The organism is Acetobacter papayae JCM 25143 (assembly GCF_000613285.1).
GTDB classification, from domain to species: domain Bacteria; phylum Pseudomonadota; class Alphaproteobacteria; order Acetobacterales; family Acetobacteraceae; genus Acetobacter; species Acetobacter papayae.
The window spans coordinates 1-50,640 of record NZ_BAIN01000015.1 but is presented as its reverse complement, the minus strand read 5'-3'; the positions used below and the strand labels follow the sequence as shown (position 1 = coordinate 50,640).

Below are 50,640 nucleotides of genomic sequence, written 5' to 3'. Positions count from 1 at the left end.
CGCCGCCCGGCCGCATGGTCCGCCGCCCAGCCCACCAGACGCCGTATGCCGTTATCGCGGTCATCCACCGGGCACATGGCGTAAGCCCAGCGCGTGGGCAGGTCGAGCGCATCCACCCTTCCAGTGCCGAGGCAATGGCAAAAGCCTGCTCCATGTCCGACAGGCGGTAATTGGGGTCATCCTTACGCAGAACGGCGCGGTGAATACGCGACAGCACGCCATACAGGCTCTGCGAGCCGATTTCCGTGGCCACAGCCTTTACGATATCCACATCCGGCTGCACGAAAGGCCGCAGGTCTTCAGGCTGTTCCGGGTCGGCCTCAAGCTGGCGGCGCACGAAATGCGGACTACCCGCCCCCGCCAGCACGGCCACTACACCCGTTTCATGCTTGCCAAAGCGCCCGGCCCGACCGCCGATCTGCTTGACTTCCTGCACGCTCAGGTCGCGCGTCTGGCGGCCGTCATATTTCTTGAGCGAAGCAAACACCACGCGCTTGATGGACAGGTTAAGCCCCATGCCGATGGCGTCTGTAGCCACCAGAATATCCGCCTGACCGGAGTTGAAGCGCTGCGCCTCGGCCCGGCGCACCTCGGGGCTGAGCGCACCATATACAACTGCAACCCGCTTGCCGTGCTGCATGAGCGCGGCCCGCAGGTCCAGCACCTCGCGGCGGGAAAAAGCGATGATTGCATCGCCCGAGCCCAGATCGGCCAGCCTGACCGGCTGTGACGCCGCCCGGAGCGGGCTTTTGCGTTCGAGCGAAATTTCATCCAGCGGGTCTCCACACAACTCGGCGATACGCCGCACCATGGGAATGCAGTCCGGCGCGCCCAGCACGTACAGATGTCGCGCGGGCACACCCATAATGGCGGCGGTCCATGCGGCCCCGCGGTCGGTATCGAACAGCATCTGCGCCTCGTCGATCACCGCCACATCAACCGGGCTGTAGAACGGGCACATTTCCACCGTGGCGGCCAGATGCCGGCTACCGGGTACGATCAGGCGCTCCTCGCCGGTGGAAAGCGATGCCTCCACCCCGCGCGAGGCCAGTGCTTCGCGGAATTCATGGGCCAGAAGCCGCAGAGGGGCGAGGGCCAGCCCGCTTTCAGCCTGTGCCAGCGCATTGAGCGCGGTATAGGATTTGCCGCTATTGGTGGGGCCTGTCACCAGCGTAATACGGCGCTGGAGCGCTCGGGCGGTGCGAAAATGCGCAGCATAGCGGTCAAGCGCCGCCACCCGCGCGATCACCGCATTGGCCACCTTGCGCCCCATATCCGGCGCGGGCTGGTTGGCGGGGCCTCGGCCGGGTACGCCCCCTTCTTCCGGGCGGCTGCCCCGGCGCCATTCATTCAGCTTGCCACGCAGGGCAACAAGCACCTGTGGGTCGAACTCCCAGCGCTCACGCCCACCCTGCTCACTTATCTTACGGGCAACGGGCAGCCGATTCTCGGCAATCCAGCGCAGGGCCTCACGCCCGGAGCAGTGCAGCAGACGCGGCACCTCGCTGAACGGTACAAGGCTCTCTTCCCACGCGCGGAGCTGTCCTTCTTCCTGCTCGCGCAGGCGGCGGCCCGCTTTCTCGATCTTGCTGGCCGCATCCTGCCTGCGGCTTTCCTCCTGCCGGGTGATCGTCAGGAACGGATCATCCGCCGACAGGCCAAAGGCCACCGCCACGGCCATAAGCAGCAGGTCTGTCTGGGCGGGAGAGGGCACGCGCCCGGTATCCACCAGATCAGCCTGCACGGATTCGAACGCCGCACGGGGCGTGGCCCCGTAGCTGCGCAGGCGGGCCTGCGCCACGGGGTCCAGCGCGCGTTCCAGCGTCTGGTCATCAGCCTGCGGGTCTTCCACCGTGGCGCAGGCGTCTTCTATTTCCTCACGGGTGATCCATATCCGCCCGCTGCGGCGCGTCTTGTCCAGCAGGCGCGAGACCCATTTCTTGCGCCGCACGAGGCATAGCACATGGCGGTAGGTTTCATCCTCCACGCTGCGCTGGCCCGGCTCCAGCGCGCGGGCGAGCCGGCGCAGGACTTCCGTTTCCTCCTAGGTTCGGGGGAGAGGCCGGTACGCGCCATGGCAGTGGCAAGGGCGTCGCGGGCGGGGGAGGCGGAATGATCTGATACCATGCCTACCTTGTGCGGCATCAGGCCCGCGCCGACAATGTGCTACACCCGACCGACACAAAAAATTACAGATTTACGGGCGTTCTGCCGGGCGCGAACACGTCTGATGATGATTTTGCACTGGCGTTGGCCGCCCCCGCCCCTTAAAAACGCCTCCACTGTATCCAGATGCCCCGCGCGGGCCGAACCGGGGCACAGCCCCCGACAACGGCTTCGCGCCCGGTATCCATACCCAGAACCGATCTGCTGCAAGCGGAGTACAAAGCGGCCCATGTCTGAAACCATTCTCGAAACCGGCACTCTCCCCCTCGTGTCCGCCTCTGACGTGCCCAGCAGCCTGCTGCCGGTCGAAGGCCAGGACGGCGTATGGCACCTCGCCCCGCCCACGAAAGAATATGGCCACCTGTATCCGGCCAAGGTGCTGACCGTGCACCACTGGACAGACCGCCTGTTCAGCTTCACCACCACCCGTGATCCGGGCCTGCGTTTCGAGAATGGCCAGTTCGCCATGATCGGCATCGAGGTGGACGGCAAGCCGCTGCTGCGCGCCTATTCCATTGCCTCGCCCAACTACGCCGATGAAATGGAGTTTCTCTCCATTGCCGTGCCCGATGGCCCGCTGACCTCGCGCCTGCGCCACGTCAAGGTGGGCGATACGGTGCTGATCGGCCGCAAGCCCACCGGCACGCTGCTGCTCGATAACCTGCGCCCCGGCCGTAACCTGTATTTCCTGTCCACCGGCACCGGCCTTGCGCCGTTCATGAGCCTGATCAAGGACCCGGAATGCTATGAGCGTTACGAGCACGTGATCCTGAGCCATACCGTGCGTATTTCGGGCGAGCTGGCTTATGCCAACCACATCCGCCACGAACTGCCCCAGCACGAGTTCCTGGGTGAGGATGTCTCGGGCAAGCTGCTGTATTACCCCGCCGTTACGCGCGAAAGCTTTGCCGTGACCGACCGTATCACCAAGCTGATCGAAAGCGGCAAGATCTTCGAAGATCTGGGTATCCCCGCACTCGACCCCGAGCATGACCGTGTGATGATCTGCGGTTCGCCGGAAATGCTGGCCGATACCGAAGCTCTGCTGCGCGCACGCGGCTTTGATGAGGGCAATATGTCCACCCCCGGCGCGTATGTGGTGGAAAAGGCTTTCGCTGAACGCTAAAAGCCCCACATCACACCAGAACCCCGCAAAGGAGCACATCCATGGCCCATGACTTCGACCTTCTTGTCATAGGTGCCGGCTCCGGCGGGGTTCGCTGCGCGCGAATCGCCGCCAGCCATGGCGCGCGCGTAGCCGTAGTGGAAAGCCGCCACTGGGGCGGCACCTGCGTCAACCTCGGCTGCGTACCCAAAAAGCTGATGGTGCAGGCCAGCGAGTTTGGTGACCTCGTGGACGACAGCCATGGCTTTGGCTGGAACACCCAGCGTGGCACCCATGACTGGCCCACCCTCATGGCCGCGAAAGACCGCGAAATTACGCGTCTGAACGGCATTTATGTTTCCATGCTGGAAAAAGCCGGGGTTACGCTGTTTACCGGCCATGCCAGCCTGACCGGCCCGCGCAGCGTGCGCATTACCCCCACAGCCCTCGCCCCCGATGCTCCCACGCAGGATATCACGGCAGAGCGCATTGTTATTGCCACCGGCTCCACCCCAACGCGGCCCTCTTTCCCCGGTGTAGAACTGGCCATTACCTCGGACGAGGCCTTTGCCCTGCCCCAACGCCCCGACCGGGTTGCGCTGATTGGTGCGGGTTATATCGGCATTGAGTTCGCGGGAATTTTTGCCGGACTTGGCGCTCAGGCCGAGCTGATCTACCGCCACGACCTGCCCCTGCGCGGCTTTGATGAAGACATGCGCACGGCTCTGGCCGATGCCATTACGGTGCGCGGCATCACCCAGCACCGCAACGCCAGCCCCGAAAGCCTGACGCGCGACGGCACGGACCTGCTCCTGCGCCTGAACACGGGCGAGACCCTGCGGGTGGACTGCGTGTTTCTGGCCACCGGACGCCACCCCAAGACAGCAGCGCTCGGGCTGGAACAGGCGGGTATCAAAACCGCGCAGAACGGACGGATTGTAGTGGACGGTCTGGGCGAGACCTCCTGCCCCGGCATTTACGCCATTGGCGATGTCACGGACCGGATCAACCTTACCCCCGTTGCCATTGCCGAAGGGCATACTCTGGCCGACCAGCTTTTTGGCAAGGCCCCGCCCCGCGAGTGGGATTTCGCGACCACACCCAAGGCCGTTTTCTTTTCCCCGCCACTGGCCTGCACGGGCCTGACGGAAGAAGAAGCCGCCCGCACGGGGGCAGTGGATATTTATCTGACGCGCTTTACCCCCATGCGGCATACGCTGGGCGGGCGGCGCGAGCGTAAAACGGTCATGAAACTGGTGGTGGATCAGGCCAGTCAGGTAGTGGTGGGCGCGCATATTCTGGGCGATGACGCCCCGGAAATGCTCCAGGCCGTAGCCATTGCCGTGACCGCGAAACTGACAAAAGCCGATTTTGACCGCACGATCGGCATTCACCCCACCTCAGCCGAGGAACTGGTGACGCTGCGTACCCGCACACGCGAAACACCGCATACCCCCTGATCGGGCGCGCCCGCACAAGGGCGCACCACTCCCCCAGCCTTCTCCCGCCTGCGCCCACGCGACTGCGAAAGGACACAAGCCCCATGGCCTTCACGCCTCCTCTTCCGGCCCTCATGATCTGGCGCTCAGAAACGGTTCCGTTGTTCTGCCCGATGGCACGGTCAACACCACGCTTTATGTGCGCGATGGTCTTGTCAGCGCTATCGGGGGGGAAGCCCCGGCCGCACGCACCATCGACTGCACGGGCCTGACCATTCTGCCCGGCGTGATCGACACACAGGTGCATTTCCGCGAACCGGGTGCCGAGGAAAACGAAGACCTCGCCACCGGCAGCCGCGCCGCCGTGCTGGGTGGGGTAACGGGCGTGTTTGAAATGCCCAACACCAAACCTACCACCTCCACCCCCGAGGCCGTGGCCGACAAGCTGGCCCGCGCACAAGGCCGTATGTGGTGCGAGCACGCCTTTTACGTGGGCGCCACCTCCGATAACGCAGATGAATGCGGCACGCTCGAACAACTGCCCGGCACGGCGGGTATCAAGGTGTTCATGGGCTCTTCCACCGGGAATCTTCTGGTCTCCGAGGATGCAATGCTGGAGCGGGTGCTGCGCTCGGGCCAGCGGCGCGTTGCCATCCATGCGGAAGATGAAGCCCGGCTGAAGGAACGTCTGGGTGAGCGGGTAGAAGGCGATGCGGCATCGCACCCCGTCTGGCGCGATGATGAAACCGCCCTGCGCGCCACCCGCCGCGTTCTGGCACTGGCCCGCAAAACCGGGCGGCGCGTGCATATCCTGCATGTCACCACCCCGGCGGAACTGGAGCTGATTGCCGCCAACCGCGATATCGCCAGTTGCGAGCTCACCCCCCAGCACCTGACCATGAGCGCTGAGGACGCCTACCCCCGCCTTGGCACGCTGGCCCAGATGAACCCCCCCATTCGCTCCGCCGCACACCGCGAGGGGCTCTGGCACTGGCTGCATCAGGGCCTGCCCGATGTTATTGGCTCGGACCACGCCCCCCACAGCCTTGAGGCCAAAGGCCGCGCCTACCCGGCCTCGCCCTCCGGCATGCCGGGTGTGCAAACACTGCTGCCGCTGATGCTCAACCACGTAGCCCACCACCGGCTGAGCCTGCGCCGTCTGGTGGACCTGACATCAGCCGGACCGCAAAGGCTGTTCGGGCTGGTGCGCAAGGGCCGCATTGCCGTGGGTTATGATGCGGATTTCACGGTCGTGGACCTGAAAGCCCGCTGGACGATCGAGGAAGACTGGCTGGCCTCGCGCTGCGGCTGGTCGCCCTTTACGGGCGAAGAAATCACGGGCCAGCCCATTGGCACGGTTATCCGTGGCCAGCAGGTCATGTGGGAAGGTAGTCTGGCAGACAAACCCGCAGGGCAGCCCTTCCGTTTTGATGCGACGGACCGCCCGGCCTGAAGCCTCTATAGGCTCAGGGATAACCGGAATGCTGGTAGGAAAAACCATCTACCAGCATCCGCAGCGGGGCAAATGCCTGAGCCGAAAAGCTCTCGCTGCGCACCGTGCTGCCGTCAGGCGATTCCATAAAAACGGTGTTGTTCCAGTCTGCGGCACTAATGCCGGTCCACAGGGTCAACACCAGCACTTCCTTGTTCTGGGCATCGCGCAGGTGCAGATGGGCATCGCCTGATGAGGGCGGGGTGCGATACAGCGGCCCCCAGCCACCGGAATGCGCGTGCGTCCAGTCGTTCAGCGTTGCCACTTCCTGCGTCGTCAGGGCGCGCGTATGGTGCATGGGCCCCACATCCAGCGTGCCGCTGGCGATCTGCGGAAATGAAACCGGCTTGAAATTAGGCAGCGCCACGCCCCAGATCAGCGCCGCCGTGCTGACCGTAAACGCCACAAACCCGATAATGAACGCCGTTTCCTTACGCATACCCATGTCCTTTTCCATGCGCCATCCTGACGCCCATGCCCGCACCCGGCTCCGTGTCGGGCCTGCCTGATACACAGGCTTTTCAACGGTTTTTCACGCCATGTTCAACCCACCGGGCCAGAACGGACGCGGCCCTGCGGAGTGCCCTATGGGCGGGCCTGTGCTTCCTTTACTGCACCGAGGGACTGCACGCCAGCAGGGGGTGCTGCCATGGTGTCCCGCGCGCCAGTGCGGGCCTCGCCCTCGGGGTTATGATCGAACTCCGGCACCAGCAACGCCAGAATACGCAGGGCTGCCTCTACATCATTGTGTTGCGCGTAGCGGGTAATGTCCTCCACGGCGCGGGTCACGGCCTCGCGGTCCACCACGCGGGGGGTGGCCATCAGTAGGCCGGAGGCATCGGTGGGTACCGGGGCCTCGCGCCCGTGGAACAGTTCCTCAAACAGTTTTTCGCCCGGACGCAGGCCCGTGAAACGGATAGCCACATCCTCGTCAGGCCGCAGACCGGCAAGGTAGATCATCTGCCGAGCCAGATCGACAATGCGCACCGGCTCGCCCATATCCAGCACGAAAATACCGCCATTATCGAGCAGCCTGTCCGTGCCGGACGCCACCTTGCCGCCGCCATTCCAGCCAGCCAGCCCCTGCGTGCCGCGCACGGCGGCCTGCAGCACCAGCCCCACAGCCTCAGGCACGGTCATGAAATAGCGGCACATATCGGGGTGGGTTACGGTCAGCGGACCACCGCGTTCGAGTTGCTGGCGAAACAGCGGCACAACAGACCCCGTAGACCCCAGCACATTGCCAAAACGCACCGTAATGCAGCGCATGGCCATGGGGTCGCCCGAGGCCCGGGCGCTGATATCGAGAGCCTGACAGTACATTTCCGCCGCACGCTTGGATGCACCCATCAGGCTGGAAGGATTGACTGCTTTGTCCGTGGAAATCACCACCATGGCGCGCACGCCATGCCGGGCGGCGGTATCGGCCACCACGCGGGTGCCGTGAATATTGGTCAGCAGCCCCTCGGTCGGGTTGTCCTCGACAATCGGCACATGTTTGAGTGCTGCGGCATGGAACACCAGATCGGGTCTGTGTTCCGCATGATCGTATCCAGCCGGGCCGCATCACGCACATCCGCCACCAGACTTTCGCGCACAATATCGGGGGCTGTCTGCGACAGTTCCATACTGATCTGCCACAGGGCGAATTCCCCATGATCAAGCAGCACCAGCCGGCTCGGCCGCAAACCGGCAATCTGCCGCGCCAGTTCGGAGCCGATGGTGCCACCCGCCCCTGTAACCAGCACCACCCGCCCTGCAATCATGCCTTCCATCCCTTCGCGATCCAGCCTGACCTGCGGCCGGTTCAGGAGGTCTTCAAGGGGGATGGGGCGCAGGCGCACCTGCTCGGCGGGAGTGAGGTCTGTCAGGGCCGGGGCGCGCAGCACCGCAATACCCTTGGCGCTGGCGGCATCCAGAACGGCTGTCAGTTGCGAACCACGAAAGGCCGGGTCCGTCACCACCAGTGAATCAGGACGATGCCGCCCGCTGACCAGCCGCTCGAGAATGGACTGGATATCCGCAACATTACCCAGAATGGGCACGTTATGGATACGCTGGCCGGGCCGGTGAGCGCCCACGGCCACAATGCCTGCAACGCGCGTGCCCGTGTGCAGATTGCGTTCGAACACCCGCATATACAGGTCCACGACCGAGTCATCCCCGATCAGCACAATCCTCTGGCGGGCGGCCCAGTACGGCACGCGGCCATACAGCACACGATAAGTAACGCGCGCACCACCCAGCACCACCAGCAGCACCATGCGTAAATAATGCCAAAGGTCGGGCTGGGGGGCGTCACATGAAACAGCCACAACGCAACGGAAAACAGCAGCGCACTGGCAAACGATGCCCCGATAATGCCGAGCAGGTCCGAAATGCCCGAAAAGCGCCAGTACTGCTGCGGCACACGAAATGGCAGACCACTAATGGCAAGGGAAACCGCCGCCCCGGCCAGAAACCACAACGGATGCAAAAGCCCGGCCTGTGGGGCGGCCAGCCAATGGGCGACAGGTGCCGCAACGGCCGCCAGCAGCCCGTCGAGCACGACGTTTACAGCGACCCTGTTCAGCGCCCACAACCGTGAACGCCCATACCAAGATCTGCCACTCGGGGCCGGAGAATGTTGCGATACCATGCTATTGCCCTTATAGCCCGAGGCCTGTCATCCTTGAAAGCTACCCCAGCCGGGATAATAAACGCTTCATGGCTTTCTCCCCCTCATTCTCCTTACAGACCATCATGGCTTTTTTGCCAGAACTGACAATTCTCTGTGGTGCGGCGCTGCTTTCGGCCTATGGCGTCCGGCGCATGATCCGGCTGGCCGTGCTGGATCACCCCGGCCATCGCAGTTCCCACACGAGCGCTACCCCCAAGGGGGGCGGCATTGGAATCATGGGGGCTTTTCTCGTGTGCTGGCCAGTGCTGCACTGGGTTACTGGCGGGGTGGGGCCGCATAGCCTCGGTATCCTGACAGGTGCAGCACTTGTGCTGCTCTGTGTCGTTTCCTGGCTGGATGACCTGTACCAATGGCCCCCCACCGCCAAGCTGGCCACACAATGCGCCGCCGCCGCCATGGTGGCCACAGGATTTGCCCTGACCTGCGGCCTGCCCGGTGCAACCGCGAATGATCTGGCGCAGCATGCTACGGCACCGGACGCATTTTCATGGCCCCAGCTAACAGGGCCAGCCCTGCACCCCCTGCTGCCGGACTGGCTGGTGCCGGTCGTGGGTTTTGCCGGGGCCGTCCTGTGGCTGGTCTTCGTTACCAATGCCGTCAATTTCATGGATGGTCTGAATGGTCTGGTTTCGGGCTGTGTGCTGGTAGGGGCTGTGGTGCTGGCAGCCTTGGCCCCTGCATTGGGAGCGACAGAGCTGGTCTGGCCCGCCCTGTTACTGGCCTGCTGCTTGGCAGGGTTTCTGCCCTACAACTTTCCCAATGCGCGGATTTTTATGGGGGATGTCGGCAGTCAGGGCTGCGGGCTGCTGGCGGGTACGGCCAGCCTGTATCTGATGCTCCATACCTCAAGCCGCCTTGAAGGCGGCTGGCTACTCGGCCCAGCCGTGCTCGCTCCCCTGCTGTATGATGTGCTGTTTACACTGGTGCGCCGGCAGCGCGCGGGACTGCGGCTCGCTCAGGCGCATCGGGGGCACCTGTATCAGGTTCTGCACCGGAGTGGCCTTGCCACGCCCGCCATCAGCCTTGCGGAATGGGGCATGACCCTATGGGGAGGCGCTACCATGATAGCGCTGGCCCGCCTGCTACCTGTTCTGGGAGGTTTTTACGCCACGCTGGTTTGCGGGCTGCTGGTGCTAACGCCCCAACTGCTGTGGACAGGGTTTACCCTGCGCCGCACAAGGGCGCACCCGGTGGGGGCGTGGTCGTAACCCCCCTTTAGCCGGGTGCGCGCTGTATTTTACTTGAGTGTAAGGGTTATGCCCTGCGCCGAACCGGCCAGACGCGCCCCTTCAGAAATTGTCTCGATCTTGATCCGCACGCCGTTCTTATTTTCCAGCACGGCGCCACCAAGGCCCTGCCCCAGCGTGGCTTCGCCATGCGCGGCAATATAGGTGCCGTTGAAATCCTTGAGCGCATGCAGATTATAGACCGTGCCGGTACCCTGAATGGTAGAGAACCCGACCGCCGCGATTGTCCCGCCTGAAATCTTGAAAGCATGGGTGTGGTGCTTGTAGGTCAGCTTGCCGCCACCCCAAGTATAGCCCACGCCCAGATCAGCCGATTTGGCGGAAATCGTTATCTTGGCTGTCGGATCACCCAGCGCATCTTCCGCATGCGCGGGAGACAGCAGACCAGCGGCCACAACAAGGGATGACGCCGCAAAAAAGGATGCTAACCGCATAAGGACATTCCTTTCAAAAAGCACTGATCCTCATATCCCCGAGGGCGACTGCGCCATACGGGCCATGAGGCTGTCTTATGAAAAAAACGTCTGTAAGCCCACGGGGTTCCGCAGGACTTTCCCCATCCACTTTGGGGAAGAAAAACCGCCGGGCATGAAACCCGGCGGCAGGCCAGCCTCAAACTCAGGCGGCGGCAACACGGCGCAGACGGCGCACGGTGGTGGTTTTGTCTTCCACCCGGCTCCGGCGCGAGGCATCCGGCCCCGCTTCGGACATGACCGTGCGGATTTCCTTCAGATACGCAGCACCCTTGGGTGTGCGCTGCACCAGAACGGAACGACGATCCAGCGGGTCCACCTTACGGCGGGCCAGATCCAGCTCACCCAGACGGTCCAGCGCGCGGGTGATGGCGGGCTTGGAAACATTCAGCGTCGCGGCGAGGCCACGCACCGTCTGGCCGTTTTCGTCCAGATAGCAGGTAAGAAACACGGCGAGCTGACGGGCCGACAGGTCAGGCCCGGCGCCACGCACGAGAGAAACGATGGTATCACGCAGGGTCTTGACCAGATCCTCTGACTTTTCGGCACTATGCGCCATAACCCATATCCTTGCTTGCTTGCCGCCTGTTCATAGCGGCCCTCTGTTGCCGGCCATCCGGGCCAGCGCGAATTCTTCTGCGGTTTATATAGGAACCGGAACGATAGTGTTAAGTGTCTCAACCCGTAATAGTTTCACTTCTTTTATGACTTCTTGATGGCGCTCGCATGACAGGCTGAAGACTCAAACCCGAAAACCGCCCCGACAGCCGCGAAAAAACCCCTGATTCCCGGCGAATCTCCGCCTTCCGGCCTACCTGGGCGCGAAAAATCATTCCATGCATAACTATCGATATGCACCCAGCGCTGGTCAGGCTTTACAAAACGCTCAAGAAACAATCCCGCAGTAATAGCGCCAGCCATGGGGCGCGAGGACACATTACTGATGTCCGCCACCGAACTACGCATCCAGTCCGCATAACCCGGCCACAGGGGCAGCCGCCATAGCGGGTCGGCCTGCTGGCGGCCTGCCTGCTCGAACAGGGCGGCCGTTGTATCGTCACTACAGAACAGGGCGGGCAGGTCCGGCCCCAGCGCCACACGGGCGGCCCCGGTCAGGGTGGCCACATCCAGCAACAGGTCGGGGCTGGCCTCGCCCGCCTCATGCAGCAGGTCGCACAGCACCAGACGGCCTTCAGCATCGGTATTGCCGATTTCCACTGTCAGTCCCGCCCGGCTTGTCACCACATCCAGCGGGCGCATAGCCCGGCCTGATACGCTGTTTTCCACACAGCCCAGCCGCACCTCCAGCCGAATGGGCAGGTCCCGCGCCATGACAAGGCGCGCCAGCGCCAGAACCGAGGCCGCCCCGCCCATATCCTTTTTCATCCGCAGCATGGCCGAGGACGGTTTGAGGTCATACCCACCGCTGTCAAAACACACACCCTTGCCCACGAGAGAGAGCAGGGGCGCGTTGCGGCCCGCCTTTGAGCCCTGCCAGCGCGCCACCACGACACGTGGCCCCCGTTCCGAGCCCATGCCCACATGGGCAATCAGCGGGTAGCCTTTTTCCAGCGCGGCTCCCTTGATGGTCTCCACCTGCGCGCCCAGCGGGGCCAGAACAGCCCGCGCAGCCCGCGCAAGCTCGGATGGCCCCATGAGATTGGCCGGAGCGTTGATAAGGTCGCGCGCAAGCCAGATCGAGCGCGCCATGTCCACCGCCAGCCCCTCGCGCTCGGCACGGCTCACGACCAGACGGGGCCTGTTCTTGCCCGCCTCAGCACCGCTCGCCCCTTCCTTGAGGCTGTAACGATACGCCCCAAGGCAGAACCCCAGAATAATATCATCGCGGGCGATGTCGTCCGGTGCGTTCACCGTCCAGTGGCCTGCGGGCAGGTCACGCGCCAGCAGGCCGAAGCCGAACGGGTCGCGCGCAGCCTGCCCATCCGCCGTTTTTTCAGCAATACCGAGCAGGGCCACGGGCGCATCCGTCTCGCCCGGAACCAGAACAAGCTGGCCGGGGCGGGCCACAAAGCCGCATTGCTGCGCGAACGTGGTGGCTTTTTCTCCCACCCGTGCCGCCAGCGTCACCCGTTCGGATGCCCGCACCGCGTGGACAGTCCAGACTGTCTTGCGGCTTGTCGATACACTCAGGCATTCCGGCTCACGAATGGGCATGCGTTCTCTCCTTATTGGCAGCCAAGACTGCGCCAGCCCGGGGGCATATGCAACGGCAGGCAAAATTCCGCGCCAGCACGCTTGATTTTATGCCCGCGCCGACCGAGCATAACGGCATGAAGGTTTCCGCGCGCCAGCACGCCGCCCCGCCAGAACCCAGCCCGGCCCGGCCCGCACCGGAAGGCGCGTGTATACGGGCCATTCTCGGCCCCACCAATACAGGCAAGACCCATCTCGCACTCGAGCGCATGCTTGCGCACGACTCCGGCATTATCGGCTTTCCGCTGCGGCTGCTGGCGCGGGAAAATTACGAGCGCATGGTGCAGGCCAAGGGCGTGCGCGCCGTTGCCCTCATTACCGGGGAGGAAAAAATCATTCCCCCCCATGCACGCTGGTTTTCCTGCACAGTCGAAGCCATGCCCACAACACCCCTGCCGGGTAACCAGCCGGTGGATTTTGTGGCCGTGGATGAAATCCAGCTCTGTGCCGACCCCGAGCGTGGCCATATCTTTACCGACCGCCTGCTGAACGCACGCGGTGCTGCGGAAACGCTGTTTTTAGGGGCGGACACCATCGCCCCACTGCTGAAAACGCTGATCCCGCATATTGAAATAGACACGCGCCCGCGCCTGTCCGCTCTGTCCGGGGTCGGGCATAACCGGCTGTCGCGCCTGCCCCCGCGCTCGGCCATTGTCGCGTTTTCCGTGGCCGAGGTTTATGCCATTGCCGAGCTTATCCGCCGCAAGCGGGGCGGTTGTGCGGTGGTCATGGGCCAGCTTTCGCCCCGCACCCGCAATGCGCAGGTTGCCCTCTACCAGAACCGCGAGGTCGATTACCTTGTCGCCACCGATGCCATAGGCATGGGGCTGAACATGGATATCCACCATGTGGCCTTTGCGGGGCTATCCAAGTTCGACGGACAGCGCCACCGCCTGCTAAGCGCTGCCGAAGTAGCCCAGATCGCGGGCCGGGCCGGGCGCGGTGCGCGGGATGGCACCTTTGGTACCACCGGCACCTGCCCACCGCTGAACGAGGCCATGGTGGAGGCGGTGGAGGAACACCGTTTCGCCCCCCTGCAAAGCCTGTGGTGGCGCAACAGCGCACTTGATTTTTCCTCCCTCACCGCACTGCATGCCAGCCTGTGCCGTAAGCCGCCCATGCGCTGCCTGCGCCCGGCTGAACCCGCCGCTGATATGCTGTGCCTGCACGCCTTCATGCAGGACAGCAGTATTAAAGCACTGGCGAACACCCCCAATCTGGTGCGGCTGCTCTGGGAGGTCTGCCAGATCCCCGATTTCCGCAAACTGGGAGAGGACAGCCATATCCGCCAGTGTGCGCAGATTTTCACCCTGCTGGCGCGCAGGGGCCACCTGCCATCCGACTGGCTGGGCGCACGCCTGCATGGCATGGACAGCACCGAGGGAGACCTTGATTCCCTCATGCAGAGGCTGATGGGCATACGGATCTGGTCCTATGTTGCCGCCCGGAGCGACTGGGTAGAAAACGCCGCCCACTGGCAGCGCCACACCCGCCAGCTTGAAGATACCCTGTCCGATGCCCTGCATGACCGCCTGACTGCCCGTTTTGTAGACCGCAGGGCCGCCAGTCTGGCCCGCAGGCTGGAAGAATCCGACGGCAAACCCCTGCTTTCGGCTATGAGCCGCACGGGCGAAATTATTGTGGAAGGCCACACCGTCGGCCATATGCGCGGCTTTGCCTTCGCCCCGGATGCCGAGGCCGCCCGCATGGACCAGCCATTGATCCTGCGCGCGGCGCGGCGGGCGGCCCGCACGGAAATGCCCCATCTTGTCGCCCGCTTCGCGCAGGCGGACGATACCGAACTGACGCTCGATACCGAAACCGGCATACTGAGCTGGCAGGGCGAGGCCGTTGCCTCTCTCCGCTCCGGCCTGTCCGTATTGCAGCCAGACATCGCGGTGCGGGACGCGGAGTTTCTTGATGCGGGGCAGAAAGAAAAAATCCGCGCGCGGCTGGCCCGCTTTGCCACAGCCCTGATCCGGCATGAACTGGCCCCCCTGTTCCGGGCCGAGGCCGCCGTGCAGGCGCACCCCCTGCCGCGTGGACTGGTGCATAGCCTGATGGAACAGGGTGGCGTTACGCCCTGCCCGCTGCTGCCCCCCCTTTCCAGCGTGGAAAAGAAGCTGCTGGCCCGGCTTCATATCCTGCATACGCGCGATGTGCTGTTCTGCTCCCGCCTGCTGCGCCCCGCCCCCATGGCGCTGCGCCGCCTGCTACTGGGCATCCACCAACAAACCACCCTGCCGCCGCTCCCTCCTGCTGGCGCGGTTTGCGTGCTGTGCGCCATGCCGCCCAGCCTCTCAGATCAGGCGGCGTATCTCAGCCTTGGCTGGCTTTATGCCGCGCAGACCCTGCTCCGACTCGACCGTGTGGCAGATATCCGCGCGGATATGGAGTCGCTTGCCCGCAAAAGTGCCAAACCGGCTCCCGCTAATCTGGCATCACGTCTGGGCGTGACAAAAAAGGCGCTACCCGTCATTCTGAAAGCCTTGGGTATACGCCTGTACCCGCCCACCCCCTTGCCTGACGGGCAGCCCGGCCCCCCGGCTCCGCTGCTGATACTCCCTGCGGCAAACCCAAAGAAACCCGGCGCCAAACCCGCCCGCCCGCAGAAAAACGCTCCTCTTTCCCCCCGGATGGCCAGCGGGCCGTTTGCCGCTCTTGCAAGACTGCGAGAGCGGCTGTAAGCCTGCCCTGCTTTCGGGGCAGCGACAGGCATGCCGCTCACGGGTTGCCATCAGACAAAAACCCCCCCATATCTGCGCCTTCCTTGGTGACGCGGCCCTTATGCCGGTCATCTGACCCCAACCGGCGTGCATGGCACGACCGCCAGATATATTCGGAGATGGCGATGACCTACGTGGTCACTGAAAACTGCATCCGCTGCAAATTCATGGACTGTGTGGAAGTCTGCCCTGTTGACTGCTTCTACGCTGGTGAAAACTTCCTGGTGATCAACCCCGACGAATGCATCGATTGCGGTGTGTGCGAACCGGAATGCCCTGCTGAAGCCATCTTCCCCGATAGTGATGACCGCTCGGCCGCATGGGCCGAAATCAACACCAAATATGCCAGCCTGTGGCCGAACATCACCCGCAAGGGCACGCCCCCGGCCGATGCGGAAGAATGGAAGGACAAGCCCAACAAGGCCGACCTTCTTTCTCCCGAACCGCAGAAAGGCTGAGCCCCCGGCCCAGGGACCCCGGATCGGGACCTTGGGCAACGGATTGCCAGTGGTGCTCAGGCGCCACGACAGCCAGTAGCAGACATGAAGAATGGCGCCGGTTTTTCCCGGCGCCATTTTTTTATGCGCAAACGCCCAGTAGCCCCTGCGCCCCATAACGCGGCAAAACCACCCACAAGCCGCTCGCTGCAAGAACGGGAGCCACCTCTGTTTGGTGGCAGCAATACCCCGCCGCGTGAACGGGCCCCATAGAACCATCTGGCCAGTCAGCACGCCAGACTAACAACTTTACTGACCACCGCCCCCTCAAACGCAAAAACCCCCGGAGCCCTAAGACTCCGGGGGTTTCGCCATGTTCACATCACCCTTCGCAAAGGGTGATCAGGCTAATGCCTGATCAGCGTGACATCATGTGCATGGTGGTGTTCGTCATGATGAACACCGTGCCCACGATCAGGATGGTCACGAAAGCGACGGTAAACACGAAGCAGATGTTGTTCCAGCGCTGCTCGGACGAGCCGCCCATGTGCAGGAAGTAGTGCAGATGCACCAGAACCTGAACCAGAGCCAGCATGGACAGAGCGGCCAGCGTGCCCATGGGGGACAGGCTGTGGGTCGAAACCACAAGGAACGACAGAACCGTAAGAACAACAGCGAGAACGAAACCGATCAGGTACGATGACACGCTGCCGTGGCTTTCGCCGGAGGAGTTTGTTTGTGTGCTCATCAGATCATGCCCGCCAGGTAGACGTAGGAGAAAACGCAGATCCACACGATATCCAGGAAGTGCCAGAACAGGCTCAGGCAGGTGAGCTTGTTCATCATGCGTTCAGGGATCTCGGTCGTGCCCATCAGCTGAACCATCAGCGTCAGGATCCAGATCAGGCCGCATGAAACATGCAGACCGTGCGTGGAAACCAGCGTGAAGAAGGCAGACAGGAACGCACTGCGATCCGGGCCAGCCCCTTCGGCAATCATGTGTGCGAATTCACGCACTTCCAGACCCACAAAGCCCAGACCCAGCAGGAACGTGACACCAAGCCACAGGATAACCTGGCTGATCTGGTTTTTGTGGGCGGCAATCATGCCAAACCCGTAGGTGATGGAAGAGACGAGGAGCAGGGCTGTTTCCAGCCCAAGCCCACCGAACTCGAACAGTTCATGCGGCGTAGGACCGCCGTTGAACTGGTTCCGCAGGACTGCAAAAACGGCGAACAGAGAGCCGAAAATGATGCAGTCCGTCATCAGATAGACCCAGAACCCGAACACCACCGGAGATTCGTGATGGTGTTCGTCGTGGCCCGCGGTCTGAACAGTTGTATCGTGTGCCATTATTCAGCTGCCTGTGCCATCAGTTTACGGGTGTGCTCGTTTTCGATCCGGGCAACCTCTTCGGCGGGAATGTAGAAATCCACATCCTTGTTCGCGCTGCGGGCAATCACGGTGGCAATTACGCCAACCAGACCAACCACTGCGAGCCACCAGATATACCACACCGCGGCAAAGCCGAAGATCAGGGCGAACAGACCAGCGGCAATACCGGCCACCGTGTTCTTGGGCATATGGATCGCCTCGTACTGAGCACCAGCCTGACGCGTATCAATGCCGTTTTCCTTGTCGTGCATGAACGCATCGATCGAATGCACATGGGGGACAATGGCAAAGTTATACACAGGCGGCGGAGAAGAGGTGGACCATTCCAGCGTACGGCCGTTCCAGGGATCGCCCGAAACGTCGCGGTTTTCCGGCAGGTTGCAGTCGCGGATGGAGACGTAGAGCTGCACCAGCTGGCACACGATGCCCAGCAGGATCAGAACCGCGCCCACTTCAGCAACCAGCATCCAGGGATACCAGGCCGGGTTGTCATAGTGGTTCATACGACGGGTCATGCCTTCGAAGCCGAGGACATACAGCGGCATGAACGCGAAGTAGAAGCCAACCAGCCAGAACCAGAACGCCCGCTTGCTCCATGCTTCATTCAGCTTGAAGCCCAGAACCTTGGGAGCCCAGAAGTTCATGCCGCAGATGTAACCGAAATACACACCGCCGATAATCACGTTATGGAAGTGGGCAATCAGGAACAGGCTGTTATGCAGCACAAAGTCAGAACCCGGGATGGCCATCATAACACCGGTCATACCACCGATGGTGAAGGTGACCATAAAGCCAACCGCCCAATACATGCAGGCATGGAAGCGGATACGGCCCTTATACATGGTGAACAGCCAGTTGAAGAGCTTAACACCAGTCGGGATCGAGATGATCATGGTCGCAATGCCGAAGAAAGCATTGACGTCCGGGCCAGCGCCCATCGTGAAGAAGTGATGCGCCCACACGAGGAAGGACAGCACCATGATGGAGCAGGTCGCGTAAACCATGGTGTTGTAACCGAACAGGGGCTTGCCGGAGAAAGCAGGCACCACTTCAGAGAAGACACCAAAGGCAGGAATAACAAGAATATAAACTTCAGGATGGCCCCAAGCCCAGATCAGGTTCAGGTACATCATCTGGTTGCCGCCACCATCATTGGTGAAGAAGTGCATGCCGAAGTAACGGTCAAGACCCAGCAGGGCCACCGCAACCGTCAGCACGGGGAACGACACCATGATAAGGATGGAGGAGCAGAAAGCAGTCCAGGTGAACACGGGCACTTTCATCCAGCTCATGCCGGGAGCGCGCATCTTCACGATCGTGACGAAGAAGTTCACGCCGGTCAGCAGCGTGCCAACACCAGAGATCTGGATTGCCCAGATATAGTAGTCAACGCCAACACCGGGGCTGAACTGCGTTTCGGACAGAGGCGGATAAGCCAGCCAGCCGCACTGCGAGAACTCACCGATGAACAGCGAAACGTTCACCAGAATGAACGCAGCAGCCGTCATCCAGAAGCTCAGGTTGTTCAGGAACGGAAAGGCCACGTCACGTGCGCCGATCTGCAGCGGCACGATGAAGTTGAACAGACCGGTCATGAACGCCATGGCCAGGAAGAAGATCATGATCGTGCCGTGGGCCGAAAAGATCTGGTCATAGTGATGCGGCGGCAGGTAGCCGGGGTTACCGGCATAGGCCAGCGCAAGCTGGGTACGCATCATGATGCATCCGCGAAACCGCGGGCCAGAGCAACCAGCGCCAGTACAATGTACATGACAGCCAGACGCTTGTGGTCAACCGAAGTAAACCACTCTTTCCACAGATAGCCCCACTTACCGTAGTAGGTAATCAGCCCCAGCACCGCGATACCGATGATGCAGACGCCAATAAATGTTCCCACAACAATTGGCACATCCAGCGGAAGCGCCGAGAACGAGAGTCTCCCGAGCATAGATCCTATTCCTTCATATTCATGTCGGACATCGCGGACTGCTGCACCTGGATCATCTTGCCGGTGCTTTTGTCCATGATCATGCCGTTGTTGTATTTGGCTACGATCGTGTTGAACATGCCGGGTTCAACGTGCGCGAAATATTCGACAGGGTTCGCCTCGCTAGGCGCGGCCAGTTTCGGGTAGGTCTGTCCATCCAGCTCTTCAGAGGAAGAACGGACCTTCTCGACCCAGGCGTTGAATTCATCATTGCCCATCGCCAGAGCATGGAACCGCATATCAGAGAAGCCGCGACCGCTGTAGTTGGCGGATTCACCAGCAAAGTCACCCGGCTCGCTGGCCATCAGGTGAAGCTGGGTCTGCATGCCCGCCATTGCGTAAATCATGGAACCAAGGCGTGGGATGAAGAACGAGTTCATGACGGAGTCAGAGGTGATGTCAAAATCAACCGGGGTGTTGACCGGCATGGCCAGCTGGTTGACCGTGGCAATCCCTTGCTCCGGATAGATAAACAGCCACTTCCAGTCCAGCGCCACCACCTGCACGTGCAGAGGCTTGGTGTTGGCTTCAGCCTCAAGCGGCTTGTAGGGGTCAAGGGAGTGACAGGTCTGATAGGTGATCACTGCCAGAAACAGAATAATCAGGGACGGAACGCCCCAGATGATCACTTCAATCTTGTTGGAGTGGCTCCATTTCGGCAGGTATTCCGCGCTGGTGTTGGACTGGCGATAGTGCCAGGCAAACACGAGAGACAGAATAATCGTCGGCACCACAACAATCAGCATCGCGATCACGGAGGTGGTGATCAGGGACTTGACGCCCTCACCCACCGGGCCTTTCGGGTCGAGAACGTCCAGTTCACACCCCGCAAGCAGCAACGCTGACGATAGGCCGCCCAATCGCGCCAGTCTCGCCAGTAACTTGTTTTTCATCGCACGCCTCTTGGTTCTGACATCAACATAGCCTCATAAGACTCCTTGCCCTGCTGCCATAGAAGCCTGACAACGGCAAGAAAAACCGCGCCACGGACATATTCCGCCCTTACTCACGCCACAAACCCGCCTGCCCGCGCAAAAAGGCAGGCAAACGGGGCACACGACATGGCAGAACGAACCATGACAGCAACGCCATGGACGCACCTTATTCCCTACAGGCTGATTCTCAAACGTCAGAAAAGTTCCATCTGCCTTTCGTCACAAGTCCTTGCCACTCGTTATATCATACCGGTGCCGTTACATTGCTCGTACCCCACAGGCACGCCGATGAAGGGAGGAGGTGGCGGGAAATCAGATAATGGCAAAATTTAGCTCTGTTTTTCTGATTACCCACCACAGATACGCGCTCTCGTTTTCGTTACAACACTCCCGCCCACCATCAGGACCACTCCACTCCCCATTCTGATTGGACATATCAGCATTCATTTCAGGCATACCTTCGGGCACAAAAAAACCCGGCCTCGAAAGGCCGGGTTATCAGCATCCCCTTGCGCGGGAAGGTGATGGTATCAGGGGCGAAAATCAGTCCCCCGAATTGCGCACACCCATGAACTGCAGCATGAACTGGAAGAGGTTGATAAAGTTCAGGTAGAGGTTGAGCGCGTCATAAACACTGCGCTTGCTCATCATCTCCGGGCTTTCGTAAGCGGCAACCTGCATATAGGTCATGCGGATACGCTGCGCATCGAAAGCACAGAAGGCGGTGAAGATCAGCACCCCGGCCGCGCTATAAAGATAATAGACGGTAGCGCTGTGCAGGAACATGTTCACCAGCCCGGTAATGAGCAGGCCGAACAGGCCCATCATCATAAAGGAGCTGAAGCGCATCAGGTTGGCTTTGGTCGTGTAGCCCCACAGCGATGTAGCGGCGAACATGCAGGACGTCACCAGAAAGACGCGCATGATGGAGGTGCCGGTATACACAGCAAAAATGCTGCTCAGGCTCGCCCCCATGGCCGCTGCAAACGCCCAGAACAGCATCTGCGCGCCCTGAAGCGAAAGCCGGTTGATACCAAAGGACATGACCAGCACGAAGGCCAGCGGCGACAGCATGGCCAGATCACCAAGGAGCGTCGGCCGCAGCATCAGCGCGCCCGAAGGCACCATGACCTGCTGGAAAAACAGGCCACTGAGGCTTGTGTTGGCAATGACATACGCCACGATACCGGTCAGCAGCAGACCGGACGCCATCCAGTTATAGACGCGCAGCATATAGGATCGCAGTCCGGCATCCACGCTGGCCTGCGCGTTCCATCCGGATGCTGAGGCAGGGGAACGGTAATCCCGACTAAACGACATGATGCTCTTCTCCTTGTCCGGGCTGGCCGGTTCTGTTTCATACTTGTGGTTGCATTTCCCCCACGTCAAGGGTGGGAAGCGTGTATGGCATAACATTAAGGCGGGAATGGCTCTCCCTGCCCGACGCGGCCTCGTGCGCCGCCCCCTTTATACAAGCCCCACGGTGTTGCCATGTTCCTGATCGCAGGTCTTGCCATTCCCCCCGGAATGACCCAGTTTTTCCGCACGTTGCAGGGTTTTTTTCCTTCCAAAACATGGCGGCCTGCCCCTACGCTGGCCCTGCCACTGGTCACACTAGGTCAGGTTGTCTCTCCCACCGCCATGGAAGAGCTGGACCATGGGCTGCTGGCACTGCGTCTGAGGCAGCCTATCCGCCTGCGCCATACCGGCTTCACTCTTGTGGAAAGACAACGCCGAATCTTGCTGGCGGCTCTCGTACAGGGGTCTGAAACAGATCACCTTTCCGTGAAAATCCGTGCTACCGCACGCCGGGCGGGGCTCACTCCGCCCCCCCCATATACCCCTCTGGCCGTGCCGCTGGCGGATGTTGCAACAGCCCCCGTGGAAGAGGTTAACCACTGGCTGTCCATCCATTATGCCACCTGCCCCGATCAGGAGGAACTCTACGAATTCACTGTGTTCAGTTCAGGAAAAAACCACGATCCGCTATCCTTGGAAAAGGAAGCTGACTACCCTTTCACGAACTGTTTCAGACCTGATCCAGAATTGTTATAACAACAACATTATCGTGCGGATCGCCATCACCTCACGCCGCCGTCATGCCCCTACCGCCCTGTAAGACCTGCAAATTATCCGCCCCGGAAAGGGCAGCTATTCGCGGCGCGTGATTGACATCCCGCTCACGCCTTGGCTGATGTGTCAGAAACCGGACCACCGGCTATTATTTTTTCCTCACCTTTACACCAGTCGAGGACATGAACGCATGACCCGCCCCGCCTCCGCCAAGAGACGTTCGCTGCAAGGAATTCTCGCGGCCGGAACACTCTGCGCCGCCGCCTTGCCCTGCGTGGCCCTCCCTGCCCACGCCGATACCTTGGGCGACACGGGGGAAGCCATCATTCACGCGGATGAGCATCCCGAAAACTGGCTTACTTATGGCCGCACCTACAGCGAACAGCGCTACAGCCCGCTGGATCAGATCAACCGCGCCAATGTCGGCAACCTAAAACTGGCCTGGTATTACAATTTTGATACCAATCGCGGCCAGGAAGGCACGCCGCTGGTCGTGGACGGCATCATGTATGCCACCACCAACTGGTCCAAAATGAAAGCCCTCGACGCGGCCACCGGCAAGCTGCTGTGGGAATACGACCCGCAGGTGCCCGGCAACATTGCCGACAAAGGCTGCTGTGACACCGTAAACCGCGGTGCCGGCTACTGGAATGGCAAGGTGTTCTTCGGCACGTTCGACGGCCGTATGATCGCTCTGGACGCCAAGACCGGCAAGAAGGTCTGGGAAGTCAACACCATCCCGCCGGAAGCCTCACTGGGCAAGCAGCGCTCCTACACTGTTGACGGCGCTGTGCGCGTGGTCAAGGGTCTGGTGCTGATCGGCAATGGTGGTGCGGAATTCGGTGCGCGCGGCTTTGTTTCCGCTTTCGATGCCGAGACCGGCAAGCTGAAATGGCGCTTCTACACGGTTCCTAACAACAAGAACCAGCCTGACCATGCAGTGTCCGACAAGACGCTGATGGACAAAGCCTACAAGACCTGGGACCGAAGGGTGCATGGGTACAGCAGGGCGGTGGCGGCACCGTCTGGGACTCCATCATCTATGATCCGGTGGCCGATCTGGTCTATCTGGGCGTAGGCAACGGCTCTCCTTGGAACTACAAATACCGCTCCGGCGGCATTGGCAGCAACCTGTTCCTGGGCAGCATTGTCGCCGTTAAGCCTGAAACCGGCGAATATGTCTGGCATTTCCAGGAAACGCCGATGGATCAGTGGGACTACACCTCAGTCCAGCAGATCATGACCATCGATATGCCCGTCAACGGCGAAACCCGCCGCGTGATCGTGCATGCGCCCAAGAACGGCTTCCTGTACATTCTCGACGCCAAGACGGGTGAATTCCTCGCCGGCCGTAACTACACCTACGAGAACTGGGCCAGCGGCTTGATCCGCTGACCGGCCGTCCGATCTACAACCCCGAAGGTCTGTGGACGCTCAACGGCAACTTCTGGTACGGCATTCCCGGCCCGCTCGGTGCGCATAACTTCATGGCGATGGCCTACAGCCCCCGCACGCACCTGATCTACCTGCCCGCGCACCAGATTCCGTTCGGCTACAAGAACCAGACCGGCGGCTTCAAGGCCCACCCGGATTCCTGGAACCTGGGTCTGGACATGACCAAGACCGGCCTGCCCGACAACGCAGAAGCCCGCTCGGCCTACATGAAGGACCTGCACGGCGAAGTGCTGGCATGGGATCCGGTGAAGATGCAGACCGTGTGGCAGATCGACCACAAGGGTCCGTGGAACGGCGGCGTGCTCGCCACCGGCGGCGACCTGCTCTTCCAGGGTCTGGCCAACGGCGAATTCCACGCCTACGACGCAACCAACGGTTCCGACCTGTTCAAGTTCAACGCACAGAGCGGCATCATTGCTTCGCCCATCAGCTACAGCGTGAATGGCAAGCAGTATGTTGCGGTTGAAGTGGGCTGGGGCGGTATCTACCCCATTTCCATGGGCGGTATGGGCCGCACCTCGGGCTGGACGGTCAACCACTCCTTCGTGGCTGTATTCTCGCTCGACGGCAAGGCTTCCCTGCCTGAAATGAACAGCCTGGGCTTCCTGCCCGTCAAGCCGCCTGCTGAATACGACAGCAAGGTAGTGGATAAAGGGTACTTCCAGTACCAGACCTACTGCCAGACCTGCCATGGCGATAACGGCGAAGGTGCCGGCATGCTGCCCGACCTGCGTTGGTCCGGCTCCATCCGTCACAAGGATGCGTTCTACAATGTTGTGGGCCGCGGTGCTCTGACCGCCTATGGCATGGATCGCTTCGACACCAGCATGACGCCTGACGAAATTGAATCGATCCGTCAGTACCTGATCAAGCGTGCGAACGATACGTACCAGCGCGAAGTTGACGCTCGTAAGAACGCCAGCGGAACGCCGCAGGATCCGGTCATTGGCATTGCGCCCAAATAACCCGGCAGTCATGACGTCATTCGGCACTCAGGCAATACAGTGGTAAAAATGATGATGAACAGACTAAAAGCCGCTCTCGGAGCGGTCACTGTCGGGCTTCTGGCAGGAACGTCCCTGGCTCATGCTCAGGAGGCGGACGCGGATCTGATCAAACAGGGTGAATATGTCGCGCGTCTTGGTGACTGCGTGGCCTGTCACACGGCCCTGAACGGTCAGAAATTTGCAGGTGGGCTGTCGATCAAGACGCCCATCGGCACGATCTACTCGACCAACATCACGCCCGACCCCACCTACGGGATCGGCACCTATACGCTTCAGGAATTTGATGAAGCGGTACGTCATGGCGTACGCAAGGATGGCAGCACGCTGTATCCGGCCATGCCGTACCCCTCCTTCTCGCGCATGACGCCAGAAGACATCAAAGCCCTGTATGCATATTTCATGCACGGCGTGGCTCCGGTCTCCCAGAAGAACCAGGAAGCGGACATCACATGGCCGCTGTCCATGCGCTGGCCGCTGAGCATCTGGCGCGCCATGTTCGCTCCGGCACCCAAGGCCTTTACCCCGGCCCCCGGTACGGACCCGGATATCGCTCGTGGCGAATATCTGGTGACTGGCGCTGGCCATTGCGGCGCGTGCCATACACCGCGTGGTTTCGCCATGCAGGAAAAAGCGTTTGACGCAGCAGGTGGCCCGGACTTCCTGGCTGGCGGCGGCGTTATCGACAACTGGATCGCTCCCAGCCTGCGTAACGACCCCGTTGTGGGTGTCGGTCGCTGGTCTGAAGACGACCTGTTCACGTTCCTGAAGTCTGGCCGTACGGATCATTCCGCCGTGTTCGGTGGCATGGCCGACGTGGTGGGCTGGAGCACGCAGTACTTCACGGATTCCGATCTGCACGCCATCGCCAAATACCTGAAGTCCATGCCGCCGGTACCGCCGTCGCGTGGGGACTACACGTATGATGCCTCCACCGCTCAGGCGCTGGATTCAGGCAGCGTGACCGACAATGCCGGTGCCAAGATCTATCTGGAACAGTGCTCGGCCTGTCACCGTAACGACGGTGGTGGTGTGGCGCGTATGTTCCCGCCGCTGGCAGGTAACCCCGTTGTCGTGACCGACAACCCGACATCGGTTGCCCATGTTGTGGTGGCTGGTGGCGTGCTGCCGCCCACCAACTGGGCTCCTTCGGCTGTGGCCATGCCCGCTTACAAGACCATCCTGTCCGATCAGCAGATCGCCGATGTGGTCAACTTCATCCGCTCCGCCTGGGGCAACAAGGCTCCTGCCAACGTGACGGCGGCCGATATCCAGCACCTGCGGCTGGACAATGCGCCGATCCCGACCGAAGGCTGGGCCAATGCCACGGCGGCTACGGCAACCTGGGGCCTGTTCATGCCGCAGCCTTATGGCGCAGGCTGGACCTTCGCTCCCCAGACCCATGCAGGTGTGGACGCGGCTCAGTAAGACCCGCATCCTCTACTCCCGGCCATGGGTTCGCCCATGACCGGACGGGTTTTAAAAAACACCGCAGCGGCAACGTTGCGGTGTTTTTTTATGCCTGCTTTTTAAACCCCACCCATTGCACCGGCCGACCCACCCGCACATATCCACCCCATCATGATCTTTCAGCCACAAGCCAGTGCGCCGACAACGACAGAACTGCGGGCAGCCCCAAAAACCACGCTGGTAACCGAGACAGGCGTTGAAACCGGGCCGGAACAACTGGCCGAGCTTTTGACATCCCTGCGGGCCTGCACCGCCTGCGCCGATATTCTGCCGTTTGAACCCCGCCCCGTCGTGCATGCGGATTCACGCGCGCGACTGCTGATTGCCAGTCAGGCACCGGGTACACGGGTGCATGAAACCGGTATTTCCTTTAACGATGCCTCGGGAGATCGCCTGCGCGAATGGCTGGGCATGGAGCGGGACGTTTTTTACGACCAGACCCGTGTCGCCCTTGTGCCCATGGCTTTCTGCTATCCCGGCGTGCAGCCAAAAGGGGGCGATAAGCCACCCCCGCCCGCCTGTGCTGCCCTGTGGCGCGCGCGACTTTTGGCCCAACTGCCCAATATCCGCCTGACCCTGCTGGTTGGTGGTTTTGCCCAGAACCATGTGCTCGGCAAAGGCAGCGTTTTTGACCGCACGCTGGATTTCGAGCGCTTCCTGCCCCGCTTCTTTCCGCTGCCCCATCCTTCATGGCGCACAGGGCAGTGGGAGAGACGCACTCCGGCTTTTCGCGCGCAGGTTATCCCTGCCCTGCGGCAGGCCTTACGCGCGGCATTCGATTAGGATCGCAGCCAGAAACACTCGCTCTGGTCAGCCCGAACCATACGCCTGTGGCTTCAGGCTCCTGCGTAATGGGAACCTGAAGTATCAACCGCCACAGTTAACCCTTGAAGGCCACCGCCAACCTTCAGGAAAGCGCGCCATCCAGATACGGGTTGGACGCATCGAAAAACGCCTCGTTCTCGCGCAGTTCAGCCTCAATCACGCGCAGGCTGGCCAGTGCGCTCAGCATTTCAACCCGCACAGACAGATTGGTTTCCGAGCGCTCCAGCAAAGCCAGATGCGTGACAGCCTCGCCCGCCGCCCGGGCCGTGCGGCCATACTGCCCACCATAACGGCCTGAAAAGCGGTGCATGCGCTCCATCATCAACCGAATGGGGCGGTTGGCATCATCGGGCAGCGCGCCACGCTCCAGAATACTGCGCAGGCGCAGCAGGTTAAGCTCAATGGTCATGCTGGACAGAACACCACCCAGATAGCGCTCCAGCACAAAATCATTCCCAGCCCCCATGCTGGACAGCCGGACAAAGCCTTCAACATTCCGCCCAATAACCTCTGGCGCGGACATCGGGCGGCTGGAACCAGCCTGCCTGCGCAAACGCCGCAGAATATCCACGCGCATGTCCCATCGCAGACCATTGGGATCAACCGGCAGGAAGATCCGGTACATCCACATGCAGAACATCATGGCCAGAAACAGCGGCAGGGCCGTGTTGAAATACATGATTTCGTCCAGCCGCCCTTCATTCATGGGGCTGACCAGAATGGGCAGAAACAGGTTATACGCCACGGCCGCCAGTGCCAGTGGTGCCCATGCAAACGCCATGCCCCCGATCAGCATGGGCACGGCCAGCACCAGTGCCAGTGTTTCATAAACAGAGGGGCGCGCCATAACCCATAGGTCGAGCGCGCAGCACAGACCAATGACGCAGATTGTACCATGCAGAAAAGACTGTGTGGCCAGAGCGGGTTTTTCCAGTGTTGAAAACAGCGCGCAGACAATGGCCACGAACATCATGAAAAACAGACCATCCGGCCAGCCTGTCGCAATCCAGATCAGGCCGGAACAGAAAATCGTCACGCTGGCACGCAGGCTATTGTAAAACGCCATGCGCCAGTCACGATACGAGCGCATGGGGTAATGGAACTGGTCATGCGGCTGGGTGCTACGGCTCATTTCAAACTGTTCGATAGCAAGAGACAGTTCATCAAGCAGGGTGGCCAGCTTGTGCAGCACCTGCCCCTGCCGCGACAGCCCGACTTCCATATCCAGATCAACCGGCGGGTGAGTGGCCGCCACCATTTCGCGCTCGAGGCAGGCCGTGGCCAGTTGCCGACTATCCGCACGCAAATGCGCCAGATCAGCCAGCACAGGACCGATAGGCCCTGCACTTTCCAGCCGCGCGGGAAGATCATTGAGAAAACTGCCGGTGCGGGCTGCTAATTGCTGATAATCCGGCCCATCGCTCTGCGGCACGTTAATGAGCGTTCCAAGCTCCAGCCCGCGTGACATCAGCACCGTAATGGCCGCCAGCGCGGCGCGCGCGTGGTCACCCTCATGCTGGTGGGTGCCCATTTCAATTTCGGCAAACTCCACCTGATCGCTCATGGTGGCGATGGTGGAAAACACTCCCGGCGAGGACAGAACCGCCCGGCGGTCGCCCGCCAGCAGACTACGCAGGTGGGTACGGCCCCCCTGAGGGCCTGCACAAAATTGGTGGCCAGCCGGTTTCTGGCGCGCGAACCAAGCTGATACTGGAACAGCGAGGAAATGGTGGTTTCCACCACAATGCCAAGGGTAATATACGTCGCGCGCGCCATGGCGATCTGGAAAATCTGATCCGGGGCCGCAGCACCATCCAGCGCGATAATGGCATAGGTAAACCCCGAGGCCCGCATGCCATGAATGCGATAATTGGTCATGGTGGCCGGGCCGGGCAGCAGGGTGCCGATAAAACAGAAAAGCCCGATCCCCACCGCAACCCAGAAGATATAGAGCAGTGGCGATTGCGGCATGCACCCCACCAGCACAAAGGCGCAGAGAATCCCCACAACCATGCCGAACATGTGCCAGCGCGCCTTGGCAATGGATTTGCCACGCGTGCCCTGTGCCACCATCCATACCGTAAGGGCCGCCCATTGCGGGCTGCCCAGTTCCCACCACAGGGCAATACCAAGAGCTATCAGCGAGGAAATGGTGGTGCGCAGCGCATAGCCGAAAGCCAGCGCATCAGGCGCGTACAGCCAGCGCAGGCCATCAAGCCTGCGTGGCTCACCGCCACCCGTCAGGGCCTGGCGGACAATCAGCGCGACCGCCTGAAAGAACCGGCCCACTGAGCGGGGAAACCCGGTTCGCTGGGGGCCCGCCGGGTCGGTCGGGGTGGAAGATGCCATGCCGGTCTTTTACCTCAGAGCGGGGCAAAAGCGTATGCACGGCAGGTATGCTCCACAAGGAACAGACCTCAGATCGTTATAAAAACCCTTTCGGGCAAGACCGGCACCCTAACCGGCCTCACCCGCAATCAATCAGTCTTCGTAGGACATCAGGGTTGTGACCGGCACGCCATCCATGCGAGCGCGACCACCCAGACCGGTGAGCTCCATCAGCACCGAGGCCCCAACAACATTGGCACCCGCCTTGCGCAGCAGCGTGGCAGAGGCCGAAAGCGTGCCACCGGTTGCCAGCAGGTCATCCATGATCACCACGCGCTGGCCGGGCAGCACGGCGTCTTCCTGAATTTCCAGCGTGTCGGAACCGTATTCCAGATCATAGGTATGGGAGACGGTTTTGCCCGGCAGCTTGCCGCGCTTGCGCAGCATCAGCATACCGCAGCCCAGCCGGTCGGCCAGAGGGGCTGCCGTCAGAAACCCGCGCGATTCAACCGCCGCCAGCACATCCGGGCGCAGGGGTGCGACCTGCCGTGCCAGACGCCCCATGGCCATCTGCCAGGCATCGGGGTTACGCATCAGGGTCGAAATATCGTAAAAGAGGATACCCGGCTTGGGAAAATCCGGAATATGCCGGATAAAACTCTTAAGATCGATCTCTTCGCGTACCGTCATGGTCTCTCGCAACCCTTCATCCCTGCGGCCCACAAGAGGGCATCATGTTCATTACCGCCCGCCACCCGGCAGGGCCGCAACGCTGTATCCCGCACGGGGGTATTCTGCAAGGGTGCGGCGCAGTTCAGCCCGCCGCGCGGGCCTCCAGCGCGATGCTGACGGCCTCCATCAGCCCATCACGCCGGAAGGGTTTGGCCAGCAGGCAGGCGGTTTCAACCCCACCACGAGGCGGGGGAGAATCCGCCGTGAGTTCACCCGACATATAAACAACCGCCAGCCCCGGATAACGCTCGACCAGCACGCGCGACAGCGTCACGCCATCCAGCGGGCCGGGAAGCTGGATATCGCTCACCAGAAGGTCCAGCCCGCCTTCCACACCGGCGGCTACATCAAACGCCTGCTCGCCGTCCCCGGCTTCAAATACGCGATGCCCGGCCATGCCAAGGATTGTCACCACAATGTCACGGATAACGGCATCATCCTCTACCACCAGCACCTGAAGGCTACGGGTCGGCTCAGGGCGAGAGGCCGCAGCCTGTCCGGCGGTGCGTGTCTCGGTCGGGGTATGCTCGCCCTGTGCGGAAACGGCCCCTCCGGCCCTAGGGGCATCCGCCTGCCCGGCATTGCTCAGCTCGGCACGGGCTAGCACGGCGCGCGCTTCGCCCACGGGCAGGGCATCCACCGGTGTGACCTCTGCTACCTCGGTGCGCGTGGTTTCCGAGGCCACAATCTGTCCGCGCGGCAGCCAGAGCGAAACCTCCGTACCGATACCACGCCCCGTGGCCACCATAACGCGCCCATGCGCCTGCTGCGAAAACGCCAGAACCATGGCCAACCCCAGCCCGGTGCCAGCGCCTTCGCGCTTGGTGGTGAAAAAGGGTTCGAACAGCCGGTCCATGACATCGCGCGTCATGCCTGAGCCGCTATCGATCACATCCAGCCTGACCCAGTCGCCCGCGGGGAGGGGCATCGTTTCCGATACAACCCGCATGGCCCGCCCTTCTTCCACCGGCAGGCTCATCAGGTCCGCATTGACCGAAAACGTGACATTGCGCGCGATAATCCGCAGGCTGCCGCCCGAAGGCATGGCGTCACGCGCGTTGATGGCCAGATTGAGAATGGCGCTTTCAAGCTGTGCGGCATCCACACAGACTGGCCATACATCCATTACATGGTCGCATTCGACCACGATACGCGGCCCGATAACGCGGCCCAGCAGCCCGCCCAGCACCGCAAACAGCTTGCCCAGATACAGACAACCGGGCGAGCCCGACTGGCGGCGCATGAAGGACAGGAGTTGGCCGGTCAGCGCTTCCGAGCGGTGCCCGGCATGGGCGGCGGCGGACAGGTATTCCTGCCTCTGCTCTGCCTGATCGGGCTGGTCATATTCAGCCGCCAGCTCCAGATTACCCAGAATGACTGTCAGCAGGTTTTTGAAGTCATGCGCGATACCGGCCGTAAGCTGCCCCAGCGCGCGCAGCTTCTGCGCCTCGCCCAGAGCGCGCTCGCTGCGCAGGCGCATGGTGATATCAGCCGCCGTCAGCACAAAACCGCGCTGCTCCGCCGCCCCGTCGGGCGCAAAAAACACCGTGCGACACAGTTCCAGATCAGCCCCGTTGGTGCCCTGACACTCCACCATTACCGGCGGGTCGGGCTCGCTACGTGCCAGACTGGCCTCGACATGCTCAATGGGTTCCAGCAGGGGCACACCATCCACCACCAGCACGGAGCTAAGGGTATTGTAGGGCAGGCCAGTGCGTAGAAAATCCTTTTCCAGCCCCAGCACCACGGCAAGCTGCTCGTTCCAGTGCCACAGGCGGCCATCTGCCCCGAACACCGCAACGCCAAGGCTCAGGCTGTCCAGTGTGGCGCGCAGGCGCAACGCCAGATCGCGCGAGGAGGCCTCGGCCCGTGCTGCGGCGAGCGATGAGCGGTCCAGCACCCAGCCCGCCGAAATCATGCTGAAAACACCGGTGAGAATACCCAGCAGCGCCAGCCTGCGCTGCCAGCTTGTATTGCGGAGCATATCGGCCACGCGGTCCGCCTGATCGAGCGTGCTCGCGCGGCTCAGCACCGCCAGATTCTGATCCAGCCCGGCCAGCGCCTGCTCACCCCCTATGGGCATGCGCTCAGCCGCAGGGGCCCATGTGCTGATATCCGAAAGCTGGGCCTGCACGGCATCCAGCGGCTCGTTACGCCCGGCCTGCTCGCGCTGCTGCACGGCCCGGAATGCCGCGAATCCACCCAAACTATCCGTCAGTTGCCCAATGGCTGAGCATAACAGGCCGCATCTTCCTGCTGGTGATGGGCCTCCCACGCGTAATGGCAGATCCGTGCATCGCTGGTGGCGTGGTGCAGGCCGCGCAGATAGCTACCCGCCGCCGTGCTTTCACGATCCAGCACGCCGTGCCGCGCCATTTCATTTCCGAGTTCAATACCCATCGCGCCAAAGGTCACGATCAGCAGCCCCGCACCAATCAGCGCCAGCGCGTGGGCCCGTCTTGCCGGATGCTTGGCATGTTCAGGCATGCTCCCTGTCTGTCTTAACACCGACTTTGCGCCGGTGTGTCATTCCGTCAAGCCCCGCGAACGCATGGGCGTATTTCCTCCAGCCCGAAAACGCCGGACAGGCGGGGTTAAACCATGTTCAGGGCGCTGCCACGCGGCTGTTACGCCACAGCCATACCCCCAGCGCCCCGGACAGCACGAACAGTGCTGCCGCAGCAGCATATTGCCACACGGCCCCCACACCAGCCCCAGCGCCCAGCAGGGCCGCCATGGCGTTCTGTGGCAGACCACCCAGCACCGTAGCCAGCATGAACGGCCCCACGGCCATACCTGAAAGCCCGCAGAGCAGATTGAGCAGCAGGGCAGAGCCCACAGGCAGCAGGCGCAGGGTCAGAACACTTAGAAAGGGCCGCGCCGTCAGCACGCCATCAAGCCGGGCGAGCGACTCTCCCAACCGGCCCGAGCCTGCGCGCAGCACCCGGCCCTGTCCGGCCCAGCGTGCCCAGTAAAAGCCGCACACACTACCCAGAGCCGAGGCCACGGTTATCAGCGCCAGCCCTTCCAGCGCGCCATAGGCCAGCCCTGCCGCAAAAGCCGCCACCTGCCGGGGCAGGCCAAACGCGCACCACACCCCCGCCCCCACAACAAAAACCAGCCGCCCCCGCACGCCTTCGCGGATCAGGCCGGCACCGTGCAGCATCTGGTCAAGCCAAGGGGCGTGGCGCAGCCACACCGCCCCTGCCGCCAGTACAACCAGCATGAGCAAAGGCCGCGCAAAGGGCCGAACCAGCGGCCACAGAGCGCCTGCCACGGGGGGGATGGAGCGGGGCGGGATATCTTCCATACCCCCGTGCCGCTACCATCTTCTTGCAGCCCCCCGCAAGCAGGCTGTAAACCCGGCACAGCAAACACGGCAGCCCCTGCACCAGCCACGGAACCAGACACCATGCCCGCACAGCAGACCCCACCGGCGAACACAGCCCCAACCACCCCGCGCGGTGTCATGACCGATGCCAGCCGCCGTCTGGTTTCGGGCTGGCTGTTCGTGCTGTGCTTCATGCTGCTGGGCATGATCGCCATTGGCGGTGTTACCCGGCTGACGGGTTCGGGCCTGTCCATCATGGACTGGCAGCCTGTCAGCGGCATGATCCCCCCGCTGTCCCATGCCGAATGGGAGAGGCTGTTCGCGCTGTACCAGACCATTCCGCAATACCACCTCCAGCATGAAGGGTTCGGGCTGGCCGGGTTCCAGAAAATTTTCTGGGCGGAATGGATTCACCGTTTCTGGGGCCGCCTGATGGGGCTGACCCTGCTGCTGCCGCTGCTATGGTTTACGCTGCGCGGCATGATCACGCGGGCGCTGGCGGTACGCCTGTTCGTGTTCTTCATACTCGGCGGGCTTCAGGGGGCTATCGGCTGGTTCATGGTGGCATCGGGTTTTCGCCCCGACAGCACGGCGGTTGAGCCTGTCCGGCTGGTGCTGCATCTGAGCGCCGCACTAATCCTGTATGCCGCCATATTGTGGACGGCCTTTTCCATTCGCTGGCCCACGCCCGAAACCACACGGCAAACCCCCGATACCCGCATTGTGCGCGCGCTGGCTTTCTGCGCGACAGGGCTTTTGTGTGTCACCATACTTGCGGGCGGCTTTACGGCTGGCACGCATGCGGGCTTTCTGTTCAACAGCTTCCCGCTGATGGACGGCCACCTGATCCCGACCGATTACGCCCAGCTTTCGCCCTTCTGGCTCAACTGGTTTGTAAACAAGGCGGCGGTGCAGTTCGACCACCGGCTGCTGGCCACGCTCACCGCCCTGACCATCGGCGCTGTGCTGCTGGTGGGGCTGCGCACACGCGGGCTGGGCCGCCGGGCGCAGAACAGCCTGATCCTGCTGGGCTGGGCGGTGCTGATCCAGTATGCGCTGGGCGTTACCACTCTGCTGCTGGTGGTGCCTGTCTGGGCGGGTGCGGTGCATCAGACCTTTGCCGCCGTGCTGCTGGGTGTGATGCTGTTCGTGCTGCACAGCTTGCGCAGGGCCTGAGGCTGCACAGGCACGGGGTGGCATGAAACCCTGCCAGCAATGCGAAAGTATCAATACAGGGCCGGGACAGAGCCGGGCGTTTTATGGTTGCGTTTGCAGGGCGGCCCTGTATTGTGACCACATGATTCGCCACCGCTCCTTCTCCGAAGTCTGGAATGACCGCGCCTGCGCGGGCCGGAGCCGTGTGCCCTTCCGTCTGGATCTGCTCCTTCGACTTACCAGCCCCTGAGCGATCCGGGTGGCTGCGCGCCGCCGCGCCCAGGGGTAAAACCGCAAGAGTGCCCGTACGCGGGCTAAGCAGCGCAGGATTATACAAACCTGCACGCCAGATACGATAAATCAGGAACACATCATGTCTGCTGATCAGACCAGCTTCACGCATCCTTCCTTCGGTCGCATGACCGCCGATCGCGTCATTATTTTCGACACCACCCTGCGCGATGGTGAGCAGTCTCCCGGCTTTTCCATGAATCTGGCGGAAAAGCTCCGCATGGCCGAAGCGCTGGCCACTCTGGGCGTGGATGTGATCGAGGCCGGTTTTCCCGTGGCATCGAAAGGGGATTTCGAATCCGTCAACGAAATCGCGCGCAACACCAAGGGCGCGGTTATCTGCGCACTGGCGCGCAGTGGCGGTGCGCGTGACATTGCTGCTGCGGGCGAGGCACTGGCCCCGGCCGAGCGCAAGCGTATTCACAACTTTATCTCCACTTCGCCGCTGCACATGAAATACAAGCTGCGCATGGAGCCCGAAACGGTTCTGGACCTGATTACCTCGGGCAACCGCGCGGCCCGTAACCTGACGGATGACGTGGAATGGTCCGCCGAAGACGGCTCGCGCACCGAGCCGGACTTCCTGTGCCGCTGTGTAGAGGCCGCCATCAAGGCCGGTGCCACCACCATCAACATTCCCGATACCGTGGGCTACGCTACTCCCGAAGACATGGAAAAAATCTTTTCCATGCTGCGTGAACGCGTGCCCGGCGCGCATGAGGTCATTTTCTCGGCGCATAACCATAACGATCTGGGTCTGGCCGTGGCCAACACGCTGGCCTCGATCCGGGGTGGGGCGCGGCAGGTGGAATGCACCATCAACGGTATTGGCGAACGCGCGGGCAATGCGGCTCTGGAAGAAATCGTGATGGCGCTGCGCACCCGCAACGACCAGTACCCCTTCACCACCGGCATCAACACGACCGGGCTGCTGAAGGTGTCGCGCATGCTGGCCACCATCACCAGCTTTGACGTGCAGCCCAACAAGGCCATTGTCGGGCGCAACGCCTTTGCCCATGAAAGCGGTATCCATCAGGATGGCGTGCTGAAAAACGCTGCCACCTACGAAATCATGACCCCCGAAAGCGTGGGCTGGACCCGTTCTGCACTGGTCATGGGCAAGCATTCCGGCCGGGCCGCCTTCCGCGACAAGCTGCGGGCGCTGGGCTATGACAACATGGATGACGAGCGCCTGAACGACGCCTTTGCGCGCTTCAAGGATCTGGCCGACCGCAAGAAGGTTGTTTACGACGACGACATCGTTGCCCTGGTGGATGACGAAGCGCGCGACCATGATCACATCCGCTTTGTCAGCCTGAGCCTGCGCTCCATTTCCGGCCAGCCTTCCGAAGTGGAACTGGACCTGACGGTGGACGGCAAGCCCGCCCATGCCAGCGCCACGGGCAACGGCCCGGTGGATGCCGCCTTTAACGCCCTGCGCGCGGCTTTTGCCCATGATGCGCGTCTGGCGCTGTTCTCGGTTGCCGCCGTAACCGAAGGCACGGATGCACAGGCCCGCACCACCGTAAGGCTGGAAGAAGCCGGCAAGCTGGTGGACGGTCAGGGTGCGGATGCCGATACGGTTGTTTCTGCCGTGCGGGCCTATGTGCATGCGCTCAACAAGCTGCTGGTCAAACGCGCACGCACAGCCCCCGAAGCCCTGAGCGTCTGACCTTTACACATATCTGTCCCGACCGGGTACCTGAGCCTTCAGGCCCCTGACTCGCACGGCCCAAAAAGCCTGCCCGGATGGAGTAAGAAGGCGTTTCTGTCAAAAAACCGGTACAGGCTACACGCCGTGCCGGTTTTTTCGCATGCGCCCTGCCCTGCGCCCTTGTCTGCGCCGCCTCGCACCGGTAATCGGAACAGAACTATTCCCGCGCAACCGTAAACGGCCTGATACGCTCGTGGTTGCGCCCCACACCCTGCGCCCGAACCTGGAGTCCTGGATGTTTTCTCGTCTGCTCGGTCTTATGTCCGCCGACATGGCTATTGATCTGGGTACCGCCAACACCCTTGTTTACGTCAAAGGGCGCGGCATTGTCCTGAACGAACCGTCCGTCGTGGCCATTGCCGAGTCCCGAGGCAAGAAACAGCTTCTGGCCGTGGGTGAGGAAGCCAAGCTGATGGTGGGGCGTACGCCGGGCAATATTTCGGCTATCCGCCCCATGCGCGATGGCGTGATCGCGGATTTTGATGTCGCGGGCGAGATGATCAAGCACTTCATCCGCAAGGTGCATAACCGCCGGGCTTTCGCCAGCCCGCAGATTATTGTCTGCGTGCCCTCCGGCTCCACCGCCGTCGAGCGCCGCGCCATTCAGGAAAGTGCGGAAAGTGCGGGCGCACGCCGCGTGTTCCTGATCGAGGAACCCATGGCCGCCGCCATTGGCGCGGGCCTGCCCGTTACCGAGCCTTCAGGCAGCATGATTGTCGATATCGGCGGCGGCACCACGGAAGTGGCCGTCATCTCGCTGGGCGGGATCGTGTATGCGCGCTCGGTTCGTGTGGGTGGCGACAAGATGGATGAAGCCATCATCTCCTACATCCGCCGGGCCCATAACCTGCTGATTGGCGAAAGCTCGGCTGAGCGGATCAAGATCAGCATCGGTTCGGCCATGATCCCTGAGGAAAACGAAGGTCAGGGCCCGTGGCAGGATGTCAAAGGCCGCGACCTCATCAACGGTGTCCCGCGTGAAGTGCCGGTTTCGCAGGCGCAGATCGCGGAAAGCCTGATGGAGCCCATCAGCCAGATTATTGATGCGGTTACCGTCACGCTTGAAAACACCCCGCCCGAACTCGCGGCTGATATTGTGGACAAGGGCATTGTTCTGACCGGCGGCGGCGCGCTACTGTACCGCTTGGCCGATGTGCTACGCCTGACCACGGGCCTGCCCGTAACCGTGGCGGAAGATGCGCTGTCCTGCGTAGCCATGGGCACCGGCCGCGCGCTGGAAGAAATGAAGCGCCTGCGCGACGTGCTGACCACCATGTACTGACCTCACCCCGTAACGGCGCGGCAGCGTTATGCCGCGTCAGGGTGAAAGGCCACAGCCACAAGACAGGGATCCCCGTTTTCCATGCTCCCGGTTTCCATTCAGGTCAGGCAGGCTCTGGGCAAGCTGGTATTACCGGCGTTGCTGCTTCTGTCCGTGGGGGTCATGATTGCGGGGCAGGTTGAAAAACGCACGACCGAAAAAGTCCGCATGGCCGTTGCGGGCACGCTGGCCCCGTTGTGGAACATGGTCTCGCACGCACGGGCGGGTGTGGCCGATATCAGCAACGGTATTCGTCAGGCCCGCCATCTGAGCGAAGAAAACAGCCGGCTTGAGGCGGAAAACGCCACCTTGCGCCGTTGGTACGACGTCGCAGTTTCCCTCGCACGCGAAAACGATTCCCTTAAAACCGAACTCCACTGGGTGCCCGAACCCTCGCCCTCTTTTGTCACGGGCCGTGTGGTGGCCGATAGCGGGGGCATTTACGCCCGTGCCGTGCTGCTGGTGGCCGGGCTGCAAAGCGGTATCCAGACCGGCAACGTGGCCCTGGCCGCCAACGGCCTTGCCGGGCGTGTAACGGAAGTCGGCCCCCATGCGGCCCGCGTGCTGCTGATTACCGATATTTCCAGCAGGCTGCCTGTCATGCTCGAATCCAGCCATGCCCCGGCCATTATGATGGGTGACAACAGCGACACGCCACGCCTACTCTACTACCCGCAGGATACCCGCCCGCTTGAGGGCGAGCGTGTGGTTACGGGCGATCAGGCCGGGGCGTTCCCCGCTGGTATTCCGGTTGGCACCGTACATTACACCCACCCCGGCACGCCAGTGGTGCAGCCTTTCGCCCGGCTGAACCAGCTCACCATGCTACGCGTGTTCGACTTCCGTCAGGCTGAAATCGAACCACCGGGCGCGCCGGGCCATGTGCCGCTCTCGCACCCCTCGCACCGGCCGCTGGCCCTGCCGTTCAAAACCCTCCTGTCGCCCGGTCAGGAAGGATAAGCGCCATGCCCCCCATGCAGTGGGACCCTTCACCCGAACCACAGGACACACTCGGGCAGCGACTCGACAGTGCGGCCCGGCACCTTCTGCCCAGCTTTATTGCCGTGCTGGCCATTATCGTGCTTTCGGCCCCGCTGGGGCTGCCGGGAGCGGCGGAACTGCTGCCACCCATCATGATCGGGTCGGTTTTTTTCTGGTCGCTGTGGCGGCCATCGGGCATGCCCGCGCTCAATGTCTTTATTCTGGGCATTTTCATGGACCTGATCGGCTTTACGCCGCTGGGTGTGAGCGCCTTTATCCTGCTTCTGGTGCATGGCTTGGCCAGCTACACCCGCTTTGGTCTCATGCGTCTTAATTTTTTATTGGTCTGGGGCGTATTCGGCTGATAGGAGCAGCAGCATCTGTATTACAATGGGCGCTGGCCTGTGTGTTCAGACTGCATGCCCTCGATCCCGCACCCGCCTTTTTTGAAGCTTTGCTGTGCATAGGAATCTACCCGTTGCTGTCCGCCGTGAGTTCATGGTTCCTCCATATTCTGGACGGAAAGCCCACATCCTGATGGCTGGGGGGCAGGGCCATGCGTCTGACGCGGCGCAAGCGCGAAAGCCGCAGGCTCATGCCCATGCGTGAGCAGAAGGACCCCGCCCGCGGTGTGTTCACCCGCCGTGCGCTTCTGTTCATGGCCGTGCAGGTTGGAGCCATGGGAGAACTGGCGCACCGGCTCTATAATTTACAGATCAACGATGGTGACCATTACGCCCGCATGGCCGCCAGCAACCGGGTAAGCAAGCGCCTGCTTGCCCCGCCGCGCGGGCGCATTGTCGATCGTTTTGGCCTGCCTCTGGCCAACAACAAGGAAAACTGGCGCGCGCTGCTCATGCCCGAGGAAACAACGGATGTTGCAGGCACCATAGAGCGTTTTTCCGCCATTATCCCGCTTGATGAGCGCGACCGCAGCCGCATTGCGCGCGAAATGCGCCACCAGCGGCGCTTCGTGCCTGTCATGCTGCGCGACTTCCTCTCATGGGATGAAATGGCGCGGATCGAACTCAACGCCCCTTCCCTACCCGGCGTGCTGATTGATGTCGGCACACGGCGTGTCTACCCCGATGGGGAGCTGATGGCCCATATCGTGGGCTATGTCGCCCCGCCGAACGAGCAGGATGTGGCGCATTCCACCCTGCTGGCCCTGCCGGGCATGCGGGTAGGCCGCGCGGGTATCGAGCAGAATCAGGACGAGCAGCTACGCGGCACCGCCGGTTCGGTGGAGATGGAAGTCAACGCCGTCGGCCGTGTGATGTCCGAACTCAACCGCGTGGAAGGCATGCCGGGCGATGAAGTCTGCCTGACGCTGGACCGCGGCCTGCAACAGAAAGTGCTCAACCATATCGGCGACCAGACGGCCTCCGCCGTGGTGCTGGACTGCCATAATGGCGAGGTGCTGGCCATGGTCAGCACGCCCTCCTTCGACCCGTCGCTGTTCGATAGCGGGGTCAGCCACGCGCAGTGGATCGAGTGGACCAACAACCAGCACACCCCCCTGATCAACAAGGCGGTGGCCGGGGTTTACCCGCCCGGCTCCACCTTCAAGCCCGCCGTGGCCATGGCGGCCTTGCAGGCACGCTCGGTCTCGCCCACTGACCGGGTGTTCTGCCCCGGCTATCTGGACGTAGGCGGCACGCGCTTTCACTGCTGGTCGCGCTGGGGGCATGGCTCGGTGGACATGCACGATGCGCTTAAATATTCGTGCGATGTCTATTTCTATGAAATCGCCCGCCGCGTGGGCATGGACCATATTGCCCAGACCGCCAACCAGCTCGGGCTGGGTGTGCCGCTGGATATCGAACTGCCCCATACCCGTGACGGGCTTATTCCCACCCCTGCATGGCGCAAGGCCCACCACCACCACTGGAACGGGGGCGATACTATCGTCAGCGGGATCGGTCAGGGGTTTGTGCAGGTAACGCCGCTCCAGCTTGCCACCTACACGGCGCGCATTGCCACGGGCCGGGCCGTATCCCCGCATCTGATCCGCGCCGTCAACGGCACTCTTGGCGAGCAGGCCAACCCCGAACACTGGCCCGCTCTGGACATGCCCGATTCCTACTTCAAGGCGGTTCGAGAAGGCATGTTCGCCGTTGTAAACGAACCGCACGGCACGGCCCCCAAGGCCCAGCTTGATCTTCCGGGCATGTTGATGGCGGGCAAGACGGGTTCGGCACAGGTGCGCCATGTCTCGCGCGCGCTGCGCGAGAGCGGGCATTTCAATTCTGCCGACCTGCCGTGGGAATACCGGCCGCACGCGCTGTTTATCTGCTTTGCGCCATACGATGCACCACGCTACGCCACAGCTGTTGTGATTGAACACGGCAATACCGGGGCCGATGCCGCTGCCCCGCTGGCGCGCGACATCATGCGTGACACCCTGCTGCGCGACCCTGCCAACCGCACCACGCCACCCCCCGAAAACGTGGCCGACGCGGGATCGACCATTGAATAAGCACGCGCGCTTTCACAAACGCCTACTCCGGGCCGAGCCCAGTTTCCGGATTCTTGCCAAGCTGTGGCGCATAAGCTGGCTTTATGTGCTGCTGATCGGCACGTTGGCGGGTGTAGGCTATATCACGCTGTATTCCGCAGGGGGGGCATGCCCTACCCCTTTGCCATGCCGCAGGCATCCGCTTTGCCCTTGGTCTGGCACTCATGATCTGCGTGGCTTTGCTGCCGCCGCGTATTCTTGTCATGGCGGCGGCCCCTGTTTACGCGCTGTCGCTGGTGCTTCTGGCAGCGGTGCTGCACATGGGGCATGTGGGCAAGGGGGCGGAACGCTGGCTGATGATTGGCGGCATGCAGGTGCAGCCCTCCGAATTCGCCAAGATCGCGCTCGTGCTGGCACTGGCCGCTTGGTTTTCGCGCATCAGTTACGCACGCATGGCCAATCCGCTCTGGCTGGTGCCGCCTGCGCTGATGGTGCTGGTGCCTGTCGCTCTGGTGCTCAAGGAGCCCAATCTGGGCACTGCCGTCATTATCGGCGGGGTGGGGGCGAGCCTGTTTTTTGCTGCGGGCATGCGGCTATGGCTGATAGGGCTGCTGGCACTGCCCGTGCCCTACGCCCTCAAACTAGCCTACAGCCACCTGCACGACTACCAGCGCGCGCGCATTACCACCTTTATGAACCCCGAAAGCGATCCGCTGGGGGCGGGGTACAACATCATCCAGTCCAAAATCGCGCTGGGTTCGGGTGGCATGTGGGGGCAGGGCTACCTGCACGGCTCGCAGGGGCAGCTCAACTTCCTGCCTGAAAAACAGACCGATTTCATCTTTACCATGATCGCGGAAGAATGGGGTTTTGCGGGGGCGGCGGTTGTTCTGGGCCTGCTGCTGCTGCTGATCCTTGGCGGCATGACCATGGCCATATGCAGCCGCAACCGCTTTGGGCGGCTGGTCGGGCTGGGCATCAGCATGAATTTTTTCTTCTACTGTCTGGTTAACCTGTCCATGGTCATGGGGGCCATTCCGGTGGGTGGGGTGCCGCTGCCGCTGGTCTCCTATGGTGGGTCGGCCATGCTCAATGTCATGCTGGGTTTTGGCTTACTGCTTTCGACATGGGTACATCGCAACAGCCATTTTGGCGAAAACCTGACCCGCCCCGAAGCGTAATGGTAGGGCCCTCCGGCACCAGACTGCACCGCCGGGGCCTCATGAGCTTTCACTTGACAGGGATAAGGGTGACTTTTACGTTGCTCTCTAAAGGTAATATTTAGTACCATTTCCCTTATGCGGTCCTTTCCGCCTCCCATCTGCCTGTTCCCCGGCGCCAGCCGGTTGTTTCCCCTGCGCGGGATCAGGCCATGCGAGCGCGCAAAAGACTACTCTGACAAAACTAAAGCCCAGCCCGGTCAGGCCTCCCTGAGCGGGCCGGGCCTGTATCGCATGAACAATAACCCGGTACAGAACGCGACAGGGCCACGCCCTCCGCCGACCGCCGGAAACACAGGGCCATAACCACGGTGATTACCCGCACTCTTCCCACCCGCACGACCCTGCTTGCGGCCACCGCCCTACTGGCGTTGAGCGCCTGCAAACGCGAAAACTCAAACGCGGGCCAGATGCCGCCTCAGGCTGTGGATGTCATAACAATCCACCCCAGTGCCGTTGATATCCACACCAGCCTGCCCGGCCGTACCAACGCCTTTGAAATTGCAGAGGTGCGCCCGCAGGTAACCGGCGTAATCGAAAAACGCATGTTTGTGGAAGGTGCGGACATCCCCTTGGGCCAGCAGCTCTATCAGGTCGATGCCTCACGCTACAAAGCCACGTATGTCAGCGCGCAGGGCCAGCTTGAACAGGCACAGGCCCGCGCCGTCACGGCCTCGGCCAAGGCCCGCCGCTACCGTGATCTGGTGCGCGCCCACGCCGTGAGTAGCCAGGATTATGACGACGCCGTTGCTGCTGAAAAAGAAGCGCTGGGTCAGGTCATGACCGCACGCGGGCAGGTGGACAGCGCTCAGGTCGATCTGCTATACCAAGATGTATGCGCCAATCGCCGGGCGGATCGGCCGTACGCTCACCACCGTGGGTGCGCTGGTTACGGCCAACCAGACCCAGAATCTGGCGGTGATCACCCGCCTTGACCCGATTTATGTTGACGTGAACCTGCCCGCCATCACCCTGCTGCGCCTGCGCCGCGAGCTGGCCGATGGCCGCATCAAGCCGCAGGCCGATGGCAAGGTGCCAGTTACCGTTACCATGGAAGATGGCTCGACTTTCAATCAAACCGGCCGCATGGCGCTGGCGGAAGTCAACGTCAACACCTCGACCTCCACCGTGATCGTGCGTGCATCATGCCCAACCCCGACAAGATGCTGCTGCCGGGCATGTATGTGCACGCCCAGCTTGACGAAGGCACAGACCCCAACGCCCTGCTGGTGCCGCAGGCAGCCGTCAGCCGCAACACCCATGGTGATCCGCAGGTGTGGATTGTAGCGGCGGATAACACCGTCTCGCTGCGCCAGATTTCTCTGGGGCAGGCCATGGGCGGCTCATGGGTCGTTCTGTCCGGCCTTACCAGCGGGGACCGGGTAGTAACCAGCGGTCTGCAGAAAATCCGCCCCGGCATGAAAGTGGCTCCCCACGACACGCCCACCGAACAGACCGGCGCCGGCACAACGCCCGCCTCCCCCGCCGCGGATAAGAACGGGCAATAAAACCCATGTCTCTTTCAAGATTTTTCATCGACAGGCCCATTTTCGCATGGGTTATCAGCCTTATCATCATGCTGGTGGGCGGGCTGTCCATTTTCAAGCTGCCGATCGCGCAATATCCCTCCATTGCGCCGCCGCAGATTGCCATTACCGTCACCTATCCCGGCGCTTCAGCTGATACGGTGAACGATACCGTTGTGCGCCCGATCCTTCAGCAGATGTTCGGGCTTGACCATCTGGAATATATTTCCTCGCAGTCCTACGCCTCGGGGCAGATGGAAATCGACCTGACCTTCGCGCAGGGGACAGACCCCGACATCGCGCAGGTGCAGGTGCAGAACAAGCTGCAGCTCGCCCAGCCCAAGCTCCCGCAGGAAGTGACGGCGCAGGGTCTGAGCATTACCAAAGCAGTGAAGAACTTCATGCTGGTGGTGGGCTTTATTTCCACCGATGGCAGCATGACGGGCGATGATATTGCCGATTACGTAGCCTCGAACATTTCCGATCCACTCAGCCGCGTCACCGGCGTGGGCGACCATACGCTGTTCGGTTCCGAATACGCGATGCGTATCTGGCTCAACCCGGACAAGATGTTCAATTACGGCCTGACCATGTCGGATGTCGTCTCGGCCATTCAGACACAGAACATCCAGGTTTCCTCGGGTGAACTGGGCGGCCTGCCCGCCAAGAAGAATGTCCACCTCGATGCCACCATCATCGGCCCGACCCGTCTGACCAAGGCCGAAGAATTCGCGAAAATCCTGCTCAAGGTGCAGCCGGATGGCTCACAGGTGGTGATCAGCGATATCGGTAGCGTGGAACTGGGTCCGCAGACCTACAACATCGCCTCGTACTATAATAACAAACCTGCCACCGCCATGGCGCTCAAGCTCGCGCCGGGAGCCAACCAGCTCTCGACCGAAGCCGCCGTGCGTGCGCAGATTCATGAACTGGAAAAATTCTATCCGCCGGGCCTGAAAACCGTTTACCCGCTGGATACGGAACCCTTCATCACCCTGTCCATCGAAGACGTGGTCGTGACCCTGCTTGAGGCTATCGCCCTCGTGTTTCTGGTCATGCTGGTGTTCCTGCAGAACTTCCGGGCAACCCTTATCCCCACTATTGCGGTGCCGGTGGTGCTGCTGGGCACCTTCGGTCTGCTGAACATCATGGGCTACTCCATCAACACCCTGACCATGCTGGCCATGGTGCTGGCGGTGGGCCTGCTGGTGGATGACGCCATCGTGGTGGTGGAAAACGTCGAACGCATCATGACCACGCAGAAACTCTCGCCCGCGGAGGCCGCGCGTGTCTCCATGGACGAGATTTCGGGCGCGCTGGTTGGCATTGTGCTGGTGCTGACCGCCGTGTTCCTGCCCATGGCCGCTTTTGCCGGGTCTGTCGGGGTTATCTACCGCCAGTTCTCCATCACGATCGTTGCAGCCATGTGGCTGTCGGTGCTGGTGGCCATGGTGCTGACTCCAGCCCTGTGCGCAACCATGCTCAAACCCGGTAGCCATGAAAAGACCACCGGCCTGCCCGGCTGGTTCAACCGTAACTTCGAACGCATGACGCAGAGCTACCTGCGGGGTGTGCGTTTCATGATCCGGCGCGAACTGCTCTCGCTTCTGGCGTTTGCCTGATTTCGGCCGGTGCTGTCTATCTGTTCTCACGCCTGCCCAGCGGGTTCCTACCTGATGAGGATCAGGGCCTGATCTTCGGTCAGGTCACAATGCCGCCCAACACCCCGCGCGGCGAAACAGAAAAGCTGAACCGCGAAATCACGGACTATATTCTCAAAACCGAAGGGAATCTGGTTGAGTCCGTGCTGGCCGTGAACGGCTTCAACTTTGCCGGACAGGGCCAGAGTGCCGGTGCATTCTTTATCCGCCTCAAGGACTGGAAGGATCGCCCCAAGGCATCGCAGACCTCATCGGCTATTGCCATGCGGATCATGATGCATTTCTGGTTCGACCCGCGTGCGCAGATTTTCGCCATCAACCCCCCGGCCGTGCTGGAACTGGGCAATGCCACCGGCTTTGACCTTGAACTGGAAGACCGTGGTCACCTTGGCCATGCCAAGCTGCTTGAAGCCCGTAACATGGTGCTGGGCCTTGCCAGTCAGGACCCTCGCCTGATGGCAGTACGCCCCAACGGCATGGAAGATGCTGGCCAGTACATGCTGGATATCGACCGTGAAAAGGCTAATGCGCTGGGTATTACCATCAGCGATATCAACACCACCATCGAAGGGGCTCTGGGCTCGATTTACATCAACCAGTTCACCCGTAATGACCGCGTTAAACAGGTCTATATTCAGGGCACCGCGGACGCCCGCATGCTGCCGCAGGACCTGAACAAATGGTACATCCGTACCAACACCAACACCATGGCGCCGCTTAATGCCTTTATCAGCGGTCACTGGATCAGCGGCCCGCAGAAGGTGGAAAACTATGACGGCTACAACGCCTATGAAATTCTGGGGCAGCCTTCGGCGGGCCACAGTTCGGGCGACGCCATGGACGCCATCAAGGGCATTCTGGCCAAACTGCCTACGGGCATAAGCTATGAATGGACCGGTCTCTCGTTTGAAGAAGCCGCATCTGGCTCCTCCACCGGTCCGCTTTATGCTCTGGCAGGTATCGTCATCCTGCTGTGCCTTGCGGCACTGTATGAAAGCTGGGCCATTCCGCTTTCGGTCATGATGGTGATCCCGCTCGGGGTTCTGGGGGCCATTGCCGCCACCCTCGGGCGTTCCATGAACAACGATGTGTATTTTCAGGTCGGGCTGCTCACAACAGTGGGTCTGGCCGTCAAGAACGCCATTCTGATCGTGGAATTCGCCAAGGCTGGCTTTGAAAAAGGCAACTCGTTGGAAGAGAGCGTGCTGATAGCGGCACAGGAGCGCCTGCGCCCGATCCTTATGACCTCCATCGCGTTTGTGGTGGGCGTGTTCCCGCTGGCCATCGCCAGCGGGGCCGGATCGTCCTCGCGGCAGGCCATCGGCACGGCGGTCGTGGGGGGTATGGCCACGGCAACACTTCTGGCCGTTTACTTCGTGCCCGTGTTCTTCGTGACCATCCTGCGTCTGTTCAAGGTCAAGCGCATGAACGAACACACCGAACCCACACCGCCCGCAACCGGACATGACTAAAACCATGGCATTTTTTGCATCTTTCCGTCGCTCTGCCCGGCTGCGTTCCGTATTGCTGGGTATGGCTGCAACGCAGGCCCTGACGGCCTGCACCATGATCCCGAACTACAAGCGGCCTCAGCCGCCGCTTGCCAAGACATGGCCTGCCTACCAGACCACCGGAGACAGGCAGCTTGAACAGACCGCCACCGATATCGGCTGGCGGGACTTCTTTACCGATCCGCGCCTTCAGGGGCTTATCGCCATTGCCCTGCGCGAAAACCGTGACCTGCGCTCGGCTGCGGCAAGCATTACCGAGGCTCAGGGACAGTACGACGTACAGCACGCCGGGCTGTTTCCTGCCATTTCCGCATCGGGCGGGCCTATCTATCAGGCTCCGTCCAGCGCGGCAGGTCTGAGCTTCGCACCGGGCCTTGATCAGGGAAAAGGTGGTGAAAGCTATGGCGGCGGCCATGTTTTCAAATACTATCAGGGCGGTATCGGTTTCTCGTCTTACGAAATCGATCTGTTCGGGCGTATCCGCTCCCTCTCGCGGGAAGCGGCGGAACACGCGCTCTATGAACAGGAAAACCTGCGCGGCATGCTGATCAGCATCGTTGCTCAGGTGGCTATGGCCTATATCACCTGGCTGGGCGACCACGACACGCTGGCTGTATCCGAACAGACACTGGCTACCCAGCAGCAGACACTGGCGCTGATCCGGGCCGAATACCAGCATGGCGAAGCCGACCTGCTGACAGTCCGGCAGGCTGAAACGCAGGTGCAGGAAAGTGCAGCCCTGCGGGCTGATTCCCAGCGCCGGGTCGAGCAGGACGAAAACCTGATCACCCTGCTCATTGGCGCGCCCATTCCCGCCGACCTGCCGCCGCCCCGGCCTCTGGGGCAGCAGACACTGGTGGCGGATATTCCCGCGGGCCTGCCATCCGATCTTCTGGCCCGCAGGCCCGATGTTGTCGGGGCCGAGCATGATCTGCTCTCCGCACAGGCTGATATCGGGGCGGCACGGGCTGCCTTTTTCCCGCGTATCACCCTGACGGCTACCGATGGCGTGTCCAGCCTTCAGTTCCATCGTCTGTTTACCGGGGCTGCCACGACATGGGGGCTGAACCCCTCGTTGCAGATCCCTCTGTGGACTTGGGGACAGAACAGCGGCAACCTGAAACAGGCCAAGTCGCGGCGTGATCAGAAGATCGCCTCCTACGAGAAAACCGTGCAGAGCGCTTTCCGCGAAGTGGCGGATGCTCTGGCGGCCCGCAAGGCCTATCTGGATGAAGCCGAACAGGCCGATGCGCTGGTGGTCTCATCGGGCGATGCCTACCGTCTGGCAAAAATGCGCTTTGACGCTGGCTCGGATTCCTATCTGACCACGCTGGACTCGCAGCGCTCCTACCTGCAGGCGCAGAGCATGCAGATCATGGTCGCGGTTTCGAAATACCAGAACCTTGTAACCATCTATCGCTCACTGGGTGGTGGCTGGCGCGAACATTCCGCCCCCCAGCCCGGCCAGCAGGCAACGCAGGCAACGCAGGCAACGCAGGCAACGCAGGCAACGCAGGCAACGCAGGCAACGCAGGCAACGCAGGCAACGGCATCAGCCACACGCTGAGAGCCGGAGCAAGCCCGCATCAACAAAAAAGGCCGCTGAATAATTCAGCGGCCTTTTTTAATACTCTGTGTCTCCGGGCAGATCAGCCAGGAGCCTGTCCCTGTGCCAACCGGAGCAGCCAGAGCTGGGCAATGTCATACACCGGCCCTTTGCCTGTAATATGCCCCAATGTTACGGCGGCTTCTTTGGGTTGATTAGCCTGCAACTGGGCCAGCCCCAGATGCAGTGACGCTACCGCCGGGTCGCTCACACCCTTGGTAATAGCCTGCTGCATCAGCGCCAGACCGTGTGCCGCCTGACCGGACAGAACCGCATTATACCCGACAAGGAACAGGGCATCGCCCCCGCTCTGGGCCAGAGCCGCCTGCTCATCAGCCGCGCTGGTCGCCTTACGATCCGCCGCCGCTTTTTCCGCCATGGCCCGCAGTCGGGCCTGACGCGGCGCTTCCGCCCCGGTTCCCAGAACGCCCGCGGTATAACCCTGCGCCATCAGGTCGCAGGCCAGTTGTGGTAGATGCTGTTGGAGGGCGATTTCCGCCATGTCCATGTAATCGCGCGCCTGCAGGCTGTCGCCCGCAGCCAGACGGATACGGTACACATCAAGCTGCAAGCTGTCGGGTATGGTGCTGCGGGTTACCAGTTCATGCAGCAGCAGCGCCCAGTATTCTTTCTTGCCATAGTAGCGCGCCAGCATGGCATAGGCCTGCGAGGCGGTGTCCGCATCCTTCAGCGCTACGGCGCTGGCGGCCTGCATCTGCAACACGGACTCACCCGGCTTGCGACCCGCCGCAATATCGGCATTCACCATCGGCCCGACCGTACGCAGAACACCGGCGTAATCACGCTGGAGATACAGCGACTGCACCAGCAGAAGCTGCATTTGCGGGTTGGGGCCTGCCACCTTGAGATAACGGCTGATCGCGCTGCTAGCCGCCGCGTAATTCTTGGCCGTATACGCCATGGTGGCTTCGGACATCAGCATCTGATTACGCGCGGAGGCCGGCGTGCGGGACGACGCCATGAGCTTTTCATATGCGGCAATGGCGGTGGCCGTATCCCCCGCCTGCGTTGCCACGGCGGCACGCATCTGGGTGATGACATAATCATCATACGCACTCAGCCACTGACAGCAGCCGCCTGATCAACCGCCTGTCTGGCCTTGTCATACGCATGGGATGCGAGTGCTGTCTGGGCATCGTGCAGGGCAGTCGCCACCGCAGGCGTGAGCGTGTCCGCTGCCTGCAGGGACGGAACGGATGCCAAAGCAACAACGCCCGCCGAAACGACCCCGGCTGGTGCTGCCATAACCAGAGCCGCCCGTGCGAGCAGACCACAACGTGCAAAACGGAAAGCCATGAATCCTACCCGGCCTTTCAAGGTGCTAGAAACTGTTCGTGTCCGAGGATAGCCATTTTGGAGACACCGAGGCGCTGTGCGTCTGCCATGACATGGATAACGGTTTTGTAGTCGGCCAGCCTGTTGGGCACGACATGGAATTCCGCGCGCATGTCTTCCGGCCCCGTGGCAATCTCTGCCAGCCGTGACTGCAGTTCCGCCTCCGAGCCCACGGGCTCCCCGTTCCATGTAATCGCATTGTCAAAATCGATCGCCAGCGTCACCACAGGCACTTCATGCGTCGCGGGCGGCGGGTTGCCCTGCGGCAGATCGATCGAGACGGACTGGGTCTGAAGCGGGATCGTGATGATCAGCATGATCAGCAA

Annotated in this window: 31 protein-coding genes and 8 pseudogenes; 20 read left to right on the top strand and 19 right to left on the bottom strand. The window is 61.7% G+C overall.

Annotation, left to right across the window (positions count from 1 at the left end; genetic code table 11):
- A pseudogene (locus JCM25143_RS17295) lies at positions 1-2,127 on the bottom strand (DEAD/DEAH box helicase); the annotation flags it as partial.
- 268 nt (positions 2,128-2,395) lie between these two features.
- On the opposite strand from JCM25143_RS17295, the gene JCM25143_RS05925 reads away from it, so the two are divergent.
- The 3 genes from JCM25143_RS05925 (at position 2,396) to JCM25143_RS05915 (ending at position 6,163) form a co-directional block, all read left to right on the top strand.
- Positions 2,396-3,292 carry a ferredoxin--NADP reductase gene (locus tag JCM25143_RS05925; RefSeq protein WP_025860366.1) on the top strand — a complete coding sequence of 299 codons (897 nt, stop codon included), beginning with the start codon at positions 2,396-2,398 and terminating at the stop codon, positions 3,290-3,292.
- A gap of 41 nt (positions 3,293-3,333) precedes the next feature.
- Positions 3,334-4,731: a glutathione-disulfide reductase gene (gorA, locus tag JCM25143_RS05920; RefSeq protein ID WP_025860365.1), complete on the top strand. Its 1,398-nt coding sequence runs from the start codon at positions 3,334-3,336 to the stop codon at positions 4,729-4,731.
- Positions 4,732-4,849: 118 nt separating this feature from the next.
- On the top strand, positions 4,850-6,163 hold the full coding sequence (locus JCM25143_RS05915) for a dihydroorotase (protein ID WP_035370555.1): 1,314 nt from the start codon (positions 4,850-4,852) through the stop codon (positions 6,161-6,163).
- A 13-nt stretch (positions 6,164-6,176) separates the two neighbouring features.
- Here the strand turns inward: JCM25143_RS05915 and JCM25143_RS05910 are convergent, their stop codons facing one another.
- Positions 6,177-6,641 (bottom strand): hypothetical protein, encoded by a 465-nt coding sequence (locus JCM25143_RS05910; RefSeq protein WP_025860363.1) that lies wholly within the window; start codon positions 6,639-6,641, stop codon positions 6,177-6,179.
- A gap of 146 nt (positions 6,642-6,787) precedes the next feature.
- A pseudogene (locus JCM25143_RS17290) lies at positions 6,788-8,840 on the bottom strand (polysaccharide biosynthesis protein).
- 104 nt (positions 8,841-8,944) lie between these two features.
- Between JCM25143_RS17290 and JCM25143_RS17285 the strand changes: the two are divergent.
- Positions 8,945-10,090 carry an MraY family glycosyltransferase gene (locus JCM25143_RS17285; protein ID WP_035370553.1) on the top strand — a complete coding sequence of 382 codons (1,146 nt, stop codon included), beginning with the start codon at positions 8,945-8,947 and terminating at the stop codon, positions 10,088-10,090.
- Between the two features lie 29 nt (positions 10,091-10,119).
- Here the strand turns inward: JCM25143_RS17285 and JCM25143_RS05895 are convergent, their stop codons facing one another.
- The 3 genes from JCM25143_RS05895 to JCM25143_RS05885 all read right to left on the bottom strand — a co-directional run bounded on the left by JCM25143_RS05895 (position 10,120) and on the right by JCM25143_RS05885 (position 12,777).
- Complete coding sequence (locus JCM25143_RS05895; protein ID WP_025860362.1) at positions 10,120-10,563, bottom strand: hypothetical protein; 444 nt, start codon at positions 10,561-10,563, stop codon at positions 10,120-10,122.
- A gap of 184 nt (positions 10,564-10,747) precedes the next feature.
- Positions 10,748-11,161, bottom strand: a complete 414-nt coding sequence (locus tag JCM25143_RS05890; protein WP_025860361.1) for a MarR family transcriptional regulator — start codon at positions 11,159-11,161, stop codon at positions 10,748-10,750.
- 143 nt (positions 11,162-11,304) lie between these two features.
- Positions 11,305-12,777, bottom strand: a complete 1,473-nt coding sequence (locus JCM25143_RS05885) for a leucyl aminopeptidase family protein (RefSeq protein ID WP_025860360.1) — start codon at positions 12,775-12,777, stop codon at positions 11,305-11,307.
- A 116-nt stretch (positions 12,778-12,893) separates the two neighbouring features.
- Between JCM25143_RS05885 and JCM25143_RS05880 the strand changes: the two genes are divergently transcribed.
- Both JCM25143_RS05880 and fdxA read left to right on the top strand, forming a co-directional pair.
- The gene (locus JCM25143_RS05880) at positions 12,894-15,503 is read left to right on the top strand and encodes a helicase-related protein (RefSeq protein ID WP_025860359.1); all 2,610 of its coding nucleotides are present in this window, start codon (positions 12,894-12,896) and stop codon (positions 15,501-15,503) included.
- A 164-nt stretch (positions 15,504-15,667) separates the two neighbouring features.
- Complete coding sequence (fdxA, locus tag JCM25143_RS05875) at positions 15,668-16,000, top strand: ferredoxin FdxA (RefSeq protein ID WP_025860358.1); 333 nt, start codon at positions 15,668-15,670, stop codon at positions 15,998-16,000.
- A 397-nt stretch (positions 16,001-16,397) separates the two neighbouring features.
- On the opposite strand, the gene cyoD is transcribed toward fdxA, so the two are convergent.
- From cyoD to JCM25143_RS05845, 5 genes and pseudogenes are all read right to left on the bottom strand, one after another.
- Positions 16,398-16,727, bottom strand: a complete 330-nt coding sequence (gene cyoD, locus JCM25143_RS05865; protein ID WP_035370549.1) for a cytochrome o ubiquinol oxidase subunit IV — start codon at positions 16,725-16,727, stop codon at positions 16,398-16,400.
- Positions 16,727-17,332 carry a cytochrome o ubiquinol oxidase subunit III gene (cyoC, locus tag JCM25143_RS05860; RefSeq protein ID WP_025860356.1) on the bottom strand — a complete coding sequence of 202 codons (606 nt, stop codon included), beginning with the start codon at positions 17,330-17,332 and terminating at the stop codon, positions 16,727-16,729. The genes cyoD and cyoC overlap by 1 nt, the downstream gene beginning before the upstream one ends.
- Positions 17,332-19,322 (bottom strand): annotated as a pseudogene (gene cyoB, locus JCM25143_RS17280) (cytochrome o ubiquinol oxidase subunit I). Before cyoB ends, cyoC begins: the two are co-directional and overlap by 1 nt.
- A gap of 5 nt (positions 19,323-19,327) precedes the next feature.
- Positions 19,328-20,254: a ubiquinol oxidase subunit II gene (cyoA, locus tag JCM25143_RS05850; RefSeq protein ID WP_025860355.1), complete on the bottom strand. Its 927-nt coding sequence runs from the start codon at positions 20,252-20,254 to the stop codon at positions 19,328-19,330.
- Positions 20,255-20,839: 585 nt separating this feature from the next.
- Positions 20,840-21,616 carry a Bax inhibitor-1/YccA family protein gene (locus JCM25143_RS05845; protein ID WP_025860354.1) on the bottom strand — a complete coding sequence of 259 codons (777 nt, stop codon included), beginning with the start codon at positions 21,614-21,616 and terminating at the stop codon, positions 20,840-20,842.
- Positions 21,617-21,787: 171 nt separating this feature from the next.
- Between JCM25143_RS05845 and JCM25143_RS05840 the strand changes: the two genes are divergently transcribed.
- From JCM25143_RS05840 to JCM25143_RS05825, 4 genes and pseudogenes are all read left to right on the top strand, one after another.
- Complete coding sequence (locus JCM25143_RS05840) at positions 21,788-22,351, top strand: hypothetical protein (protein ID WP_025860353.1); 564 nt, start codon at positions 21,788-21,790, stop codon at positions 22,349-22,351.
- A gap of 208 nt (positions 22,352-22,559) precedes the next feature.
- A pseudogene (locus JCM25143_RS17275) lies at positions 22,560-24,789 on the top strand (PQQ-dependent dehydrogenase, methanol/ethanol family).
- A gap of 48 nt (positions 24,790-24,837) precedes the next feature.
- Entirely contained in the window at positions 24,838-26,256 is a 1,419-nt protein-coding gene (locus JCM25143_RS05830) for a cytochrome c (protein ID WP_025860352.1), read from the top strand.
- 153 nt (positions 26,257-26,409) lie between these two features.
- A complete protein-coding gene (locus JCM25143_RS05825; RefSeq protein WP_025860351.1) occupies positions 26,410-27,081 on the top strand; it encodes a uracil-DNA glycosylase family protein in 672 nt (223 codons plus the stop codon).
- A 124-nt stretch (positions 27,082-27,205) separates the two neighbouring features.
- On the opposite strand, the pseudogene JCM25143_RS17270 reads toward JCM25143_RS05825, so the two are convergent.
- From JCM25143_RS17270 to JCM25143_RS05805, 5 genes and pseudogenes are all read right to left on the bottom strand, one after another.
- Positions 27,206-29,472, bottom strand: a pseudogene (locus JCM25143_RS17270) (FUSC family protein).
- A 132-nt stretch (positions 29,473-29,604) separates the two neighbouring features.
- Entirely contained in the window at positions 29,605-30,141 is a 537-nt protein-coding gene (locus JCM25143_RS05815) for an adenine phosphoribosyltransferase (RefSeq protein ID WP_025860350.1), read from the bottom strand.
- Between the two features lie 124 nt (positions 30,142-30,265).
- Positions 30,266-32,362 carry an ATP-binding protein gene (locus JCM25143_RS17265; RefSeq protein ID WP_234395020.1) on the bottom strand — a complete coding sequence of 699 codons (2,097 nt, stop codon included), beginning with the start codon at positions 32,360-32,362 and terminating at the stop codon, positions 30,266-30,268.
- Positions 32,363-32,397: 35 nt separating this feature from the next.
- Positions 32,398-32,670, bottom strand: coding sequence for a hypothetical protein (locus JCM25143_RS23615; RefSeq protein ID WP_234395019.1), 273 nt, complete (start codon positions 32,668-32,670; stop codon positions 32,398-32,400).
- 118 nt (positions 32,671-32,788) lie between these two features.
- The gene (locus JCM25143_RS05805) at positions 32,789-33,493 is read right to left on the bottom strand and encodes a TVP38/TMEM64 family protein (RefSeq protein ID WP_025860349.1); all 705 of its coding nucleotides are present in this window, start codon (positions 33,491-33,493) and stop codon (positions 32,789-32,791) included.
- A 159-nt stretch (positions 33,494-33,652) separates the two neighbouring features.
- Here JCM25143_RS05805 and JCM25143_RS05800 point away from each other — a divergent pair, with 159 nt between their 5' ends.
- The 10 genes and pseudogenes from JCM25143_RS05800 to JCM25143_RS05755 all read left to right on the top strand — a co-directional run bounded on the left by JCM25143_RS05800 (position 33,653) and on the right by JCM25143_RS05755 (position 48,919).
- On the top strand, positions 33,653-34,690 hold the full coding sequence (locus tag JCM25143_RS05800; RefSeq protein WP_025860348.1) for a COX15/CtaA family protein: 1,038 nt from the start codon (positions 33,653-33,655) through the stop codon (positions 34,688-34,690).
- A gap of 352 nt (positions 34,691-35,042) precedes the next feature.
- Complete coding sequence (locus JCM25143_RS05795) at positions 35,043-36,632, top strand: 2-isopropylmalate synthase (RefSeq protein WP_025860347.1); 1,590 nt, start codon at positions 35,043-35,045, stop codon at positions 36,630-36,632.
- A gap of 277 nt (positions 36,633-36,909) precedes the next feature.
- Complete coding sequence (locus tag JCM25143_RS05790; RefSeq protein WP_025860346.1) at positions 36,910-37,956, top strand: rod shape-determining protein; 1,047 nt, start codon at positions 36,910-36,912, stop codon at positions 37,954-37,956.
- Between the two features lie 81 nt (positions 37,957-38,037).
- Positions 38,038-38,955, top strand: a complete 918-nt coding sequence (gene mreC / locus JCM25143_RS05785) for a rod shape-determining protein MreC (RefSeq protein WP_025860345.1) — start codon at positions 38,038-38,040, stop codon at positions 38,953-38,955.
- A 5-nt stretch (positions 38,956-38,960) separates the two neighbouring features.
- Positions 38,961-39,341 (top strand): hypothetical protein, encoded by a 381-nt coding sequence (locus tag JCM25143_RS17260; protein WP_234395018.1) that lies wholly within the window; start codon positions 38,961-38,963, stop codon positions 39,339-39,341.
- 191 nt (positions 39,342-39,532) lie between these two features.
- Positions 39,533-41,455 carry a penicillin-binding protein 2 gene (mrdA, locus tag JCM25143_RS05775; protein WP_025860344.1) on the top strand — a complete coding sequence of 641 codons (1,923 nt, stop codon included), beginning with the start codon at positions 39,533-39,535 and terminating at the stop codon, positions 41,453-41,455.
- A pseudogene (gene rodA / locus JCM25143_RS17255) lies at positions 41,448-42,615 on the top strand (rod shape-determining protein RodA). Before mrdA ends, rodA begins: the two are co-directional and overlap by 8 nt.
- 353 nt (positions 42,616-42,968) lie before the next feature.
- Positions 42,969-44,162: pseudogene (locus JCM25143_RS25160) on the top strand (efflux RND transporter periplasmic adaptor subunit).
- A 5-nt stretch (positions 44,163-44,167) separates the two neighbouring features.
- A pseudogene (locus JCM25143_RS17245) lies at positions 44,168-47,313 on the top strand (efflux RND transporter permease subunit).
- A gap of 61 nt (positions 47,314-47,374) precedes the next feature.
- On the top strand, positions 47,375-48,919 hold the full coding sequence (locus tag JCM25143_RS05755; protein WP_234395021.1) for an efflux transporter outer membrane subunit: 1,545 nt from the start codon (positions 47,375-47,377) through the stop codon (positions 48,917-48,919).
- A gap of 82 nt (positions 48,920-49,001) precedes the next feature.
- On the opposite strand, the gene JCM25143_RS17240 is transcribed toward JCM25143_RS05755, so the two are convergent.
- The 3 genes from JCM25143_RS17240 to JCM25143_RS05745 form a co-directional block, all read right to left on the bottom strand.
- A complete protein-coding gene (locus JCM25143_RS17240; protein ID WP_234395016.1) occupies positions 49,002-50,006 on the bottom strand; it encodes a tetratricopeptide repeat protein in 1,005 nt (334 codons plus the stop codon).
- A 29-nt stretch (positions 50,007-50,035) separates the two neighbouring features.
- Positions 50,036-50,275 (bottom strand): hypothetical protein, encoded by a 240-nt coding sequence (locus tag JCM25143_RS23595; RefSeq protein WP_234395015.1) that lies wholly within the window; start codon positions 50,273-50,275, stop codon positions 50,036-50,038.
- A 17-nt stretch (positions 50,276-50,292) separates the two neighbouring features.
- A partial coding sequence (locus tag JCM25143_RS05745) for an ExbD/TolR family protein (protein ID WP_025860342.1) occupies positions 50,293-50,640 on the bottom strand: 348 nt, incomplete at its 5' end.

What these genes read in the sequence shown, in the direction of transcription:
- JCM25143_RS05840 (WP_025860353.1), top strand. Translation starts at nt 21,788, where the DNA reads ATGTTCCTGATCGCAGGTCTTGCCATTCCCCCCGGAATGACCCAGTTT.
- JCM25143_RS05830 (WP_025860352.1), top strand. Translation starts at nt 24,838, where the DNA reads ATGATGATGAACAGACTAAAAGCCGCTCTCGGAGCGGTCACTGTCGGG.
- JCM25143_RS05895 (WP_025860362.1), bottom strand. Translation starts at nt 10,563, where the DNA reads ATGCGGTTAGCATCCTTTTTTGCGGCGTCATCCCTTGTTGTGGCCGCT.
- JCM25143_RS17260 (WP_234395018.1), top strand. Translation starts at nt 38,961, where the DNA reads ATGCCCCCCATGCAGTGGGACCCTTCACCCGAACCACAGGACACACTC.
- JCM25143_RS05910 (WP_025860363.1), bottom strand. Translation starts at nt 6,641, where the DNA reads ATGCGTAAGGAAACGGCGTTCATTATCGGGTTTGTGGCGTTTACGGTC.
- JCM25143_RS05790 (WP_025860346.1), top strand. Translation starts at nt 36,910, where the DNA reads ATGTTTTCTCGTCTGCTCGGTCTTATGTCCGCCGACATGGCTATTGAT.
- mreC (WP_025860345.1), top strand. Translation starts at nt 38,038, where the DNA reads ATGCTCCCGGTTTCCATTCAGGTCAGGCAGGCTCTGGGCAAGCTGGTA.
- JCM25143_RS17240 (WP_234395016.1), bottom strand. Translation starts at nt 50,006, where the DNA reads ATGCGTGCCGCCGTGGCAACGCAGGCGGGGGATACGGCCACCGCCATT.
- JCM25143_RS05805 (WP_025860349.1), bottom strand. Translation starts at nt 33,493, where the DNA reads ATGGAAGATATCCCGCCCCGCTCCATCCCCCCCGTGGCAGGCGCTCTG.
- JCM25143_RS05845 (WP_025860354.1), bottom strand. Translation starts at nt 21,616, where the DNA reads ATGTCGTTTAGTCGGGATTACCGTTCCCCTGCCTCAGCATCCGGATGG.
- gorA (WP_025860365.1), top strand. Translation starts at nt 3,334, where the DNA reads ATGGCCCATGACTTCGACCTTCTTGTCATAGGTGCCGGCTCCGGCGGG.
- JCM25143_RS05890 (WP_025860361.1), bottom strand. Translation starts at nt 11,161, where the DNA reads ATGGCGCATAGTGCCGAAAAGTCAGAGGATCTGGTCAAGACCCTGCGT.
- cyoD (WP_035370549.1), bottom strand. Translation starts at nt 16,727, where the DNA reads ATGAGCACACAAACAAACTCCTCCGGCGAAAGCCACGGCAGCGTGTCA.
- JCM25143_RS05925 (WP_025860366.1), top strand. Translation starts at nt 2,396, where the DNA reads ATGTCTGAAACCATTCTCGAAACCGGCACTCTCCCCCTCGTGTCCGCC.
- JCM25143_RS05795 (WP_025860347.1), top strand. Translation starts at nt 35,043, where the DNA reads ATGTCTGCTGATCAGACCAGCTTCACGCATCCTTCCTTCGGTCGCATG.
- JCM25143_RS17285 (WP_035370553.1), top strand. Translation starts at nt 8,945, where the DNA reads ATGGCTTTTTTGCCAGAACTGACAATTCTCTGTGGTGCGGCGCTGCTT.
- JCM25143_RS05755 (WP_234395021.1), top strand. Translation starts at nt 47,375, where the DNA reads ATGGCTGCAACGCAGGCCCTGACGGCCTGCACCATGATCCCGAACTAC.
- cyoC (WP_025860356.1), bottom strand. Translation starts at nt 17,332, where the DNA reads ATGGCACACGATACAACTGTTCAGACCGCGGGCCACGACGAACACCAT.
- JCM25143_RS05800 (WP_025860348.1), top strand. Translation starts at nt 33,653, where the DNA reads ATGACCGATGCCAGCCGCCGTCTGGTTTCGGGCTGGCTGTTCGTGCTG.
- JCM25143_RS05815 (WP_025860350.1), bottom strand. Translation starts at nt 30,141, where the DNA reads ATGACGGTACGCGAAGAGATCGATCTTAAGAGTTTTATCCGGCATATT.
- cyoA (WP_025860355.1), bottom strand. Translation starts at nt 20,254, where the DNA reads ATGAAAAACAAGTTACTGGCGAGACTGGCGCGATTGGGCGGCCTATCG.
- JCM25143_RS05880 (WP_025860359.1), top strand. Translation starts at nt 12,894, where the DNA reads ATGAAGGTTTCCGCGCGCCAGCACGCCGCCCCGCCAGAACCCAGCCCG.
- fdxA (WP_025860358.1), top strand. Translation starts at nt 15,668, where the DNA reads ATGACCTACGTGGTCACTGAAAACTGCATCCGCTGCAAATTCATGGAC.
- JCM25143_RS23595 (WP_234395015.1), bottom strand. Translation starts at nt 50,275, where the DNA reads ATGGCTTTCCGTTTTGCACGTTGTGGTCTGCTCGCACGGGCGGCTCTG.
- JCM25143_RS05825 (WP_025860351.1), top strand. Translation starts at nt 26,410, where the DNA reads ATGATCTTTCAGCCACAAGCCAGTGCGCCGACAACGACAGAACTGCGG.
- JCM25143_RS23615 (WP_234395019.1), bottom strand. Translation starts at nt 32,670, where the DNA reads ATGCCTGAACATGCCAAGCATCCGGCAAGACGGGCCCACGCGCTGGCG.
- JCM25143_RS05885 (WP_025860360.1), bottom strand. Translation starts at nt 12,777, where the DNA reads ATGCCCATTCGTGAGCCGGAATGCCTGAGTGTATCGACAAGCCGCAAG.
- mrdA (WP_025860344.1), top strand. Translation starts at nt 39,533, where the DNA reads ATGCGTCTGACGCGGCGCAAGCGCGAAAGCCGCAGGCTCATGCCCATG.